Below are 55,708 nucleotides of genomic sequence, written 5' to 3'. Positions count from 1 at the left end.
GTTCGGCGTTTTTTTGATCGCGTGGTGCTGAATATGCGCTTAATTCACACGCGATTTACGCTTAAGTCGCGTTGGCCGCGCGGAATTTCGCCAATTCGCTGATTAACGCGTTTTTCTCGCTGTCATTGATGAACGACGCCTCAAAGCTGTTTTGCGCCAGCGTGTATGCATCGTCCATCGTCATGTCGAGCGCATGGAAGGTCGCGAGGAAGTTTTCATTCAGATAGCCGCCGAAATACGCCGGATCATCGGAATTGATCGTCACGGCCAAGCCTCGTTTCAACAACTGATGCAGGGTGTGCTGGCCCATGTCCTCGAACACTTTCAAACGCACATTCGATAGCGGGCACACCGTCAACGCGATCTTTTCGCGTGCGAGTCGCTCAAGCAAGGCCTCGTCTTCGATGGCACGCACGCCGTGATCGACGCGCTCGACTTGCAGGGTGTCCAGCGCTTCGTAGATGTAGGCGGGCGGGCCTTCTTCGCCGGCATGCGCGACGATGCGCAAGCCCAGCGCCCGGCAGCGCTCGAACACGCGTGTGAATTTGGTCGGCGGGTGCCCCTGTTCCGAGGAATCGAGCCCGACGCCGATCAGACGATGTCCGTGGCTGTTGAAGTACGGCAGGGCGGTTTCCAGCGTCTGCAACGCATCTTCTTCCGACAAGTGCCGCAGGAAACACAGGATCAGGCGGCTCGTGATGCCGTGCTGCGTCTCGGCTTCGGCCAACGCGCGTTCGATGCCGTTGATCACCGTCTCGATGGACACACCGCGCGCCGTATGCGTCTGCGGATCGAAGAAGATTTCGGTGTGACGGATGTTGTCTTGCGCAGCGCGTGCAATGTAGGCGCGCGTCATGTCGCAAAAATCGTCCTCGGTCAGCAGAACGCTCGCGCCCGCGTAATAGATGTCGAGGAACGATTGCAGATCGGTGAAGGCGTACGCGTCGCGCAAGGCCTCCACGTTGGCGTACGGCAGCGTGACGCCATTGCGCTGCGCCAACTTGAAAATCAGCTCGGGCTCCAGCGTGCCTTCGATATGCACATGCAGCTCGGCCTTGGGCATGGCACAGATAGTCTTGGCTTGTTCTGGCGTGAGTGGCATGGAATTGGGTGTTGTCGTTGGGGGATTGGGCGGGATTCTACCGTCGCAGGCCTGTGCCGGTCACGCGCGTCGCGCAGGCAGCGGCGCGTGCGATGAAACGCCCGGACGTGCCGGCGGGCAGCTACCGGGGCAAATAGGGCGAAAATCGGGCCAAAGCCTTGCGAGGCAGGCGCTCAGATCGACACGCCGGCACGTTCGGATGCGGTGGCAGCGGCGTCGCCGTGGCTGCTGACAGCGTTGGTCGTAGTGCCCGCTGGCGCACTCAGATGCATTTGTTGCTCGCGCACCCGCAGCAACTGCGCGGCAACGGCAATGGCGATCGTCGCCGGGGCCTTGCCGGTGATGCCTGCCACGCCGATCGGGCAGATCATCTGCTCGAAACGCTCGGGCGGCACGCCCCGGTCGCGCAGCCGGTGCTCGAACTGGCGGCGCTTGGTCATGGAGCCGATCAGCCCGAAGTAGGCAAAATCGTCACGCTTGAAGATTTCCTCGCACAGCCGCTGATCAAGCGCATGGTTGTGCGTCATGACAAGGAAAAACGCGCCCGGCGGCGCTTCCGCCACGACAGACTCGGGCGTGTCGGTGGATTCGACCGTGGTGTTGGGCGGTACGGTGTCGGGGAACGTCTCGTGGCGCTCATCGGCCCACGTCACACGGCAGGGCAGCGTCGCGAGCACCTGCACGATGGCTTGCCCAACGTGACCGGCCCCGAACAGCACGATATGAAAATCGCTGGGCGCGAGACGCTCGCTCAGCCACAACCAGCCGTCGCTGCCTTGCCAGAACGCGCAGGCGGCATCATCGGCGTCGCGTGTGAGCGTGTGCGGGTGTGCCAGCGGTTCGCTGGCATCGAGTTCGGTCAGCAACACCGGTCCGCCTTGCTGCTGGCTGGCCACGGCGTTGGCACCGGGGGCGCCGAAGGCTACGCTGCGCAGGCTCGATTCGCCCGCGCTCAGCCGCTTATGCAACGCGCTGACCCATGCCAGATCGGTGAGTGTCAGCACTTCAAAGGCGAGCGTGACGGCACCGCCGCAGCACTGGCCCAGACTCGGGCCGAGGGCGAAGCGCTCGACGTGCCGCCCGCCCTGTTGCCCGTACTGTTTGAGCAGTTGACGCGCGACTTCCATCGCGCGCCATTCGAGATGGCCGCCGCCAATGGTTTCCCACACGTGCTCGCGGGTCACGAGCAAATGCGTGCCCGCTTCACGCGGGGCCGAGCCTTCGACGCGCGCGATCGTGACCAATACGGCGGCTTCACCGCGCGCGAGCAGTTTGTGGGCGGCGTCGACCCAGCGATGCATCAGCCGGCGCTCCGCGTGCGCAACTCGGTAATCGCCATGAGCAGCGCCTCGGACGTGGCCGGCGCATTGAGCACCGGTTCGTCGCGATGGTCGTTCACGCTGGCGACGGCGTCGCGCAACGCATTGAACACGGAGAACGGTAGCAGCAATGGCGGTTCGCCCACGGCCTTCGAGCGATGGATCGAGTCCATCACGTTGGTGTTATCGAACAGCGCCACGCGGAAGTCGGTCGGGCAGTCGCTGATCCCCGGGATCTTGTACGTCGACGGGGCATGCGTCATCAACTTGCCGTCCTTGTTCCACCACAACTCTTCGGTGGTCAGCCAGCCCATGCCTTGAATAAACGCGCCTTCGACCTGCCCGATGTCGAGCGCCGGATTGATCGACTTGCCCGCGTCGTGCAGCACGTCGGCACGCAGCAGGCGCCATTCGCCGGTCAGCGTGTCGAGCACGACTTCGGACACGGCCGCGCCGTACGCGAAGTAGTAGAACGGATTGCCGTTCATCTTCGCCGCATCCCACGACAGGCCCGGCGTGGCGTAGAAGCCGTCGGACCACAGCTGCACGCGCGCCCAGTAGGCCGCTTCCACGAGATCGGGGAACGCGACTTCATTGCCGTTGGCGGTCACGACATCGTTGGCGAACTGCACGTCGTCGGCCGAGCCGCCGTATTTCTGCGCGGCAAAGGCGGCCAGCCGCTGGCGAATCTGCCACGCGGCATTCTGCGCGGCCTTGCCGTTCAGGTCGGCTCCGGTCGACGCTGCCGTTGCTGAGGTGTTGGCGACCTTGCTGGTGTCGGTTGCCGTCACGCGAACGTGCGAGAGATCGACACCCAGCTCGTGCGCGACGACTTGTGCGACCTTGGTGTTCAGCCCTTGCCCCATCTCGGTGCCGCCGTGATTGACCAGCATCGAGCCGTCACGGTAGACGTGCACCAGCGCACCGGCCTGATTGAAGGCCTGCACGTTGAACGAGATACCGAACTTGAGCGGCGTGAGTGCCAGCCCCTTGCGCAGCACCGGGCTCGTGCGATTGAACGCGTTCACGGCGTCGCGGCGTGCGCGATAGTCGCTGGTCGTTTCCAACTCGCTGACCAGCTCGTGAATGATGTTGTCCTTCACGGTCTGCCCGTACGGCGTGGTGTTGCGATCGGTGGTGCCGTAGAAGTTGACGCGGCGCACGTCGAGGGCGTCTTTACCCAGACGGCGTGCGATGGCGTCCTGCAACACTTCCATGATCAGTGCGCCCTGCGGGCCGCCAAATCCACGGAAAGCGGTGTTCGACTGCGTGTTGGTCTTGCCGCACAGCGCCCGCAGATCGGCATCGGGCACGTAGTAGGCATTGTCGAAGTGGCAGATCGCGCGCGTGGCGACCGGGCCCGACAGGTCGGCGGAGAAGCCCGCGCGCAGCGTCATGTCGACCTTCGCGCCGGTGATGCGGCCGGTGTCGTCGAAGCCCACGTCGTACTCGAAGTAGAAGCCGTGACGCTTGCCGGTCATCATGAAGTCGTCGTCGCGATCGAGACGCAGCTTCACGGGGCGCTTGAGGCGCGTGGCGCACAGCGCCGCGACGCACGCAAACAGACCCGATTGCGATTCCTTGCCGCCAAAGCCGCCGCCCATGCGACGGCATTCGACCAGCACCTGATGGCTGTGCCAGTGCAACGCGTGCGAGACCAGCATCTGCATTTCGGTCGGGTGCTGCGTCGAGCAGTAGACGTGCACGCCATCGTTTTCTTTCGGAATGGCGTACGAAATCTGCCCTTCGAGATAGAACTGTTCCTGCCCGTTGCATTCGAACGTGCCCGTCAGGCGGTTCGGCGAGGCTTGCAACGCCGCATCGGCATCGCCACGGCGCAGGTGATACGGCGGCAACACGCCCGCGCCTGCTGCCTTGGCCGCCTGCGGCGTAAGAATGGACGGCAGATCTTCGTATTCGCCCTTGGCGAGACGTGCAGCACGGCGCGCCGCGTCATGCGATTCGGCGACGACGGCAAACATCGGCTGACCGATGTATTGCACGATGCCGTCGGCGAGAATCGGATCGTCGTGAATGACCGGACCGCAATCGTTCACGCCGGGAATGTCGGCGGCGGTCAGCACAGCGACCACGCCCGGCGCTTTGCGCACGGCGTCGAGATCGAGCGACAGAATGCGCGCGTGCGCCTTGGGCGACGGGCCCAGTGCGCAGTGCAGCGTGCCTTGGACTTCGGGGATGTCGTCGGTGTAAGTGGCTTCGCCAGCCACGTGGAGGACGGCCGATTCGTGCGGACGCGAGCGGCCCACCTGGGCGCTCGATGCCGTGGTGGTACCGGTCTGCGTCATGAAGCCTTCAACTTGCGTGTTCATGGGCGGCTCCGGTCAGACGTTGGCAAACGCATTGACCTCGTGCGCCGCCAGCGGCGCGTCGGTACGCGTTTCCAGGAAAAAACGATACAACAGATTCTGCGCGCCCGCGAGCCGGTAAGCACTCGTCGCCCGCATATCCGAGAGCGGCTGGTAGTCCGTCGGCAATGCGGCCATGGCGGCACGCACGGTGGCCTCGGTCCACGGTTGCCCGTTCAGCGCCGCTTCGATCGCGGCACCGCGCTTGGGCGTCGCGGCCATACCGCCGAAGGCGATACGGGCCGAGCGCACCACATTGCCGTCGAGGTCGATGGCGAAGGCGGCGCATACGGCGGAAATGTCCTGATCGAAGCGCTTGGCCAGCTTGTAGGTGCGAAATCGCTGGGGCGTGCGCGGATACGGCACGCGGATGCCCTGCACGAACTCACCCGGTTCGATGGCGCTCTTCTGATACGCGATGTAGAAGTCCTCCAGCGGCATTTCGCGCACGCGGTCTTCACGGCGCAGCACGATGGACGTGCCCAGCGAGATCAGGCCCGGCATGGAGTCGCCGATGGGCGAGCCGTTGGCGACGTTGCCGCCGAGCGTGCCCGCGTTGCGAATCGGGAACGACGCGAAGCGCTGACGCAGTTCCGCCAGTTCGGGGTAGTGCTTGACCAGTGCGTCGAAAGCATCGTTGAGCAGGGCGCCTGCGCCGACATAGATGCCGTTCGGACCTTCCGAAATCTCGCGCAGTTCCGCGACCTGCCCGATATAAATCAGGTGTTTGAGATCGCGGAATTGCTTGGTGACCCACAGGCCCACGTCGGTGCTGCCCGCGAGAATGCGTGCATCCGGGTGCGCGGCGCGCAGTGTGCCCAGCTCGGCCAGCGAGCGCGGGGCGTGGAACAGGTGGTTGTCGTGCTCGTACGTCAGCATCTCGCCGCGTTGCAGCGCCTGAAGCTGCTTGGCGAGTGCGGCACGATCGAATTCGTGGCGCGGCAGGTCGTACATTTTCTGTGCGGCATCGACAATCGGGCGGTAGCCGGTGCAGCGGCACAGGTTGCCGGAGAGCACGTCGTCAATTTCGCGACGGCTCGGGCAGCCCGCCGATTCGGGGCGGTTCAGATACATCGCCCACAGCGACATCACGAAGCCGGGCGTGCAGAAACCGCACTGCGAGGCGTGGCAGTCGACCAGCGCCTGTTGCACCGGATGCAGCTCGCCGGTCGGCGCGCGCAGGTCTTCTACGGTGAACAGGGCTTTGCCATCGAGGGTGGGGAGAAACTGAATGCACGCGTTGACTGCGCGCAGGGAGACATCGCCATCGCCGGCCAGCTCGCCGATCACGACGGTGCAGGCGCCGCAGTCGCCTTCGGCACAACCCTCCTTGGTGCCGGTGCAATGCAGGTCTTCGCGCGTGTACTGGAGCACGGTGCGGGTCGTATCTTCGCCCGTGACCTCGTGCACCTTGCCGCGGTAATAGAAGCGGATGGGTTGTGTCTCCATGATTCTCAGTGTAGTGCAGTGAATTGTTGTCGATGCGCCGGGACTGCTCCGGCGTGGGGATGAGCCGAAGATAGCACCGGCGCGGGAGGTAAATATTTCGTGCCCATGATGATGGCTATTCGGTCGCCCCGATGACGCGGCATTGTCATAAACTATCGTTCATCCCCCCGTTATCAGACGTTCAACACGTCCACCGAGCCCCCGTCCCCATGCAAAGACCCCGCGAACAGATCGACGCCTACCTGCTGCGGGTGCTCCATACGCTGCTTACCGAACAAAGCGTTTCGCGCGCCGCGCTCAAGCTCGGCCAGTCGCAACCGGCGGTCAGCAACTCGCTGCGCCGGCTGCGCGAGATCACGGGCGACGCCATTCTGGTGCGCGGCAAGAGCGGCATGGTCGCCACCGAGCGCGGCCGCGAGCTGCTGGGTTTCGCGACGGATGCGCTCGCCGCCATCGACCGTATCACCCATCCGGCCACCGAATTCGCCCCGCAGACCACCACGCGGGCGTTCCGGCTGGGCGCGCCGGACTATCTGGACGCGGTTTTTCTGCCCAATATCGCCGAAGTGCTGCGCCGCGATGCGCCGTCGGCACGCCTGCACGTCCAGCCGATCAATGCGGGCTTCGACTACGCCGGTGCGCTCGAAAACGGCTCGCTCGACGTGGTGATCGGCAACTGGCTGGAACCGCCGCCCCAACTGCACATGTCGCGCCTGTTCGACGACGAAGTGGTGTGCATGCTCGGCGCACAGCATCCGCTCGCGAACAAGGGCATTTCGCTCAAGCACTATCTGGAATTGCCACATCTCGCGCCCACGCCTTATGTGGCGGAGCGCCAGAGTTTTATCGACGGCTGTCTGGCGGAACAGGGGTTGCGGCGCAACATTCAGATGACGATGCCGTATTTCGGACTCGTGCCGTACGTGCTGATGCGCACGGATCTGGTGTTCACCACCGGGCGGCAGTTTGCGCAGCACTACGCGCGCTATTTGCCGATTCGTGTGCTGCCGTCACCGTTCGCGTTCCCGCCGATGCGGTTCTATCAACTGTGGCACGAGCGGACTCACGCGGCCCCCGAGGTGACGTGGCTGCGCCGGCGAGTGGCGGAAGTGGCAACGGAACTGGATGCGGCCGGGAGTGGCGCGGGTGCGGGCAATGGCGCGGCGCTTGCCACTGACGGCACGGTGGCCGGCCGGCCCTAAAGACAAGACTGGCCGCCCCGGAGGACGGCCAGTGAGACAGACTTCGATATCGGGCGGTGCCGCAGCGGGCACGCGCCGGTATCGAATCGGAGAATGACGCCTTAGCGCAGCGAAATCGCGCGACGCGGACGATGCAACGCCAGCGCCAGAAAAATTACGACAAATGCGGCCAGCGACCACATCGGCAGCGTCAGGCCGAGAATCGGCGGATACATCGTCTGGCACATGCCCTGCACCTGGAAGACCTGCGGCAGCATGCGCGAGGTCGGCAGGGCATCGACGAAGGCTTCGACGACGTCGTAGCCGCAGCTCACCATCGGATTCGCCTGCACGTAGATCAGATAGGCCGATGCGGCCATGCCGCCGATCGCCGACAGCGCCGCGAGCACGCGCGCGAACTGAATACCCGCCCAACCGCGCGAGACCGCACCGACCAGCCCGAAAATCGCGATCAGCACCAGTGAATAGCGCGCCAGAATGCACAGCGGACAAGGGTCTTCGTGCAGCACGTACTGGAAGTACAGCGCGCCGCCCAGCAGGGCGAGACACACGAGGGTCAGCAGGAAATACAACGAGCGTTCGCGGCGCAGGGCCGGGTCGATTTGAGCGTTCATGTCACTTCGGGCGGGTGGACTATCGGATAACAGACGGCACGCTGATGCCCGTAAACCCCCGTATGATGCGGGCGCCGGGCACATGGGCTGGCATTGTAACCCCGCGTCGATTCGCGCGTGAGACGAAAAAATACGGAACTTTCCGCCCAAAAATCGGACGTTTGCGGTCCCCTGTGGGCTATCAAAACTCACAGGGGTACCTGAGACGGTGCCCGTGATCGGGCCGGGACGTCACCGCCCGCGGCGGATTCAGCCGCCCAAGCCCGCCTCGCGCAACGTGTGCTCGATGGCCCGGCCGACCGGGAACAGGCGCGCATCGTCGCCCGCTGCGCCGCTCACCATCAGGCCGATGGGCGCTTCGCCTTCTGCCTGACACGGCAGCGAGAACGCGCAGCCGTCGATCATGTTGATCGCCGTGGGGTTGCGCAGCACCAGCGCATTGGTGGCCGTGAAGGTCTCGTCGCTGGCTTCCAGCGGGGCGATCGCCGGCGGCGTGAGCGGCACGGTCGGGCACAGCACCGCGTCGAAACTCTGCCAAACCGGATTTGCTGCCCCGATGAGCGCGGCTCGCGCTTCGATCAGATCGATATAGTCGGCCGCTCCCGCAGGCTCGCCCTTGCGGATGCGTACGAGCACGCGCGGGTCATACCCGTCGGCGCGTTCGGCCAGCAGCTTGCGATGCCATGCGAACGCTTCAATCGGCGAGAAGCCGAAGCGGTTGATGGCCGGCAGGTTCTCGAAAGGGGCGAATTTGAATTCGACGAGCGTCGCGCCGGCCTTGGCCAAGGCGGCGAGGGCGCGCTCGTAAATGGCGAGGGCGGCGGGTTCTGCGCCGTCGAGCACGTAGTTCGTCAGCACGCCAAAGCGCATGCCCTTGAGCGGGCGCAAGGCAGCAGGCGTTTCGATGACCGGCTGACCGGACAGAATGGCGTCGACCCACGCGCAGCAGTCGACGGAGCGGCCGATCGGGCCGACCGAGTCGAGCGTGGTCGAGAGCGGCACGGCGCCGTCGCGCGGCGTGCGCGAGGCGGTCGGCTTGAAGCCGGTCAGGCCGCAAAATGCCGACGGAATACGGATCGAGCCGCCCGTGTCGGTGCCCAGCCCGACGGCGGCCATGCCGTCCGCCACGGATGCGGCGGCACCCGAGGACGAGCCCCCGGCCACGTGACCCGTCTCGCGCTGCCACGGCGAGCGCGGATGGCCGTAATGCGGGTTGAGTCCCAGCCCGGAAAACGCGAACTCGGTCATGTTGGTGCGACCGACGATCACGGCCCCGGCCTGACGCAGGCGCGCCACGGCGGGGGCGTCGCGCGTTGCCGGGGCGGCGTCGGCGAGTACGGTCGATCCGGCGCGCGTGACTTGACCCGCCACGTCGAACAGGTCTTTGACGGACACCGGTACGCCCATCAGCGGCGACAGGCGGACACCGGCGCGACGCAGAGCGTCCAGACCGTCGGCGGCGGCGCGGGCGGCGTCGGCGTCCACTTGCGTGAAGACGACGTTGCCCTGGCCCGCCGGATCGGCGATGCGCGAGAGCGCTTGCTCGGTCAGGGCGCGGCTGGTGGTGCGGCCGCTGTCGAGTGCGGCGGCCAGGTCGGACAGGGGGCGTTTCAGATCGATGGCGTCGTGGCTCATGTTCAGATCGCTTTCAGAATATGGGTGCGGAATTCTTCGATATGCCGGGCAATTGCCCGGCGGGCGCGCTCGGCGTCGTGTGCCGCCAAGGCTTCATACAGTTCGAGATGCTCGTCGAACACGCCTTCCAGATGGCTCGGCGTGGACAGGGCCAGAAACCAGAAGCGCAGCGAGCGCTCGTGCAGGCCGCGCAGCAACTCGGCCAGCGTCTGGTTGCGCGAGGCGCGCGAGATCGCCAGATGGAAGTCCCGGTCGATGGCCATCATCACGGCCACGTCGCGTGCCGCAATGGCGTCGCGCGAGCGCGCCAGCACGGCTTTGATCGCCGCGAGGTCGTCGGGTGTCGCCGCGCGGGCGGCCAGTTCGACGCAGTAGGTCTCGTTGATCATGCGCACGTCGATGATCTCGAGCGCATCGTTGAGCGAGACCGGCGCGACCATGGCGCCTTTGCGCGGCAGGATCACGAGCAAGCCTTCGAGCGCCAGACGGTGCATCGCCTGATGCACCGGCGTGCGCCCGAGCCCCGTCGACTGCATCAACTGGGCTTCGTTGAGCGTTTCGCCCGGACGCAGCCGCAAGGTGATGATGTCGTGCTTGATCGCCTCGTAGGCGCGCTCGGTGAGGCTGCGGCCATCGGCGGGCACAGCGGCGCGAGGGGAGGCCGCAGGGGCGGCGGGGGCGGAAGCGTCGGGCGTGTCGTTGAGCATCGAATCGGGGGAGATCAGTCGGCGATGGCCAGCGCCTGCGTGGCGTAGCGATGCCGGATAGCGCGGCCGAGCACCGGGTCGCGCAGTTCGATTTCGAACACGTCGCCCCCGGCGACGCCGCCGATGGCAGCGAGTGTGCCACAGAACATCGCGGCGCCAGCAGGCAAGCCGTCCGGCCCCAGTTTTGCCATCAGCTCCTGCGGCGAGAGCAGGCCGGCCACCGTGCCTTCCTGATACAGGTGCCGGACGCCGCCGCGCGTGACCCACGAGCGCAGTTCCAGTTGATCCCAGTGACCTGCCACGTCGGCAAAGCGCCACGCCTCACGCGCGACCGGCTTGCCGCAGACCTGTTTCGACACGGTGACACCGTAGGCCTCGACCTCGCGGTCGGTGTGGTCGGAGCCCACGCTCACCAGCAAACCGGCGTCGCTTTGCACCAGCACGCACTCGGCTTCGCCGCTGCTGGTCTGGCCGACCACGTCGATGGCGTCGTCCTGCGAGAGCAAGGCCGGGGCCAGCCGGTAGAAACACGGCGTGGCCGACGGGCGGCGCACACCGAGGGCCGCCAATTCGGCAATGTGATGCTCGACCGCGTCACGATCGCGCCCGGCCCAGCCGGCAATGATCAGCGTATCGACAGATGCGGTGACGGGCACCTTGGCGGCAACGGAGGCGTCGCCTTGTGACACCGCAAGCACCGCAAACGACAAACGGGAACTCATGAAAACGCACTCCTGTGAAATTCAATTGATATTGTTGTGATATTTCACAGTGCGGCGCGACAAAACGCAAGTAAAAAAATTTCATCGGAAGGGGCGATTCGCAGGAATTTTGGGGAATTTTTTGTGAAGAGCCCCGTCAATCATGGGTTGCGCGCGTCTCCGCCCATCGCGTATATTGATTCGGCGCGCGCGGGTGGTATCGCGGTCGCACCGTGCCTTGCGGACATTCCCCCTGCGTTGGACCTCCAGCGCGGGGTATCCGAATGAGGCGCATGCAAGACCAACCGCCCGGCGGCACGCCCGCGCCAGGGGCGACACGCGCAACGTCTATCAAGCCGGCAGGGTCTCAGCCGGCTTCCCACCTTTATCAAGCATCACGCCTTGTGTTGGCGCGGCGGCCTTCGGGTTGCGGCGCGGCGTTTGGCGTGACATCAAGAACAGCAATACCGGCGTAACACGCCGCGGGGAGAACGTATCGGATGCATCACGCCATCGACTTCATTCAGGACCTGGCCGTCATCATGCTGCTTGCCGGCATCGTGACGGTCATCTTCAACCGGTTCCGGCAACCGGTCGTGCTCGGCTACATCGTGGCGGGCGTGATCATCGGCCCGTACACACCGCCGTTTGCCCTCATACACGACGAGAAGACGATCGGCATTCTGGCCGAGCTCGGGGTCGTGTTCCTGATGTTCTCGCTGGGGCTGGAATTCAGCTTGCGCAAGCTCGCGCGCGTGGGCGTGACCGCGTTCGTGGCGGCGCTGACCGAGATCGTGCTGATGCTCTGGATCGGCTACGAGATCGGCCGCTTCTTCGGCTGGAAGGCGATGGATTCGATCTTCCTCGGGGCCATGCTGGCGATTTCGTCGACCACCATCATCGTCAAGGCACTCGACGAACTCGGCATGAAGAAGGAGCGCTTCGCGCAGCTCATCTTCGGCGTGCTGATCGTGGAAGACGTGCTCGCCATCGGCATGATCGCGTTGCTCTCGGGCATTGCCATCAGCGGCTCGGTCGATGCGGGCGAAGCCACGTTCACGCTGGGCAAGCTGCTGCTGTTCATGGTCGTGTCGCTCGTGGTGGGCATCTTGCTCGTGCCACGCATTCTCGGTTACGTGGCGAAGTTCAAGAGCGACGAGATGTTGCTCGTGGTGGTGCTCGGCCTATGCTTCGGCTTCTGTCTGCTGGTCATCCAGATGGGCTACAGCGTGGCACTCGGCGCGTTTCTCATCGGCGCGATCATGGCCGAAGCGCGGGAGCTGCACACCATCGAGCGGCTGGTCGCGCCACTGCGCGACATGTTCAGTGCAATCTTCTTCGTGACCATCGGGCTGCTGCTCGACCCGCACGTGCTCAGCACGTACATCGTGCCGATTCTGGTGATCACGGTGGCAGTGGTCGTGGGCAAGATCGTGTCGTGCGGACTCGGGGCGTTCATGTCGGGGCAGGATGGCAGAACCTCGATGCGGGTGGGCATGGGCCTGTCGCAGATCGGCGAGTTTTCGTTCATCATCGCGTCGCTGGGGCTGTCGCTGAAGGTGACGAGCGACTTTTTGTACCCGATTGCCGTGGCGGTGTCGGTCATCACGACGCTGCTCACGCCGTATCTGATTCGCGGTGCCGATCCGTTCACGGGCTGGCTCGGCCGTGTGATGCCGGGGCGTCTGTCGTACGTGCTCGGGCAATACACGCAGTGGCTGCAAAGCATTCAACTGACAGGCGACAGCGCGGCCATCGTGGGCATCGTGCGCCGCATTGTGGTCAGCGTGGCGATCAATCTGGCGCTGGTGGTGACGATTTTCCTCGGCGGGGCGTTCTTCTATCGTCGACTGGCGGAACTGATGTCGCCGTGGGTGCGTGACCCGAGTCTGCAAAGCGCGGTGGTCTGGGGCGGTGCGCTCGTGGTGTCGCTGCCGTTCCTGATTGCGGTGTATCGCAAGCTCAAGTCGCTTTCGCTGCTGCTGGTCGAGTTGTCGGTACCGCCTAGCCTGACGGGACGCTATACGTTGCAAGTGCGTCGCGTGGTCGCCGAGATTCTGCCGATTGCGGCGATGGTCGGCGTGATTCTGCTGGTGGCGGCGCTCTCGGCGAGCATTCTGCCGTCGACCGAGATGATCGTGCTGATCGTCGCCGGGACGGTGGTGCTGGCCGTTGTCATGCGCAGCTGGTTCGTGCGCATGCACGCCAAGCTGCAAATCGCGCTCAAGGAAACCATGGAGCACCAGCCGGAAAGCGATCACGGCGGTGGCCCGCAGGGCGGTGGTGGTTCGCACTGAGTGCACTGATTGAGGTGACTGGCGGCGCGAAGGAGTTTGCGCCGTAGCCGCCTAATAAAAAGCCCGCCGGAGTATGGTCTCCGGCGGGCTTTTTTTGTTCAGTGGCCTGACGTCATCCGCGTATTACGCCTCGCGCCTCTTCGATCTCGCGGGCCGCCGATCTCTCGATCTCACGACCGCTCGACCTCGCGAGTTCGCGACCCTACCCCTTGCGCGGCGGGAAGTCGAAGACCAGACACGTCGTCGTCGCGTGCGCGTACAGCGTGCCGTCCGGTCCGACGATGCGGGCTTCGGCAATCCCGACCTGACGCCCGACCTGAATCACTTTGCCTTCGGCGCGCACCAGCGGCACGTCGCGCGTGAGCGCACGCACCATGTTCGTCTTGAGTTCGAGCGTGGTGTAGCTGCGTCCGGCGGGCAAGGTCGAATGGATGGCACATCCGACGGCCGAATCGAGCAGCGTGGCGAACCAGCCGCCGTGGATCGAGCCCAGCGGGTTGTAATAGGGAAGTGCCGGCTTGCCCTGAAAGATCGCGTGACCGTCGGCGATGTCGATGGCGATGAATCCGAGCGTTTCGCTGATCGGCGGCATCGGCAGCTTGCCGTCGAACATCGCCTGAAAAATCTCATTGCCCGACAGGCCGATGACGTCCGATGGGTTCGCCACGCCATAACGCGCTGCGCCATCGCGCTCGACCCGTGCACGCACGGCGGCCTCGTCGGCTTCCCACTGGGCAAGCACCGCAGCGGCATCGGGTTTGACGGATTTCAGGGTGGGGGCACTCTGCGTCATGACGTCTTCCTCGTAACTTTTATGATGATAGGCATGTCAGGCGATTATAGAAGCGGTTTCGCATGACCGTGTATCACGGCGTTAGAGGGAAATGTCGACGCGGGGGCGGTGTGGGTACCGCACCCCGGAAAGCGCGCGATACCCATTTCAGCGTGCTTACGCTGCCTGTGCCTGATCGCGGCGGTACGTTGCCAGTTCGTCGATCGTGAGGATGGGCAGGTTGTGCAGTTCGGCAAAGCGCTCGATCTCGGCGCCACGCGTCATGGTGCCGTCCGGGTTCATGAGTTCACACAACACGGCGGCCGGCTTCAGACCGGCGAGCATCGCCAGATCGACCGAACCTTCCGTGTGGCCGCGGCGCGTCAGCACGCCGCCCGGCTGCGCACGCAGCGGAAACACATGACCGGGGCGCGACAGATCCGACGGCTTGGCGTCGTCGGCAATGGCAGTGCGAATCGTGGTCACGCGGTCCACGGCCGACACGCCGGTCGTCACGCCCTCACGCGCTTCGATCGTCACCGTGAACGCCGTGCCGTAACGGCTCTGGTTCTGGTCGACCATGGGCGGCAGATCGAGACGGCGCAGGGTTTCGTCGGGCAGGCAGAGGCAGACGATGCCGCTGCACTCGCGAATCAGCATGGCCATGGTGGCGGGCGTGATTTTTTCAGCGGCGATGATCAGATCGGCTTCGTTCTCACGGTCGAGATCGTCCATGAGAATGACGGGACGGCCCTCGCGCATCGCTTCGAGCGACGCGGCAAGACGCACTTCGACCGGCGGCAGATTGGCGAAAGCGGGGTAGGCCAACAGGTTGTCATCCGCGTTGGCGGCGGTGGCTGTCGAGGCTTGCGGTACGGCTTGGGTGTTGCGGGTGGTGCTGGCGTTGCTGGTATTGACGGACATGAAACGCTCCTCGCGTAAATAGATCGGGCGAAAAACGTTTCAGGGCATGCGAACGGACGTCACCATGGGACGGCATCCCATGGAGCGCGGGTATCGACGCATCTTCTCTCATCCGGACTATGACCGTCGGCTCTGGCTTCGCACCAGATCTGCTGACCCTGCCGGTGTTGCGAAAGCAACGGTGGCAAGCGCTCGCGGGCTCATGAGCGTGCAGCGCGAACTGCACCTCTCACATACCGCCGGTGGGGACTTTCACCCCGCCCTGAAGACGTGTATGCCAAGGACGCAGCGTGTCATGAATGCCATGAGTGCCCCAAAGGGCGGCGACTGCATCTTCAGCGAGACAAAGCGTAGCACAAGGTGCGGGAAGTCTGCTGAGGAGGCAGCGTTGACGGCGGGGGTATGCGGGGGGGAGGGAGGGCGTGTCCGTGAGGCGCGTGAGCCTCACGGATGTCAGGTAATGACGTTTAGTTGGTGCCTTTGACCGTATAGCCAGCATCGGCGATGGCCGCCGTCACTTCGGCCGGGGAGAGGCGGCTGTCGACATCGACACGGCCTGCGCCCAGATCCACATTGACCTTTGCGGCGGCGTCGCGCTCGGTGATGGCACGCGTGACGGCCTTGACGCAATGACCGCAGCTCATTCCTTCGACTTGTACTTGCATGATGTACTCCTTGAGTAACTGACCAACAGGTTCGAGGTTTGGGGAGTCCGGGGGCTTCCGTTGCTTCGGTATCCCTTCTGACGTGAACCGATCATAGACCTTCCTATAACGGGAAGCTCAAGCGATTTTTCAGCCCATTCGCGTGACGGGTCAGACGCGGCCCAAACCCGCGCGGTTCCGGTGGCGGTATGGTGATGGCTTGTCTTGCATCGTGTTCTCGCGGCTGGACCCCGCCGCTGCTCGGTAATCGCCCGCCAGAGGTTCACCAGCGGCCGCCGAGGCAATATGTCGCGGCGAGTTGCCGCAATATGCTTGACCTTCCTGTCATGGCAAGGTCTATGCTTCGACACATGATGACAGTGCTCATGGAGGCGCTCAAATGACTCAGAACTGGTCGGTCGGCATCGAAGGCATGACCTGCGCTTCGTGCGTGACGCGTGTCGAGAAGGCATTGCGGCGCGTCCCCGGCGTTGCCAACGCGACGGTGAACCTCGCCACGGAGACGGCGGCGGTGGAGGCATCGCCGGACGTGACGCCGTCGGCATTGCTGGGCGCCATGGAGCATGCGGTGAGCGACGCGGGCTATCAGGTGGCCGAGCAATCGTTCGAGTTGGCCATTGGCGGCATGACCTGCGCGTCGTGCGCCGGACGTGTCGAAAAAGCGTTGCGTGCGGTGCCCGGCGTGGTGGAGGCGAGTGTCAATCTGGCGACGGAGAAAGCCACAGTGCGTGGCGTTCGCGGCGCGGTGGATGCGGCCGTACTCACGGCTGCCGTGCAGAAGGCGGGCTACGAAGCGACGCCGGTCACCGACCCGGCGGCCGAGGCGGCCTCGCACGAGGGCCCGGCGTGGTGGCCGGTTGCCGTGGCGGCGCTGCTGTCGTTGCCGTTGTTGTTGCCGATGCTGCTCGAACCGTTCGGTGTGCATCTGATGCCGCCGTCGTGGGTGCAATTTCTGCTCGCCACGCCGGTGCAGTTCTGGCTCGGTGCCCGGTTTTATCGCGCGGGTTACAAGGCCGTGCGGGCCGGCAGCGGCAATATGGACTTGCTCGTCGCGCTGGGGACGTCGGCCGCTTATGGCCTGAGTCTTTACGAATGGTGGCGTGCGCCCGAGGGCAGCACGCCGCACCTGTATTTCGAAGCGGCGGCGGTCGTCATCACTTTGGTGCTGCTCGGCAAGTGGCTCGAGGCGCGCGCCAAGCGCCGTACGGTCGAGGCGATTCGCGCGCTGGCGGCGCTGCGTCCGGAGACGGCGCGTGTGCTGCGTGATCCGCATGGCGCGGCCAATGAGGTGAGCGTGCCGCTCGGTCAGGTGGTCGTCGGTGATTGGGTCATCGTGCGCGCCGGTGAACGGTTGCCCGTCGACGGCGTGATTCGCGACGGTGCGAGTCAGCTCGATGAATCGTTGCTGACCGGCGAGCCGTTGCCGATCGACAAAGCGGCAGGGGATACCGTCGTCGGCGGTTCGATCAACGGCGCGGGGACATTGCGCGTCGAAACGACGGCCGTGGGTGCCGATAGCGCGCTCGCCCGCATCATTCGCATGGTCGAAGACGCACAAGCGGGCAAGGCGCCGATTCAGCGGGCCGTCGACCGGGTGGCCGCCGTGTTTGTGCCGGTGGTGGTCGTGATCGCACTCATCACGTTGGTGGCCGGCTGGGCCTTGGGCATCGGCTTCGAAGCCGCCATGCTCAATGCAGTGGCAGTGCTGGTGATCGCGTGTCCGTGTGCGCTGGGGTTGGCGACGCCCGCCGCGATCATGGTGGGCACGGGAGCCGCTGCGCGGCAGGGCATTCTCATCAAGGATGCCGAAGCGCTTGAACTGGCGCATCGGGTGAGCGTCGTTGCCTTCGACAAGACGGGCACGCTGACCGAAGGCAAGCCACGTCTGGTCGCCTACTTGCCCGCATCGGGCGTGGAAGCACAAACGTTGCTGCGCTGGACGGCGGCCGTGCAGTCGGGAAGTTCGCATCCGTTGGCGAAGGCGGTGATCTCGGCCGCCGACGAGGCCGGTCTCGCGGGCAATGTACCGGTGGCGAGTGACATTGCGGCGTTGCCGGGGCGCGGCATGCGCGCTCGTATCACCGAGTCGGGCATGGCGCATGCGCTTCAGTTGGGCAATGCACGGTTGCTCGACGAACTGCATGTGTCGCAAGGCGAATTGGCGCAGGAGGCCGCACGGCTGGCCAGCGAAGGACGCACGGTGTCGTGGCTGGTGGATACGGGGCGCAATGTCAGTGGCAACGCGGGCGGCATCGGCGATGGCGACGCTCGGGCAAGTGCCGGTGTGAACCCTATCGAATCTCCCCGGTTGCTGGGTTTGCTGGCCTTTGGCGACACCGTCAAGGCCTCGGCGCGCGAGGCGGTCGAACGGCTGCACGCATTGGGCGTGCGCACGGTGATGGTGACGGGCGACAACGCGGGCAGCGCCAATGCGGTCGCGGCGGCGCTGGGGCTCGACGAGGTGCACGCCGACGTGTTGCCGGAGCATAAGGCGCAAGTCATTACGCAACTCAAGCGCGACGGCGCGGTCGTAGCGATGGTCGGCGACGGTATCAACGATGCTCCGGCACTCGCGGCAGCCGATGTCGGCATCGCCATGGGGTCGGGTACGGACGTGGCGATGCAGACCGCCGGCATTACGCTCATGCGCGGTGACCCGCTGCGGGTTGCCGATGCCATCGACGTGTCGCGCCGCACGTGGTCGAAGATCCGGCAAAACCTGTTCTGGGCCTTCGCGTACAACGTGGTCGGCATTCCGCTGGCGGCGTTGGGGTTGCTGAGCCCGGTGATCGCCGGGGCGGCGATGGCACTCAGCAGCGTGAGCGTCGTGAGCAACGCGCTGTTGTTGCGCCGCTGGCGTCCGGCAAATAGCACGGGTGTCACAACGACGGCGGTTGCGGGCGTGGGAGCGAACGGAGCGCCGGGGCAAGCTGCCCGGGCGGTGCCGGGCGATTTGCCCGGGCACACGCCGAACGGCGCATAATGAATCGATCAGGGGCGACGCACTGGGGGATCACGCCCGATGCGGCGCCCAGATCTCAACGTGACTTGAATTTCGCCGAAAGCGACCTCATCTGCTTGATATCGTCTGTCTTCCGGCGTCAGGTCCATGCTGCCGAATATGAATAGTCTGCATATCGCGAGTTACAACATCCACAAGGGCTTTTCCGCATTCAACCGTCTGCGGGTCCACGAGTTGCGCGCCGGGCTGGAAGGGCTCGCGCCGGATCTCGTGTTCTTGCAGGAGGTGCAGGGCATGCATCAGCGCCATGCCTCGCGCCACAGCAACTGGCCAATACAGCCACAGCACGAGTTTCTGGCGGGAGGTATCTGGCGCGACCACGCTTATGGGCGCAACGTGGTGTACGAGCACGGACACCACGGCAATGCCATTCTCAGCCGCTATCCGATCGTCAGATCGGACAATCACGACATCACCACCTATAGTTTTGAAAAGCGTGGCATGTTGCACTGTGAAATCGCGGTGCCGGGCTTGCGACAGCCTTTGCATTGTCTTTGTGTGCATTTGTCGCTGGCCGGGCCCGGACGGCGCCGTCAGTTCGACATGCTGGCGGAGCGGGTGGCAGACGGCATTCCGGCGGATGCGCCGCTGATCATTGCTGGCGACTTCAACGACTGGAGCAATCAGGCGGACCGGTTGCTCGCAGAGAAACTGGCGCTGACCGAGGTCTTTCAGAACCGGGTGGGGCGTCCTGCCCGTAGTTTTCCGAGCGGTTTACCGCTTTTACGGCTTGACCGCATTTACGCACGCGGCTTTGATATTGAAGGGGCGGAGGTGTTGCATGGCCGCCCCTGGTCGAGAATCTCCGATCATTCGCCCATCAGCGCCCGGCTTATGCCGTCGGATGATGAGAAGGCGTCAATGAATGGTGCTTCCACCCCGCCGTTCAACCCTCGATCCCCCCTGTGAGGCAGCTATGAACATCGGACAAGCGGCGCAGGCCAGCGGTGTGACGGCCAAGATGATCCGGTATTACGAAAGTATCGGCCTGATGCCGCCGAGCCCGCGCTCCGACGCCGGCTATCGGCGTTATGGCGAGCAGGACCTGCATCTGCTGCGTTTCATTCGCCAGTCGCGGCGGCTGGGTTTCGGCATCGATCAGATACGCCAGTTGCTCGCGCTCTGGCAGGACCGTGGGCGCTCCAGCGCACAGGTCAAGGCGCTCGCGCAGTCGCATGTCGACGAGCTGAATCAACGTATCGGGGAATTGGTCGCGATGCGCGACACGCTCTCCCATCTGGCCGTGCATTGCCATGGCGACGATCGTCCCGACTGCCCGATTCTCGAGGGCATTGCCGCCGCTACCTTGCCGACGCCTGCCACGGCATCGACAGCATCGGCTGCATCGATGCCGGTGACGTCATCGGCCGGGGGCGCCAGTGCGGTGGCTTCCGCCGCTGGCGCAGCGAATGTGCCGGTGCAGCAAGCCGCGGCGTCAGAGAACACCACTGGGGCGCCATCCGGGACGTCAGGCAAAGACGGGGACGCTCAGGCGTGCCATGTGCCACAGGGCTAAGCCGGCCGGCGCGGCGCCGCCAAGCGCTCGCACATCGCCCCAGACGACTCATGATGCGCCGCAACAGCGGCGCTTTTTTTGATCTGTTGTTTTTTGATCGGCACCCCGCGACGGACTGCCGCAGGCGATTTTACAGGGCGTGAAAAATCATTATCTATATGATTTTTAAGAAATTAATTTGGAATCGACTGTATTCGAAGTGACGCTCTAGCAGAATTTGTGTGGTTTTCACATATCGGGGCTAACCCTTTACGGGAAAACCCTATATAATGCGAAGCACTGCTGCGATGCAGCACACTAAATGAATTGGAGAAACGTCATGTTTGCCGCCCTGTTTGAAGTCGTGAACACTTGGTTTGAAACCGCAGAACGCCGTCGTCGTGAATCGTTCCTGGCTGAGTCGAAGGACATCATTGAGCTGGAACAACGTATCCGCGCGCTCGAAACCGCCGGTTACTAAGTAGTTAAGCAGCTAATCAGCCGCTAAAAAGTAGTCAAGCAAGTCCTTCCGGACGAACGGTCGTCGCTGGCGCAATCAGGCTGGTCGATCGTCACATTGGGCGATTCCCGTCATCGTTGTGATGACGTGCGACAGCGCCCCAGCCGTGAGTCCGGATGCCATGTCCTCGCAGTTCCGGGACTGGCTCACGCAATAGCCCGCCAATTGGCGGGCTTTGTCGTTTACGTCTCCGGCAACACCTCCCACGCCTCTCCTGCGAACGCTGTCGCACACAGCCAACGCATCCTGCTCAACGGTCCGGTGAGCATTTCCATCATCACCCACCGAAACACGCGTATTGCCTGACCTCCCATAAATAACAGGCTCACTGAGTTGTATTTGAGTAATTGATAACAGTAATGATTCTCATTAAACTTCGGGCGAGTTGAGCTGTCGCGTGAAAAATACTGTCGCGAGGGCTGGCTCCAAGACGTCGGTGTTGTCGGCGGCAGCGCGCTTTGTCGTATGAAGGCCGCCGCCGACGAAACGCTTCCAGTCCCGGTGGCCTCGCTTGCCGGGACGTATTCTTCAAGTCGTACCCCTTCATGTCTGACTTCACCAGTTTGTCTCTGCCGACGCGTGTTGCACGCGGTCGCGCTTTTGCGTCCGCCGCTGCCGGTGCACGCTACCCGGTGCTGCGCCCGACGGTTGCCGCTGTCACGCTGGCGTTCGGCTCGCTTGTGTTCTCTGCGGGTGCCATCGCGCAATCTGCGACGCCCAATGCCACAGCACAGAACGACGTGGCGTTGCCCGCCGTCACCGTGCAGGGTGCCCGCGAAGCCTCGCCGAATGATCCGCCGCCCGCGTATGTCGGCGGTCAGGTGGCGCGCGGCATGAGCTTTGGCGTGCTGGGGAATCAGAACAATCTCGACGTGCCGTTCAGCATGAGCGCGTACACGTCGAAGATGATCGAGGACCAGCAGGCCCGTACGCTGGCCGACGTGCTGGATAACGATCCGTCGGTGCGCATGTCGCGGGGCTTCGGCAACTTTGCGCAGACCTTCGTGATTCGTGGCTTTACGCTCGCCGGCGACGACATTTCGCTCAACGGTCTCTACGGCATCACGCCGCGTCAGTTGGTATCGACCGAAGCACTTGAGCGCGTGGAATTGTTCAAAGGCGCCAACGCGTTTCTGAACGGTGCGTCACCGGGCGGCTCGTCGATCGGTGGCGGCGTGAATCTTCAGCTCAAGCGTGCGGAAGACACACCGCTCACGCGCGTGACGGTCGACACCAGTGGATCCGGTGAGCTGGGGGCTCATGTGGACGTCGGCCGCCGCTTCGGCAGTGAGGGCCAGTTCGGTATTCGCGTGAATCAGGCCGTGCGCGATGGCGAGACGTCCGTTGACCGCGAGCATTCCAACTCGAATACCACTGCCGTGGCGCTCGACTGGCGCGGCGACAAAGTCCGCGTGTCGGCCGACTTCCTGTATCAGAAGGAACACATCGGCTCGGGCCGCGCGCTGTACAACTTCTCGGGCAATGTGCTGCCCCCGCCTCCGGCAGCCACGTCGAACTACGCCCAGTCGTGGAGCTACACCACGCTGGAAGATAACGTCGGTATCGTGCGTGCCGAGTACGACTTCCTGCCGAACTGGACCGCGTACATCACCGGTGGCGTGCGTCACACCAACGAGAACGGCGAGTACTCGAACCCGACGTGGAAAGGCTCGCCCAGCACGATTACCGCCACGCGCCTGAACGCACCGCACCAGGAAGACGCGCTCTCGGGTGAAATCGGCGTGCGTGGGCGCTTCACCACCGGCCCGGTGTCGCATTTCGTGAGCGCGGGTGTCTCGGGCACGCGCCTCGATTCGCAGTCGGCCTACACGTATGCGGGGGCGTTCTCGACGAACTTCGTCAACCCGCCGCAGGTGCCGTATCCGGCCACCACGCTCAAGGGCGGCAATCTCGACGATCCGCAGACCACGGCACTCACGTTGCTGCGCAGCGTGGCAGTGTCCGATACGGTGGGCTTCTTTAACGACCGCGTGCTGGCGACGGTGGGTGTGCGTCATCAGTCCATCGGCGTGAACAACTACGGCTACACCGGTGTGCAGACGCTGGCGTACAACGACTCGATCACCACGCCGGTGTTCGGTCTGGTGTTCAAACCGTGGCAGAACGTGGCCTTCTTCGCCAACCGCAGTGAAGGGTTGGCGGCGGGCTCGACCGCGCCGCAGGGCACGAACAACTATGGCCAGTCGCTGCCGCCGTACCGCTCGAAGCAGTACGAATTCGGCGCGAAGTACGACACTGCGCGTTTCGGCGCATCGGTGGCGTTCTACCAGATCGAAAAGCCGTCGGCGTACACCAACGCGGCCAACTTCTACGTGGCCGATGGGTCGGAGCGCCATCGCGGCGTCGAAGCCTCGGTGTACGGCAGCCCGGTCAAGGACGTGCGCGTGATTGCCGGCGTCTCGTACATCGACGGCGAGTTGCTCAACCAGTCGAGCGCGGCCACCAATGGCAATCGTCCGGTGGGCGTGCCCACGTTCCAGTACAACCTCGGTGCCGAGTACGACGTGCCTTGGGTGCCGGGCCTCACGCTCAATGCCCGCTGGATTCATACGGGCCGCGAGTATGCCAACATTGCGAACAGCGCGTCGATTCCGGCGTGGGACCGCTTCGATCTGGGGGCTCGCTACGCTATGCAGATCTACGGCAAGCCGACGACGTTCCGCGTGAGCGTGCTCAACGTGACGAACAAGGCTTACTGGTCGAGCGTGTCGTCGAGCAACTACCTGACGCTGGGTGCACCGCGCACCTTCCTGATGTCGATGACGACGGACTTCTGAGTTGACCGTCGCGTTGCCCCTTCTGCCACACTGACGACGGAAAACGCAGTCGACACAGTCGCGCCCCGGTGCTGTTCGCAGCCCCGGGGCGTTTTATCGTCTGGCGGTCGCGTTTGATCACTTCTCGATGCTGAATTCCGTGGCCATGGCCGCACCGTTGGCGAGCGACGGCACGCCGTAATACTTGTCGCCGACCTTGAACATGAACCGGCACCAGTTCTCTGTCAGCGAGCGCCACTCCAGATTCACGCAGTAAGAGCCGTTGTCATTGACTGACCACGTGCCGGTGGCGTGAGCGGTCTGCACGGTGCGGGTGGTGGAGCCGATGCCGCCTTTGTTATCGGTGGTGGCGTTGAGCGAGCCATCGGTCTCGTTGACCCATTTGCGCGTGCTGCCGTTGTTGAGCAGGTTGGTGATGTGCGCGCCCGGCATCAGCGAACGCAAGTCGTCGACGGAGAGTTGCTGCCCGTTGGCTTGCTTGATGTCGGACAAATGCATCGGGTCGGCGTGTGCGACGGGCGACAGGGCACAAAGGCAGAGCGCGGCGAGTGAGCCGAATGCGCTGAATGCGCTGAACGTGAGGGCAGTGCGGGGACGGTGACTGAAGCGGAAGATGCTGATGAAGCGAGTGATGAGGCTGAACATGGTGACTCCCGGACGAAACCTGAGCACGACGCCTGCGCACATAAACCCGTGCCAACGCACGCAAACACGCGCGTGAGCGCGTATCGACGGCGGTGTATGGCATACGGCGTATGGCGTCTTGCGATGCATTCCCGCGCTTGGGCGCGCGGTGTGGCTATCGGTCCGGGTAATGCGTGTGTTGCGTGTAATGCGTTATCACTATAGGCGCCGGCAGGCGTGAGCCCAATCCGGCGCAACCCGGGGACGGCGCAGTACGCACCACCCCGGGGCAAAACATACGAGCGCGAGACGTGCTTAGTCCGTGCCGTATTTCGGCGAGCGAGGGCCGTAGAGCATGCCATTCGGACGACCCGCCGAAAGCAGCCGTGCGTTGGCCGTACCGGCGACAGAATAGCCGGCATTGGTCACGCTGTTGATGACTTGCTTGAGGGCTGCCGTGACCAGCATGCCGATCAACCCGCCGCCGCTGCTGTTGCCGCCTTCGTTGTTGGATGCCGACGCGGTGCCGCTCCACAACTTGGCGCCCGTGCGCAGATCGACGAGTTCTGCCGATGCCGTGACCACCGTCGCACTGTCGAGCACCATGTACTTGGTGCCGTACTGCGAAATCTTGATGTAGAGCGCCGCGTCGGCCCCAAAGATTTCATGCAGCTTGGCGGGGCTCACCTGATGAATGTCGCCGGCGACCGTCAGGCCGTTCTGGCGAAACGATTCGTCGACGAGCGTCACCGGCAGCACGTAGTAACCGGCTTCGGCCAGCGGCAGCGTCACTTGCGAGAGCACGCTGTAGGTGGCGTCGATGTCGGGCGACTCGTTCAGCGGCGGCAGCACCACGATCGACTTCGGCTTGCTCTGCTTGAACGCGGTGTAATCGTACTTGGTCTGATTCACTGCGCAACCGGTCATGAGGGCAGCCAGCGCGGCCACCGTCATCCATTTGAGAACACGGGCGATCATTGCTTCACCTCGGGGGTCTTGGTCGTTTGGGAAGTCTTGGGCGTCTTGTCCTTGAGCAGGAAGTCGATGTAGCCGGCCGACTCAGGGAACAATTGCTTTTCGGTCTGGAATTCCTCGACCATCTTGTCGGACTTGCCGACCGAGGCGTAGAGCAGGCCAAGGTGTGCGTGATAGCCCGGCGGCACGGCGTTGTTGGCGGCCTTGATCTTCTCGAGGTCACGCTCCAGCGCGATGATCTGCGCTTCCTTCGATTCGCCCTTGAAGTATTCGTAGACCTGCGGCTGGTAGCCTTCCCAGTCGTACAGGGGCTTCGGCGCGGTGGCACAGCCGGTGAGTACGGCGCCACCGAGGGCGGCGGCCATGGCGGCGCGCCCGAATGAGAACTTGCGTTGCATGGTGATGGAGTCCTGATGAACGTGTCTGCGTGCGGTGTCACAAGACGCGCCGGCTTGCACGTGGCGTGCGAAGCCGGCGTCGTCAGTGACAACGCCGGTGACATGCTGCAAATGGAATTGGGGCTGGCTTACTTGCCGGGCTTCCAGGCGCCGCTTTCGATGCCGGTCACCAGGTTGTTCACGGCTTCGCGCATGGCGAGGTCGAGGACCTTGCCGTTGAGCGTCGAGTCGTAGCCTGCCGTACCGCCGAAGCCGATCACTTCGCGATTGGACAGCGCGTATTCGCCCGCACCGCCGCTCGAGTAGACGACTTCCGAGGTGGCGATATCCACCACGTTCAGGTTCACCTTGGCGTACGCAATCTGTTCGCGGCCACGGCCGAGAATGCCGAAGAGCTGCTTGTCGCCCACTTCCTTGCGGCCGAACTCCACGACGTCGCCGGTGATCACGTAGTCGGCGCCCTTGAGCTTCTGCTGCGTCTTCTTGATGTCGGCTTCCTGACGGATCTCGGCCATGTTGTCGCGGTCGAGCACGTTGAAGCGGTTGGTCTGTTGCAGATGCGTGATCAGAATCGTCTTGGCCTGACTGCCGAGGCGATCGACGTTATCGGAAAAGACACCACGCATGTAGGCGGAGCGGTTGTCGAACTTGCCCACGGCGATCGGCGTACGCACGCCGACGAACGGACGGCTGGCGCTTTCGACCTTGGCAACTTCAACGGAGCGCGAGCTTTCGGTGGCGCAACCGCCGAGTACGCCGATGGCGAGCATGGCGGCCGCGGCGATGCCCGGCAGCGCGATGCTGAACTTCTTGTTTTGCACGGTGATACCCCTGTAGATGTCCTGGCGCCCGGCAGGCGGTGTGCAACGGCACAGTCGCGGCGGGCGCTGATTTCCTGGTTCGCTGGCTGCCTTACCGACTTCTGCTTTTTTATAAAACGGCATTGGTAAGGGGTGCTGATCTTAGCACGCAGATTTGGGGTGCTGGGGGTGACGAGCATCGCTGTTCTCTTGGCGATACACTCGCACCACCCGTGTTCCTATTTTCGAAAGGAGCGTTGCCATGGCAGACAGTGAAGCCCGTCCTCCGTTTCCGCCGTTCACCCGCGAGACGGCCATGCAGAAAGTGCGAATGGCCGAAGATGGCTGGAATTCGCGCGACCCGGCGCGCGTCGCGTTGGCGTATACCGCCGACAGCCGTTGGCGCAACCGTGCGGAGTTTCCGCGAGGCCGCGACCAGATCGTCGAGTTCCTGACGCGCAAGTGGCAGCGCGAGCTGGACTACCGGCTTATCAAGGAGTTGTGGGCGTTTACCGAAAACCGGATTGCCGTGCGCTTCGCCTATGAGTGGCGGGACGATTCCGGTAATTGGTTTCGCTCCTACGGCAACGAGAACTGGGCGTTCGACGCGCAGGGGTTGATGGCCGAGCGCCACGCGAGCATCAACGACACCCGCATCGCCGAGCACGAGCGGCTGTACCACTGGCCGCTCGGCCGCCGTCCCGACGATCACCCCGGGTTGAGCGATCTCGGCTTATAGGTGTCAGGCCTGCTTAGGCGTTTTAGCCTGTTCAAGTTGGGCGCGGTTTAGGCATCTACCCAGAAATGGCGATGCGTTTATCGGCATAGGTACGCAACTAAGTGTTTGCACGCCTGCGCCACGTCGTTCTCTCAATCCAACCCGACGATCAGCAGCAGGTTCGTCGCGGTAATCACGATGAACAGCGCCCACGCAACGACTTGCGTGGGCCGCCCGATCGTATTGCCCTGCATCACGCGCGGGTCGCTGACCGAGCGGATGAGCGGCCACATCGCAAACGGCAATTGCAGACTGAGCAGCACCTGACTCCACACGAGCAATTTGCCGACGGACCCATCACCCAGCCACAGCACACCGATCAACGCGGGAATGAGTGCGAGTCCGCGCGTGATCAGACGTCGCTGATAGCAGGGGATCTTCATGTGCAGAAAGCCGTCCATGATGACTTGGCCGGCGATTGTCCCGGTGAGCGTGGAGCTTTGGCCCGAGGCGAGCAGGGCAATGCCGAAGAGGAAGGCTGCCGCGCTGCCCGCAATGGGCGTAATGAGCTGATAAGCCTGTTCGATATCGGTGACGCTCGTCTGGCCGCTGGCGTGGAAGACCGAGCCCGCGAGGATGAGGATGGCGGCGTTCACGAACATGGCGATCACGAGCGACACCCACGTATCGATGCGCACGAGCGCGAGCGTGTCGCGGAAGTCGCCACGTTTGCCGCCGACCACGCGTCGTGTCTGCACGATCGACGAGTGCAGGTAGAGGTTGTGCGGCATGATCGTGGCGCCCACGATACCGAGGGCCAGCACGATGGCATCGCGCCGGTCGTGGCTGGGGGCGCCGGGCACGAGTCCGGCGGCCACGGCGTGCCAGTCGGGCGGCACCATCGCCACTTGCGCGACGAAACAGAACGCCATGGTGGCGATGAGCCCGAGCACGATGGCTTCGATCTGCCGGAAGCCTTTGCCTTGCAAGCCGAGCACGATCATCGTGTCGAATGCGGTGAGCACGATACCCCACGCAATCGGCACACCGAGCAGCAGTTTGAAGGCGAGGGCGCAGCCGAGGACTTCGGCGATATCGCAGGCGATGATCGAGACTTCCGCCGTGACCCATTGCACGATGCGTCCGGCGCGGCCGTAGCGTTCATAACTGGCCTGAGCGAGATCGCGGCCGGCGACGAGGCCGAGCCGGGCCGCGAGCATCTGGAGAAAGATGGCGGCGATGCTCGAGAGCGCGACGACCCAGAGCAGCGAATAGCCGAATTGCGAGCCTGCCTGAATATCGGTGGCCCAGTTGCCGGGGTCCATATAGCCGATGGCGACGAGCAGGCCCGGGCCGGCAAACCGTTTGAGTTTGCGCCAGCGCGATTCGCTGGCGTCGATCACGATGCTGCCTTTGACTTCGGCGGGACAGAACGGCGCAGTGGCAGTGGTCGGCAATGGCATGAGGGGGAGGGTGAGAGCGCGCGATTGACGACGAGCATACCGGTACGCCGGTGTTGTGGCGACCCTCAGTATTTCGCTTGAATGGCGCTGACGTTTGCCAGAGAATGCTCAGTGCTCGAATAACGGGGGAACACAATGAGCAAGGTTACGGGATCGGTTGCGGTGAATGAAACAGGGTCGAAGCGCAAGCGTGCGCTTGGGATTTATGTGTTGGCACTCTTCGTCGGATGGCTGATTGCCGAAGCCATTCAAATGTTCACCGGCCGAAGATCGGAAATGCATGCGGTGCTGCCCTTTGGCTTGTTCTTCTTGTGGGCGACGCTCTTTGCCGGCGCGCTGTTCATCAATACGCTCGGTGTGCTCGGCAAGCTATTCGGCGGTGGCTGGGCTCGTCTCAAGGGAGATCGGTATTACGGGGAAGAGATTCCGCTCGTGAGCTGGTTGCGCGAGCCGAGTGGGTTCTTCGCGATTGTTCTGCTTCTTACGCCGAACACCATCCTCTGGCTGAAGTCTGCCTTCTAGCCCTGGCCTGCGCCCGGTCGCATGCTTTGATTGACTGGCGTGCGCATCGCTCGACTGGCTGAAATTGCCGGCTGAAGTTACCAACAGACGATAAAGCCCCGCCGCATCGGGGCTTTGTCGTTTTTATCGGCACTCATCGACACCTCTTCAACACCCACACAGACACGCCAATAGCGTTCTACCTGCTATACTGTATATCCATACAGTATTTTGGTGTGTCATGACCCTGCCGCTCTCCTCTTTGCCCGCCGGGCTGTGGCGTGCCAGTGAACTGGCGCAATACCACCGAGCCGGCCAACCGACAGGCTTTGCCGCGCTCGACGCGGAGCTGCCCGGGGCCGGCTGGCCGCATGGTGCGGTGACCGAGTTGTTGAGCGAACGTCCGGGCATCGGTGAGTGGCGGCTGCTGGCGCCGGCCCTGCGCGATCTCACGCAAGCGGGCCAGCCAGTGATGGTCATCGCACCGCCGATGTTGCCGTATGCCCCGGCGCTGGCGGGGTGGGGCATCGATCTGCGCTGGCTGAGCGTGGTGACGCGCCCGGAGCGCAATGCGCCCCGATCAACACCGGCAACGCGAACGTCCACACGGACGACCACACGAACGGCAATACGAACGGCAGCAGGAACGACGACACGCGCGCGCAGTGTTCGCGCAGAAGATCGCGACATGCTCTGGTGTGCCGAGCAGGCACTCAAGAGCGCGTGCTGCGGGGCCGTACTGGCATGGCTGCCGGCAGCGACGCCCGAGCAAATCCGGCGGCTTCAGGTGGCTGCGGGCGGGGGGGACGCACTCGCGTGGGTCATGCGTCCGCCGACGGCAGCGGCCACCGCGTCTGCCGCGCCGCTAAGGCTTGGGCTGAGCGTGGGCGAGGACAGCCGCCTCGGCGTGCAATTCCACAAACGCCGGGGACCACCGCGTACTGAGCCGATCTGGCTGACACTGCCTGCGCCGTATGTGCGTGCGGAACACCCGACACAGCCGGTGGCCGGGGACGATGCCGCCGTACCGTTGGCCCCACGGCCAGCGCCTTCATCGGCACCTTCTGCGGTGCCTTCTGCCTCTGCTTCCGGAGTTTCGCATGGCTTGCTGGATCGCCCTGCACCTGCCATTTCTCGCGCTCGAGATCGCCTCCCCGCCAACGCGGGCTGACGTCGACACGACGGTCGTGCTCACGCAGTCGCGCGTCTGGCAGGCGAGCGAGGCGGCGCAGGCGGCGGGCGTACAACCCGGCATGCGTCGTGGCGGCGTGCTCGCGCTGTTGCCACACGCCCGATTTCACGAGCGCGACGAAGCCGCCGAGACCATCGCGCTCGAAGCCTTGGCGCTGGCGTTGTTGCGTTTCGGTCCTGATGTCGCGATCGCGTCGCACCAGTGCGTGCTGATCGACGTCGCGCCGAGCCTGCGCCTGTTCGGCGGTCTGGCGTCGCTGGCGGCACAGGTGCTCGACAGTGCGGATGCTCTCGGGCATCGCGCGTCGCTGGGTGTCGCGGCGACGGCCAGCGCAGCCGCACTGTTGGCACGTGCCGGCGACAGGGGGGAGGCCCCAGTACTCACCGGGACGCTCCCCCCGTGTTTGCCACCGCCGCTGGCAGCGCTGCCGCAGCAACTCGATCCGTTGTCCGTGGCGTTGCTGCCCGAGGCGCAGCCATGGCTCGACTGGCTGGCGCAGATCGGTTGTGCAACGCTGGGCGAATTGCGTGCACTGCCCGCTAGCGGCATGCGACGCCGCTGCGGCGCGGCGTTACCGGCGTCGCTCGCACGGGCTTATGGCGAAACCCCCGAAGCCCCGGACTGGTATCGCGCACCGCCGCACTTCGAGGCGGTGCTGCCGCTGCCCTCGCTTACGCACGACGTGGAAGTCCTGCTGTTTGGCTTGCGCCGCTTGCTCGCACAACTCACTGGCTGGCTGACGGCCGGGCAACTGGCGACGCGTGCCCTCACGCTCGTGCTTGAGCATGAGCCGCTCGGGCGTCACACGCTTGAGCCGACGCGTTTCGACATTCGGCTGGCCGAGGCGAGTGCGGCGCCGGCGCACCTGCTTTCGCTGTGTAAGGAGCGATTGGCACGTTCGCCGCTGGTCGCGCCGGTGCTTACGTTGCGGCTGGATGTCACACAAACCGCAGCACACGTGCCGCTAAGCGGCAGCTTGTTGCCCGAGCCGGGACGCGCCCGGCAGGATTTCGTGCAACTGATCGAGCGCATGGCGGCGCGTCTGGGCGACGAGCATGTGCGGCGGCTGCAAGTGCGTGGCGACCATCGGCCTGAAGCGGCGTTTGCGAGCGTGGCTTATGGTGCGGGCGGGGCGGCGACAGCGGGTTCGCGCGGCGAGATCCCGCTAGGCATCGCCCATGGAGAAGCGGCGGCACGCGCGGCGCGTGCGCCATTGCCGCCTCGCCCAGCGTGGTTGCTCGATGCGCCGCAGCGTCTCATGGTGCGCGACGAGCGTCCGTGGCGGCAAGGGCCGTTGCAGTTGGTCAGTGGCCCCGAGCGCATCGAGGCGGGGTGGTGGGAGCCGGGCACGGTCACGCGCGACTACTTCATCGCGGCCGATACCACCGGGGCCTTGCTGTGGTTGTTTCGCGAGCGCCCCGTCCACGGGGCGGATGCCGCGTGGTATCTGCACGGTCTGTTCGGCTGAACGAGCCGGAACGAGCCTGAACGAGCCTGAGCGAGCCGGAAGGGTGTTTTCATGGATATCGACGATTTCTTGCCTTGGCAGGGGCCAACCGAAGGCCTCGCCGCCAACGATGACAGTGCTGACGATGCGGTTGCCAAACCCACGGCGCCGGTCGACCCGCGTGCGGCCGACGACGGCAGCTTGCCCGCGTATGCCGAACTGCACTGCCTGTCGAACTTCTCGTTTCAGCGCGGGGCATCGCATCCGGAGGAACTGGTCGCACGCGCGGCGCATCTGGGCTACACCGCACTGGCGATCACCGATGAATGCTCGCTCGCGGGCGTGGTGCGGGCATTGGCCGAGGTCGTGCAGCATCCGTCGGTATCGCTCATCGTCGGCAGCGAATTCCGGCTGACACCAGAGGCATCGGACATCCCCTCGTCAGACCTTAGCGCACTGGGCACCGTGCATCTGGTGGCACTCGCCCAGCATCGCGAGGGCTACGGCAATCTCTCCGAGATGATTACGCTCGGGCGCATGCGTGGCCCGAAGCGTGGCTATCGGCTGCATGCGCGCGACTTCAGTGCGCCGGACGAAGCGCAGGCGCATCTGCGCGGTCTGCCCGGTTGTTTGTTGATTCTCGTGCCCGATGCCGACGCGAGCGCAGCGCAGATCCTTGCGCAAACCCGCTGGGCAGCGGCGGCCTTCGGCGAGGGGCGCGTGTGGCTTGCGCTTGAGCGCCGTCATCGGGCCGACGACGAAGCCCATCTGGCGAAACTGCGCGCTATCTCGACCGAGTGCGGCGTGCCACTCGTCGCCACCGGCCACGTGTTGATGCATGTGCGCTCACGTAAGCCTTTGCAGGACACGCTGACCGCCATCGGGCTGGGTCAGCCGGTGCAGACGTGCGGGCTGGCGCTCACGGCCAACGCGGAGCAGCACCTGCGAGCGCGTTTGCGGCTTGCATGGCTGTATCCAGCCGAGGCGCTTGCCGAGACGATTGTCATTGCTTCGCGTTGCCATTTCGATCTGCGCAGTCTTCGCTACGAGTATCCGGAAGAACTGGTGCCGGCCGGCCACACGCCGCCGACCTATCTGCGTCAGGAGGTCGAAGCCGGATTGAAGCGCCGCTACCCGGGGGGCATTCCGCAGAAGGTTCGCAAGATCATCGAAGACGAGCTCAAGCTCATTGGCGAGCTCGAATACGAGCCTTATTTCCTGACGGTCTACGACATCGTGAGCTTCGCGCGCAGCGTGAACATCCTGTGTCAGGGGCGCGGCTCGGCGGCCAACTCGGCGGTGTGCTATTGCCTTGGCATCACCGAAGTCGATCCCGATCAGGTGAAGTTGTTGTTCGGGCGGTTTCTGTCGAAAGAGCGTAACGAGCCACCCGATATCGACGTGGATTTCGAGCATCAGCGGCGCGAAGAGGTCATCCAGTACATCTACAACAAATATGGCGTGGACCGTGCCGCGCTGGCGGCCACCGTGATCAGCTACCGCATGCGCAGTGCGGTGCGCGATACGGGCCGGGCACTGGGTATTGATCTGTCGATCGTCGAGCAGGTCGCGCAGAGCCAGCAGTGGTGGGATGGCCGCGAGAATCTGCTCGCGCGGATGGCGGCGCAGGGGCTCTCGCCCGATGCGCCGACCACGCGGTTATGGGCGGATCTGGTCGCGCGGCTGATCGGCTTTCCGCGTCACTTGTCGCAGCACGTGGGCGGCTTCGTGATCTCGCGCGACAAGCTCTCGCGGCTGGTGCCGATTGCCCCGGCGGCAATGGAGAAGCGCTACGTCATTCAATGGGACAAGGATGACATCGACACACTCAAGCTGCTCAAGGTCGACGTGCTGGCGCTTGGCATGCTCAGTGCGTTGCGCCGCACGCTCGATCTGCTGGGTGCGTGGCGCGGCGTGCCGATGACGCTGGCCGATATTCCGAAAGAAGATCCGGCGACGTACGGCATGATTCGCCGCGCCGACACCATCGGCGTGTTCCAGATCGAATCGCGTGCGCAGATGAGCATGCTGCCGCGTCTGAAGCCGGATAAGTATTACGACCTTGTGATCGAAGTCGCGATCGTGCGGCCGGGGCCGATTCAGGGCGGCATGGTGCATCCGTATCTGCGGCGAAAGCAAGGCAAGGAGAAGGTGGAGTATCCGCGCGAGGAGATCAAGGCGGCGCTGGAGCGCACGTTGGGTGTGCCGATTTTTCAGGAACAGGTGATGCAGGTCGCGATGATTGCGGCCGATTTCACGGCCGGCGATGCCGATCAGTTGCGACGGTCGATGGCGGCGTGGCGGCGCAAGGGCGGGCTTGAGAAATTCCAGACGCGGATCATCGACGGCATGTTGAAGAACGGCTATCCGCGTGATTTTGCCGAGGCCATCTGCCGGCAGATCGAGGGCTTCGGTGAGTATGGTTTTCCGGAGAGTCACGCCGCGAGTTTTGCGTTGCTGGCGTATGCGAGTGCGTGGCTGAAATGCCATGCACCGGAGATGTTTTTGTGCGGCTTGCTCAACAGTTTGCCGATGGGGTTTTATTCGGCGTCGCAACTGGTGCAGGATGCGCGGCGGCATCGGGTGGAAGTTCGTCCGGTCGATGTGTGCGTGAGCGATGTCGACTCGCTGCCCGAGGCGCGCATCGGGCGCTATGGCAACGCGCGGCGTCCGGCGGTGCGGTTGGGGTTGTCGCTGGTAAAGGGATTGTCTGGCGAGGGTGCGACGGCGATTGAGCGGGCGCGCCGGCAACGGCCGTTTACCGACATCGACGATCTGACGGCGCGCGCGGCGTTATCGCGGCACGATCTCGATGCGTTGGCGGCGGCCGATGCGTTATCGGGGCTGCTGGGCAGCCGGCGTCAGGCGCGTTGGGCGGTGGCAGCGTGGCAGCCCCCGACGCCATTGCTGGGGGCGACGGCCTTGCGCGACGCCGTGCCGGGGAGTGCCGGCGAGCGGGTGGTGTTGCCACCGATGCTGGAAGGGCAGGACATCGTGGCGGACTACGCGAGCACAGGGCTGACGTTGCGCCGGCATCCGCTGATGTTGTTGCGCGAGAAGCTCGAGAAGATGCGCGTACGTACCGCGAAGGAATTGCAGGCGGATGCGGTGCATGGGCGGCGGGTAAGAACGGCGGGGATCGTGACGGGACGGCAACGGCCGGGCACGGCCAACGGTACGGTATTCGTATCGCTGGAAGACGAGACGGGCATCATCAACGTGATCGTGTGGCCCGATCTGGTCGAGACGCAACGCAAGGAATTGCTGGCGTCGTCGTTACTGGGCGTGGAAGGGGTATGGCAACGCGAGGAGCGCGTGATGCATCTGGTCGCCCACCGCCTGATCGATCTCTCGTCGATGCTGGGCGAGCTGACCATCTCAAGTCGGAATTTTCATTGAGGGGTTTTCGATAGGATGGAGCTTTCGCGGTATCGCGATCGATTCCGCAATGTTTCCCGGAGACCCAGCATGACCCGACAAATACCTTTGGCGACACCGGGCGAGATCCTCATGCAGGATTGGCTCGGCCCGATGGGCCTCTCGCAGTACGCGCTCGCGAAGGCGATCAGCGTGCCCCCTCGCCGTATCAATGAGATTGTGCTCGGCAAGCGGTCGATTTCTGTCGATACTGCACTGCGACTCGGCGCGTTCTTCGGCGTCGATGCGCAGAGCTGGCTGAATCTGCAAAATCACTATGACGCTGAAATTGCCAGAGCGGAAATCGCCGACGAGCTACGCGAGATCAAGCGCAACGCCAAGCATCTTCTGGCGGCCGCCTGAGCCAGAAATCAACAAGGGGGCACGCATGCCCCCTTATTCATTCCGCTGCTTCCGCCACAGCCATCAATGCGCCGCGTCCGCCTGCCGGCCGGCTTCCTGGGCGAGCGCGCTGGCTTCTTCTTCGCTACGCAGCCCGTTGAAATGGAAGTTGAGCAGCACCGCGCTGATCGACGCCAGCAGAATGCCGCTGTGGAAGAACGGCGCCAACGCATGCGGCAGCTTCATGAAGAACTTGTCCGATGCCACCGGAATCATGCCCACGCCGATGCTGATCGCGATGATGTACAGGTTGTAACGGTTCTTCGAAAGATCGACGGTCGAGAGAATCTTTACGCCCGTGGCCGTCACCATCCCGAACATCACGATCCCCGCGCCACCCAGCACGAACTGCGGCACCGATGCGACCACGTGCGCCACCTTCGGGAACAGTCCGAGCGCGATCAGGATCAACCCGCCCATCGCACACACCCAGCGGCTCTTCACGCCCGTCACGCCAACCAACCCCACGTTCTGGGAGAACGAGGTGTACGGAAACGTGTTGAAGACGCCACCGATCAGCGTCCCCAGCCCATCGACCCGCAGGCCGCGCACCAGCGTCTTCTGATCGACCGGGCGCCCCACGATGTCGCCCACGGCGAGAAACATGCCGGTCGATTCGATGAACGTCACAAGCATCACCAGCGTCATGGTGGCAATGGCAATCGGGTCGAAGCGCGGCACGCCGAAGTGGAACGGCATGACGAAGCCGAACCACGCCGCTTCGCTCACGCCCGTGAACGACACTTTGCCCAGCGCCACCGCGATCAGGGTGCCGAACAGAATGCCGAGCAGCACGGCAATGTTCGAGAAGAAACCCCGTACGTATTTGGTGATGAACAGAATGCACAGCAATACGGCAAACGACACGCCCAGATAGAGCGGATTGCCGTAGTCGGGGTTGCCGAAACCGCCCGCCGCCCAGTTGATCCCCACACCCATGAGCGAAATGCCGATCACGGTAATGACCGTGCCGGTCACCACCGGCGGGAATAGCCTCAGCAACTTCCCGATGAATGGCGCAATGAGAATACCGATGATGCCCGCCGCAATCGTCGCGCCGTAAATATCGAGCAAGCCGAGGTCGGGGTTGGTGCCGATGGCGATCATCGGGGTCACGGCCGTGAAGGTCACGCCCATCATGATCGGCAGGCGCAGGCCGAAGATCCACAGGCCGAGCGTCTGGATCAACGTGGCGATACCGCAGGCAAACAGATCGGCATTGATCAGAAAGGCAATCTGGTCGACCGACATCTTGAGCGCGCCGCCGATGATCAGCGGTACTGCCACCGCTCCCGCATACATCACCAGCACGTGTTGCAAGCCCAGCGTGAACAGCTTGGGGAGCGGCAGGCGCTCGTCGACCGGATGCACCGGTGCAGCTGCGGCAGTTTGCGTCATGTCTTCTCCTGATCCGACGTTACGGTGGGACATCGTTGTGTTACATGGCGAACCGAGCGTAAATTTTTTATTGACGGACAGCGAGTGCAGTCAAAAACAAGCCGGTGCGGCAGCGCGCGTCAGGCGAGCCGTGCAATGCGTTTTACGATGGAGAAAAACTGCGGTATTGGCGACATGGTATGCCGTTGCCGAGCACTGCACCAGATCGGCTGAAAAGCCTTGTCGCGTATGGGGTTGGCGTGAGTGCCGCAGAGGGTGGGGATGGCGCAGGCCGCAACACGGAGGTGCCCGAATCGTCCAGCGAGCAAATGCCGAAGCCACGGCGTGGCTTCGGCATATATCGAATCTCGAATACTAAAGATTGCTCCCGGCGTATGGCCGCAAGCCTGTGAGATCAGCGCGTGCCGGTGGTACCGGTCGGCTTGCGAAGCGAGTCGCTGGCGGTGACAGGCGCGGCACCTCCGTGCTGTGCTGCGCTCTCGAGCTTGCTGGAAATCTCTTCGCCCATGTGGTGGAGAAACTCCATTTCCTTCGCGCCGATGCCGCCCGCGCAAAGGGCGCCGCCCCAATCGCCGTAGAGCAGTGCCACGGTCTGGTTACGTTGACGCACCGGCAGCAGGAAGAACGACTTCACATGCGCGAAATGCTGACGATGCCAGATCGGGATACGCGGCACGATGCGCGGCTCGCGGGCATTGTCGATCAGGATGGCGCGGCCGTTGGTGAGCGCCAGATGGAACACGTCCGGCTCGAACGCCTCGGGGAACGTGAGGCCCAGCAGCGGCTGCACGTCGCGCCCGATGCCGAAACGCATCTCGAAGACCTTGCTGGTCGGCACGCGCACGAACGCGGCGCAATTGACGAAGCCAAGCGATTGCAGAATCGCTTCCAACGTCAGGTTGAGCAGCCCGACGGCGTCGGTCTCACCGGTCGCGGCACGCACTTCGGAAAGCCCGTCGGCCAGACGCCGTGCCGAGTCGAGCGGCTTGCCGGCCGGCGGCGGATTCTTGTTCGAGGCGCGGGTGCTGATCGCGATGAATTCCTGATGGCTCGTGTCGCGGGCCATCTCTTCGCCCACGGAGACCACTTCGCTGATGTCGAGCGCGAGCCGGTCGGCGTAACGCTCGGCCAGCTCGGCCAGACGCGCCGGATCGGCACCGCGCGTGAGTTCGGTCACCATCTCGTTCGACATGTTCGCCACCGCGCACAGCCAATCGGCGTGCGAGAGCGGCGCGTCGCCTTCGAGATCGATGGGGCGCATGCTGGTCGCAATCGACTCGGGCAGGCCCCACTTGCGTGCAGCCGCTTCGGCCAGCTCGGGGAACGTGATGCTGAGCACGCGCTCACAGGCATCGCTGTCGCTGATGCCTTCTTCAGCGGAAATACGTTGAATCTCGACCCATTCGTTGGGGAAGCAGTAAGTCACGAGCAGGCGTGCCACATGATGCAGCAGCGTGCAGACCACGGCTTCTTCACCGTCGCGAATGCCGTTCTTGGCGGTAATGTCGCGTGCGAAGGCCCCGGCGAGGGTGGCGCGAGCAAGCTCACGCGCCATATCGTCACGGCGCGAGGCGACTTCGCCGAAGCCTTCCAGCAGCTTCAGGCTCAGCGCCAGGTGACCGATGGTATCGACGCCCAGAATCATGATGGCGCGCGAGACGGTCGTCACGTTGCAGCCGAACGGGGCGTACATGGCCGAATTGGCCAGCCGGATCACTTTCTGGGTGAGGGCAAAGTCCGACAGCACCGACGACGCCAGGTCGGCAGTGCTGGTGTTTTCGCTTTGCATGGCAGACACGATGCCCGTGACCGAGCGTTGCAGCGACGGGAAGTCGCCGCGCTCAGCCATGCGCTGCCACAGCAATTCGAGCGTTTTTTCTTTCGTCAGGCTCATGTTGGCGGGGTGTCCGGTCAGTATCCGGCATCCACGTTGAGGCGTCCGCTCGCGAAGGCCACCTCGAGTTCTCCCGCAGGCAGGGCTTTCGACACCAGCCAGCCCTGGATGGAATGGCAGCCGCGATCGATCAGCATCTGCCGTTGTTCTTCGGTCTCCACCCCTTCGGCGACCGCCGACAGACCCAATTCGCGTGCCAGCCCCAGAACGGCCGTCACAATCGTACGGTCGTTCGGTGACGTCGGCATGTCTTTCACGAAGCTGCGGTCGATCTTGAGCGCCGAGAGCGGGAATCGCTTCAGATAGCCGAGGCTCGAATAGCCGGCGCCAAAGTCGTCCACGGCGAAGCGCACGCCCAGCGTCTGCAATTCGCGCAAGACGAGGTTGGCCTGCTCCGGGTCGCGCATCAGCACGCTTTCGGTAATTTCGAGTACCAGCCGATGACCTTCCACGCCCGAATCGGCAATCGCTTGCCAGACCAGACTCGGGAACGACGGATGGTGGAACTGCTGCGCCGAGACGTTGACCGACATGTACAGCCCGTCGAGCCGGGTGCTGCCCCAGCGAGCGAGCTGCATGCAGGCGGCGCGCAGTGCCCAGCCGCCGAGCAGGTTGATCAGACCGTTGGCTTCGGCCAGCGGAATGAACTCTGCGGGCGAGACCGGACCGAGCGCCGGATGCCAGCGCATCAGCGCTTCCACACCCTTCACGTTGAGCGTGATCGGGTCGCAGATCGGCTGATAGTGCAAACTGAATTCGCCGTTGTGAATGGCCTCGAACATGGCCGATTCCAACGAGAAAGCCTTACGGTGCAGGTCGCCCAGATCGTCCGTATAGACGAACAGACCGTTGCGGCCGCGATCTTTGGCGCAATACATGGCGGCGTCGGCGTGCTTGATCAGCAGGCCGGCGGAATCGCCGTGTTGCGGGAAGAACGAGACGCCGATGCTCGTGGTCAGGTGCAGCAGTTGATCGCCGACCTGAAACGGTTGCTGAACCGCGGAGAGCAGGCGCTTCATGATGCCGCCCAGCGCTTGTTCGTTGTCGCAACCGGGCAGCACGAGTACGAACTCGTCGCCGCCCATGCGCGCGGCCATGTCGGTTTCGCGAATCTGGGCGATCAAGCGTTGGCCGGCGTCGCGCAACAATTGGTCGCCCACGTCGTGGCCGAGCGAATCGTTGACCTTCTTGAAACCATCGAGATCGAGCAGGGCGACGGCAAAGTTCGGGCCGCCTTCACGGGCATGCTGAATTGCCTCGGTGATGCACTGCTGAATATATTGGCGATTGCCGAGCCCGGTCACCGCATCGCGCACGGCCAGATCGGACAGGCGCGCTTCGTTTTCCTTGAACGCGGTGACGTCTTCCCCTTGAATCAGGAAGGTGGCAGGCGCGCCGGCGATACGAGGGGTGTACTGAGCGATGCGAAGCCGCATCCAGATGCGATCGGTCAGACCGCGCAGCAGTCGTACGGTGCACTGCTGGGGACCGAGGGTCTGGGCGGCGGAAAAGGCATCCTGCAACAACGGGACATCTTCGATGCCGGTCAGCTCCATGAGCGTCGCGTGGTCGATGTACTCACGCGAGTACTCGAGCAGGCGAAGGGAGGCATCGGCAATGAAAAGGAAGCGGCCGTCGGCCGCGACATGTGCCGAGAGTCCGCCGGTCAGCTCGACCAGCGCCCGGGATAACGCCGGGGCCGGTGCCGGGGCGCTAACCTCGGCGAGTGCCGGTGCCAGGGTCGACGGTTCGACCAAGGGCACACCGGCTGGGAGTCGATCTGAACTCATTGTTGTTGTCTGTGCATGCTTCACGTCGAGCGCGACGCCGCTCATCTGCTTCCCCGTTCAGGCAAACGCGCTCATGGCCGGACTGGGTCCGGCAGGTGTCCGATGGATTGTGGGCCATTATAGCCAAAGACGCCAGCGATTTTGGTGGCTGCAACCCCCGTTTCATGCCGCTTTCCACAGGTTTTCCCTTGTGGGCTTTTTTCTGACAAGAGGACGGGATATTTTTCCTGCGCCACACCTGCCGTCTGGCCCATAACTGCCTCGCGAACGGCGTCTTTCCACGACGCCGGGCGGGACTGCCAAGCGTTATCGTGCGAGCGCCAGTCTACCCAAGCGCGAGGCGTTTGCGTGGATTCGAATGATGGATTTTTGTCATTGCGATGCAACATCGCAAATCGAATAGGTAGGAATCAATTCGTAGGAATACCCATCGGTGCGCATCCATTCTCATGAATGCCTATGGGCCTACTCACAACGTGGGAATGGAGGCAGGTGAGGCGAGAAGGGGGAGGGGGGATGAAGCGGGACTCCGGCGGCAGCGCGGCCGAAGTCCTGAGAGATTATTGATGCGTCGGACTTGCGTGGCTGTCGTGACCCTCGTGGGCCAGCGACCACGCGATGCAGGCGCGTGCCAACGCGGCAGAGGCATCGAGACCGAAACGCGCCAGCGGGGTTTCGCACATGGCCAACGCGACCGGAATCTCCGTGCACCCCAGAATGACACGCTGAGCGCCGGCCGCCAGCAAGGGCTCCATCGCCATCGCGAGCGCCTCGCCGCCTCGGCGGATATCGCCCGCCTTGGTCAGCCGGATCCCCTCGTTGACCAGCGCCTGCTGGGCAAGCGGTTCGGCCGCCGAGACAAAGTGGTAACCCAGCGCTTCAAGCCGCGGACGATAGACGTTGGCATGGTGCGTCCCCTCGGTCGCCATCAATGCGATGGGGGACCCCGGGGCGACGCAACGCGACAGTTCGCCTGCCACGGCATCCACTACGTCCAGCACCGGCAGATGGGTCCGGGTGCGCAACGCCTCCAGCCACGCATGCGCGGTGTTGCAGGCAATGGCGATGCAGCCCGCGCCCGATTGTTCCAGCGCGTGAACCCCATCGAGCATGCCATCCAGCGGCGACGCGCCATCGCGCAACAACGCCTCGGTACGGTCCGGAATCTGGGGCACGGAATACAGAATGAACGGGATGTGATCCTGATCCCGGTCCGCCGGGTGCTGATCGACGATCTTGCGGCACAAGTCGATTCCCGCGGCTGGCCCCATGCCGCCCAGAATGCCAAGCGTAGCGTGCGTGTTCATGATGGTGGCAATTCAACTGACTGATGAAAATGATGCTTCGATTGTCCGGAGGCGGCTGCTTTCTCCCTCCCCCGGACTGCCGACTGACTGCTTTATGGCTTGACTACGGGCTTGACTACGGCTTCAACCGATCAGTCGTACGCCTTCGTGACCGGATCCTTGAACATGGCGCGCATTTCTACCGTCATCGGGTAGTTCATGTTCTGGTTCTTCGGCGGCACCGGCTGCGTGAACCACTTGTTGTACAGCTTCTCCATTTCGCCCGACTTTTCCATGTCGGCGATGACCGTGTTCACCACCTTGGTGAAGGCCGGATCGTCCTTGCGCAGCATGCACGCATAGTTTTCGAACTGGAGGTTCGGGCCGACGATCTCGTAACCCTTGGCTTCGTCCGCCGGCAGGGCGGCGCGCTGACCGTACAGCAGCGGCTCGTCCATCACGAAGGCGACAGCACGGCCTTGCTTGACCGTCAGGAAGCCGTCCGAGTGCTCCTTGGTCTGGATCAGGTTGAAACCGATCTCGCCCTTCTTGCCCGACAGAATGCGGTCAGCCGTGGTGCCGGCCGTCGTCGAAATCGTCTTGCCCTTCAGGCTGTTCAGGTCGGTGATGCCCGAGCCCGTCTTCGCAATCATCTTGATCGAGTACAAGAAGATGTTGTGCGAGAAGCCGACTTGCTTCGCACGCTCGAACGTGTGCGTGGTCGAGCCGCACTCCAGATCGATCGTGCCGTTTTGCATCAGCGCGATACGGTTCTGCGAGGTGATCGGCGTTTCGGTGATCTTGATGTTCGGCAGGTTCAGGTCTTTCTTGACCGCGTCGACAATCTTCAACGCGATTTCCTGCGAGTAACCGATCGTCTTGCCCGCGTTGTCCGTGTACGAGAACGGAATCGACGATTCGCGCACCCCGAGTGCGATCACGCCGGTGTCCTTGATCTTCTTGAGCGTTCCGGTCACTTCCTGCGCGCTGGCAGTGTGCGCGAACAGGCTGGCGGCAGCGCTGACGAGCAGCAGAGGGGCAAACAGCTTCTTCATGGTCTCAGTCCTATAGGAACAAATGGTGCGGTGGTCCGCACCGTTGGAATATCAAACCAAAATTACTGATACAACCAGACACGCCTTCCCAACGGTCCCCGTGGGAGTGAACAAATGCTTGCCGGCATACGACCGGCCTGGCAGGCCTGTCATGTTCCGGCACCGCGCATTACGCGGCCAGACGGGCAAACCCTGCCAGATCGACGGCCGGACGCTCGCCATCGATCGCATTGGCGATGACGCGCGCCGCGCCCATCGACAACGTGAAACCCAAACCGCCGTGGCCCACGTTCAGCCACAGGTTTCTCAGCCGCCCCGCACGCCCCAGAATCGGCCGCCCATGCGGCGTGGCAGGACGCATCCCCGTCCACGCCAGCGGCGCATGTGCACCGCGCAATGCCGGGAACAAGTCGCCCGACAGCGAGCGCAAGGCGTCGATGCGATGTTCGGCAATCCGAAAGTCGTAACCGACCAGATCGGCGATGCCCGCCACGCGCAGATGCTCGCCCAGACTCGCATACACGACCTTGTTGTCGGCATCCGTCACAGACACCTGCGGGCGTGCATCGACGGGGGCGTCGCGATACGTCAGGCTGTACCCCTTGAGCGGATACAGCGAAACCGATTCGCCTACGGTGCGCAACAGCGGCATGGCGGCCAGACCGTTGGCGACCACCACGGCGTCGACGGCGATGTCTCCCGAGCGGGTGCGCACGGCGCGCACGGTGTCGCCCCGCACGTCAAAGCCGGTGACGTCATGCTCGAAGCGCAACGTGCCGCGTGCATGGGCGCCGATGAGTCGCGCCAGTTCCTTGCACAGCAACTGACAATCGCCGGTGCCTTCGCCGGGGGTGTGAATCCCGCCGGCCAGTTCGCCGGCAATCTTGCCCAAGGCGGGTTCCAGCGTGGCGCAGGTGGCGGCGTCGACGCGGCGTTGTGCGTAACCGAGGCCGTTCGCCAGTTCGAGTGAACGCTCCGCGGCGGCGAGCTTTGCGGCGTCGCGGTACACCACGAGTTTGCCGCTCAGCCGATAGTCGAACGACACCGATTCCTGTGCGAGAAATTCCAGCATCACTTCGCGGCTATGCAGCCCGAGTGAGAGCAGACGCAACGTCGAACTGGCATTGGCCTGCGTGTTGCAATGCTTGACGAACTCGAGCGACCAGCGCCAGAAGTCCGGATCGAACGAAGGTTTGATTCGCAACGGCCCGGTGCGCGAGAACAGCAGCGACGGCAGTTGCGAGAGCACACCCGGTGCCGCCAGCGGCGACACGTAGCCGTAGCTCAGCTGGCCGCCGTTGGCGAAGCTCGTGCCCAGACCCGGACCGCGCCCGCTGTCGATGACCGTGACCTCGTGGCCGGCGCGCAGCAACTGATACGCGCTGGCGAGGCCGACGATGCCCGCCCCGATGACTCCAATATGCATGACGATGAATAACAACTAAAAACACAGTGAATTGCAAGGCGGAAAATATTCGCGGCAGCAGGACGGGGACCCCGCCGCAGGCGCTTTCTCCACGGCCTTTGTTACGCAGTGTAGAACGATAAAAATCGCCAACCTATGCGGTTTTGAGGCAGCATATGTCTTTTAGCTATAGGGTCGGCGCGACGCGCGGCTCACCACAGAGGCGGCAGCAGGCATGAAATTGCGGCATATCGAGACGTTTCGCGCAGTGGTTCTGACAGGCTCGGCCAGCGGCGCGGCGCAACTCCTCAACGTCTCGCAACCGGTGGTCTCGCGCGTGCTGCAACACGCCGAACAGCAACTCGGTTTCAAGCTGTTCGATCGCGTGAAGGGCCGCCTCGTGCCCACGGCGGAAGCGCGCAGGCTCTATCCCGACGTGGAGCGCATCTTCAGCGATCTGGAGCGCTTGCGCACCACGTCGCGCAACCTGCGCCAGCACGGCGTCGGACATCTGCGCATCGCCGCTACCCCCAGCCTCGCGCAAAGTCTGCTGCCCGCTGCCATCGAGCGCATGCGGCGGGCGCATCCCGACGTTGTCTTCGAACTCATCACGCACCACACGACGGAGATGATCACGGCGATCCTGACGTCGTCGGTCGACGTGGGTATCGTCTCGGCACCGCCGATGGCCGCTGGTATCGTGAGCCGTCCGATTGCGCAGGGACACATCGTGCTGGCCGTGCCGGCCGCGTGGCCGAAGCTGGCCCGTCGCGGGCAAGCCAGTGCCGAAGCGCTGATCGGCCGCGATCTGATCAAGCTGCACGATGACACGCCGCTGGGCGCACTGATCAACGAGCGTCTGGAACAGACGGCGCTTTTGCAGGATGCCGAAGTGATGGTCCAGACATACTCGCTCGCGGCGGCGCTGGTGGAGCACGGGCTGGGCTATGCGTTGCTCGACCAGTTCACGGCGGCGAGTGCGCATGTGCAGACGCAATGCCTGTACCGCGTGGCACCGGCCATCGAATTTCCCGTGGAAATGCTGCGCCCGGCGCACGAGCCGGAATCGGTGCTTGCCGATACGTTGCGCCGTCATCTGGCGGATGTCGCGGAAGGGCTCAGTGCGCGCGCCGAAGCGCTGTGTGAGGGGCGCGAAATCGTCCTCGCGCCCGGTGAGGAAGCGGACGAGGGCTGAGGCAGCCCCGCCGAATCACCACGGCGTCACCACGGCGTCACTGCGGCGTTAGCGCAGCGTCACCGGCACCCCGGCTCGCTCTTCACTTCGAAATAAGAGAACGGCTGCCCTTGCAGCTTGCCTGCCAGCGACGGATAGTTCGCTGCGACAAAGCGGCGTGCACCGGCCATATCGAACTCGGTGCGTAACCATATCTGCCCATCATGGCTGTCGAGCACGAGGGTGCCTGCGTAAATGACATCGCCCCGGCGCACTTGTACCGTCGGCACCTTGCGGCCCTTGCAATAGCGGAAGCGGTAGCTGTTGTCGGCGGGGACGAATTCCATCGGACCGAAGCGCTCGTTGCGCATTAGCGGCGAGACCCGCATGGCGACAAACCCGCGCGTCGGCGGGTTGGTGTTGAGGGTGCGCGTGACTTTGCCGCCGACGATGCCATTGACGGTCTGCGAGAAGTCCGAGTAGTTCCACGGCCCCCAGGTGCTTTGCAACGGCGTGTCGAGCCCGACGATCACGATGGCGTATTCGTCGAGGGTGTCTTCGGTCAGTTGGGGATTGGGCGGGACGCCCTTGGAACTGCACGCGGCGAGTAGCGCCGCAGTGACAAGCGCCGCGCACTGCGCAGCAAAGGGGGACAACAGGGCGCGTAACGTTTGCGACGACCTCATTGCAGCCTCCTTGCCGCGCGCGGCGTGGGTAGGTAGCTTAGTCCTGCTGCATGTACCGCACTTTGACCTTACGGTTCTTGACGCGACCGTCGTTGAGCTTGCGCAGCGCCACGGGGGCGATATCGCGTTCCACAGCAATATACGTGAAGTTTTCGAGCACGTTGATCTTGCCGATCTGGCTGGCCGCAAAACCAGCCTCGCCGGTCAGCGCGCCGAGCACGTCGCCCGGACGGATCTTGTCTTTCTTGCCGCCATACATCTGAAGGGTGACCATCGGCGGCAGCAAATGCCCGGCGCCCGACGGTGTCAGCTCGTCGAGCTTGTGCCACGGCACTTCGCGGCCTTGCGACGCTTCGATCGCACCCACCCGGCCCATCTCGTTCATGCTCACCAGGCTGAACGCCCAGCCGTCTTCGTCCGCGCGGCCGGTACGGCCAACACGGTGCACGTACACCTCGGGGTCGGGCGTCACGTCCACGTTGATCACGGCTTCGAGCTGGGTGATGTCGAGCCCGCGTGCGGCCACGTCGGTCGCGACAAGCACCGAGCAACTGCGGTTCGCAAACTGAATCAGTACCTGATCGCGCTCGCGTTGTTCCAGATCGCCATGCAGCGTCAGTGCGTGGAAGCCTTCGGCAAGCAGCACGTCGGTCAGGTCGCGGCACTGGGCGCGTGTGTTGCAGAACGCAATCGTGCTGACCGGACGGAAGTGATCAAGCAACAACCCCACGGCGTGAAGACGCTCTTCTTCGCGCACTTCGTAAAAGCGCTGGCGAATCTTGCTGGCGTCGTGCTTTTCTTCAAGACGAATCTCGCGCGGCGAGCGCAGCAGGCGCTGGGCAAGCTTGCCGATGCCTTCCGGATAGGTCGCCGAGAAGAGCAGCGTCTGGCGCGAGGCCGGTGTCTGGCGGGCGACGGTGGCGATGTCGTCGAAGAACCCCATGTCGAGCATGCGGTCGGCTTCGTCGAGCACCAGCGTCTTCACGTTGGCCAGCGAGAGCGTTTCGCGCTCAAGGTGATCCATGATGCGGCCCGGCGTGCCCACCACGATGTGGGCGCCGTGCGCGAGACTCTCGGCCTGCGGGCGCAGCGGGGCGCCCCCGCATAGCGTAAGCACCTTGACGTTGTCTTCGGCGCGGGCGATGCGGCGCACTTCCTGCGCCACCTGCTCGGCGAGCTCGCGCGTCGGGCACAGCACGGCGGCCTGCACGTTGAAGTCGCGCACATCCACGCGCTGGAGCAGTCCGAGCGCGAAGGCGGCGGTCTTGCCGCTGCCGGTCTTGGCTTGTGCAATGAGATCGTGCCCGGCGAGCATGTCGGGCAGGGCGGCGCCCTGAATGGGCGTCATCGAGACGTAACCGAGCCGTGCGAGGTTCTCCTGCATGGCAGGCGAGAGCGGCAGGCTCGAGAAGGGGGCGCCGTCGGCGCGTGAATCGGGGGCTTTTGAAGTCATGCGCAATTATACCGGCTTATCTCCGTCAAACCGGCGGGGTGCCGGCGCCGCCATACTGGGCGTCGTGCCGCCGCCGCGGGCCGCCGCCGCGGGCTGTCGCCGCTCTCCCCCGATGCACCATTGCTGCCCGGGGCCACCCGGCGTAGCATGGCCTTGCCTGTCGATGACTAGTCCCATTCCTGCCGAGGTTTTTCATGCCTGCGCATCCGGAAGAGAAGGTCCGCCAGCACATGGCGGAAGTCGTGACCATGGCGCGCGAGCGCGCGCCCGACGTCGCTGCCCAGTTTGAACCGTTCGTATTGCATTACTACGGTCTGGCCGATGCCGAGGAAGTCGTCTCGCGCAGTGTCGCCGATCTTTATGGCGCGGCGATGGCGCATTGGCAACTGGGGCAGAAATTCGTGTCCGGCCAGCCGCGCATCCGTATCTACAATCCCACGCTCGACCAGCACGGCTGGCATTGCAGCCACACGGTGGTCGAGATCGTGAACGACGACATGCCGTTTCTCGTCGATTCGGTGACGATGGAAATCAACCGGCAGGGGCTGGCGCTCCATTCGGCGTTCCACCCCGTCTACCGCGTCACCCGCGATAACACCGGCAAACGCGTTGCCGTCGCCCCCGGCGGCGGTATCCGGCGCAGCACCATGCCCGCCATCGGCGACGGTGCCAGCGCAGCCGGTCCGGGCGGCAAGACGGCGCGGGGAGGCACGGGCAACGGCGGTGCTGCGGGCGCGGCACAGGTCGGCGCGCTGCTCGGCGCCACCGCTGCGACCAGCGCGGCCACGTCCGCGGGCGATGGCGGCGGCGCCAGTCAGGACGGCGGTCGCTTTGAATCGTATATCCACATCGAAGTCGACCGCTTCTCCGAGCCCGAGCGCATACAGGCGCTTGCCGACGGCCTGCAACGCGTGCTCGGCGACGTGCGCGCAGCGGTAGAAGACTGGCGGGCGATGCAGGCGGCGGCCCACGCCGCCATCGAGGCGCTTACGCAACGCGCGGCGCAGAAGGGCGTAAGCGAGCAAGAGCGGGCGGAAGTGGACGAGGCGCAGGCGTTCCTCGACTGGATGCTCGGACGCCACTTCACCTTCCTGGGCTATCGCGACTACGAACTCGTGGAGCGCGACGGCGCGCACTATCTGCAAGGTGTGGCGGGGACCGGACTGGGCGTGTTGCGCGAATCGCGCCGCGACGCCGCGTCGCCCGACGTCACTCGTCTGTCGCCGGGTGCGATCGGCATCGTGGAGGCCAGCACGCCGATATTCCTCACCAAGGCGAACTCGCGCGCCACCGTGCACCGGCCGGGCTATCTGGACTATGTGGGCGTGAAGCGCTTCGACGCGCAGGGCCGCGTCTGTGGCGAGCGCCGCTTTCTGGGCTTGTACACGTCAACCGTCTACATGGTGCCGGTGGAAGATATCCCGCTGGTGCGCCGCAAAGTCGCCGAGGTGATCGGGCGCACGGGCTTCCTGCCCAACGGCCATCTGGCCAAGACGCTCGTCACCATTCTCGAACAGTACCCGCGCGACGAACTCTTCCAGATCGATGTCGACGCGCTCGCGGAAATTGCGCTCGGTATTCTGCGTTTGCAGGAGCGCCAGCGTACGCGGCTCTTTGTGCGGCGCGACCGGTTCGACCGTTTCGTGTCGTGCATGGTGTTCGTGCCGCGCGAGAAATTCAATACGGACCTGCGCGTGCGCGTGCAGAACCTGCTGCTGGCGGCCTATCACGGCACCGGCGTGGAATTTACGCCGCAACTCTCCGAGTCGATGCTCGCGCGCATTCACATTACCGTGCGCACCGAGCCCGGCCATGTGCCCGACGTCGATGTGAACGAACTCGAAGCGCGCATCGTCGAGACGTCGCGCCGCTGGCAGGACGACCTGTCGGAAGCCCTGCGCGAGCAGTTGGGCGAAGAACGGGGCATGCGGGCGCTGCGTCGCTATGCGCAGGCGTTCCCCGCCGGATATCGCGAAGACTATGCCGCGCGCGTGGCCGTGCGCGACGTCGAGTTGATCGAGCCGCTGCTGGGCGCGCGCCAGTCGGCCACCGGTTGCTCGCAGTTGTCGATGCAGCTTTATCGTCCGCTCGAAGCCTCGCCCGGCGCGTTGCGTTTCAAGATCTATCAGGCGGGCGAACCCATCGCCCTCTCGCGCAGCCTGCCGATGCTTGAGCATCTGGGCGTGCGCGTAAACGACGAGCGGCCGTATCGCATCGAGACGGCCGACTCGGGCGCGATCTGGATGCATGACTTCGGTATGACGAGCCTCGACGGTGCCGACGTCGATCTTGAACAGGCGCGGGCGCGTTTCGAAGACGCCTTCGCGCGTATCTGGGCGGGCGACGTCGAGAACGACGATCTGAACCGGCTGGTCTTGCAGGCCGGACTCACTTGGCGCGAAGTGCGCATCCTGCGCGCGTACGCGAAGTACATCCGGCAAGTCGGCTCGACGTTCAGCAACGCCTATATAGAGAGCGCACTGACGGGCAATCCGTCGATTGCAGGCCTGCTCGTGCGGCTGTTCCTTGCGCGCTTCGACCCGGCACTCCCGGCGGAGACCCGCACCCATCAGTCTGAGCGATTGCGCGCACAGATTCACGCGGCGCTCGAAGACGTGCCCAATCTCGACGAGGATCGCATCCTGCGCCAGTTTCTCGGGGTGCTGGAGGCGACGCTGCGCACCAACTACTTCCAGCGCGGGAAGGACGGCACGACGCAGAAGCCTTATCTGTCGTTCAAATTCGATCCGTCGAAGGTGCCGGGCCTGCCTGAGCCGAAGCCAATGTTCGAGATCTGGGTGTATTCGCCACGCGTCGAAGGCGTGCACCTGCGCGGCGGGCGTGTCGCGCGCGGCGGTCTGCGCTGGTCCGACCGCCGGGAAGACTTCCGCACCGAAGTGCTGGGCCTCGTCAAAGCCCAGATGGTGAAAAACACCGTGATCGTGCCGGTGGGCTCGAAGGGCGGGTTTGTCGTCAAGCAGCCGCCGGCGCCGGGCGATCGCGACGCATTTCTTGCCGAAGGTGTGGCGTGCTATCAGACCTTCCTGCGCGGGTTGCTCGATCTGACCGACAACTATGTCGATGGCCAACTCGTGGCGCCGGCCGACACTGTGCGATACGACGCCGACGACCCGTATCTCGTGGTGGCGGCCGACAAGGGCACGGCCACGTTCTCCGACTATGCGAATGCCATTTCGGCGGAGTACGGCTTCTGGCTGGGCGATGCGTTTGCGTCGGGCGGTTCGGTCGGCTACGACCACAAGAAGATGGCGATCACCGCGCGCGGTGCGTGGGAGTCGGTCAAGCGGCACTTCAGCGAGATGGGCGTCGACACGCAAACGCAGGACTTCAGCGTGGTCGGCATCGGCGATATGTCAGGCGACGTGTTCGGCAACGGCATGCTGCTCTCGAAGCACATCCGGCTGGTGGCGGCGTTCGATCACCGGCATATCTTTCTCGATCCGGCGCCCGATGCGGCTGCCTCGTTCGCCGAGCGCGAGCGGCTGTTCCAGCTGCCGCGCTCCAGTTGGGGCGACTACGACGTCAAACTGATTTCCGCCGGTGGCGGCATCTTTCCCCGCAGTGCCAAGACGATTGCGCTCTCGCCCGAGGTACGCGAGCTGATCGAGACCGACGCCACCGAAATGGCCCCGACCGACCTGTTGCGCGCCTTGCTCAAGGCGCCAGTCGACCTGCTCTACAACGGGGGTATCGGCACCTACGTGAAGGCGAGCACGGAATCGCACGCGCAAGTGGGCGACCGGGCGAACGACGGGTTACGCGTGAACGGGCTCGACCTGCGATGCAAGGTCGTGGCGGAAGGCGGCAATCTCGGTCTGACGCAATTGGGCCGCATCGAATACGCGCAGCACGGCGGACGGATCAACACCGACGCGATCGACAACTCGGCGGGCGTCGATTGTTCCGATCACGAGGTGAACATCAAGATTCTGCTGGGTATTGTGGTTGCCGATGGCGAAATGACACTCAAGCAGCGCAACACGTTGCTCGCCGAAATGACGGAAGAAGTCGGCACGCTTGTGCTGCGCGACAACTATCTGCAAACGCAGGCGCTGTCGCTCGGGCGTTTGCGTGCGGCAGCGGCGCTCGACGGCGACGCCCGGTTCATGCGGTATCTCGAACGGGGCCAGCGGCTTGCGCGGGCAATCGAATTCCTGCCCGACGACGAGGCGCTCGACGCACGGCGCGCGGCGGGCACGGGGCTCACGTCGCCGGAACGTGCCGTGCTCATGGCGTACAGCAAGATGTGGCTCTACGACATGCTGCTCGCCAGCACGTTGCCCGATGCGGACTTCGTGGCGGAAGAATTGCCGACCTACTTTCCGACGCCCTTGGCCAGTCGATGCGGTGCGGCCATGACGCGGCACCCGCTCAAGCGCGAAATTCTGGCGACGATGCACGCCAACGCCCTCGTCAACCGGGCAGGCGTGACGTTCGTGCACCACTTGAGCGAGGAGACGGGCGTCGACCCGGTGGATGTCGTGCGCGCGAGCCTTGCCGCGCGCGGTGTGTACGGGCTCGACGCCTTGTGGGAAGAGGTTGACGCGCTCGATGCCCGCGTATCGCACGAAACGCAGGCGGCGCTGTTCACCGCGCTGGCGCAGTGGCACGAGCAGGCGACGCTGTGGTTCCTGCGTCGTCGTCTGACGGACGTGCCGCAAACGGTGGAGCGCATGCGCGGCGTGCTCGATCCGTTGCTGCCGACGCTGGACTCGCTCGTGAGCGGCGAGGCGGCTGACGAAGCGCGGGTGAAGCGTCAGACCTTTGTCGACGCGGGCGTGCCGCCGGCACTGGCGCAGACGGCGGCGGGTATCGGCGCGCGCGTGGCCTTGCTCGATATTGCCGAAGTGGCGAGCACGAGCCGGTGCGAACCGGCGCTGGCGGCGCAGGTGTATTTCGCGCTTGATCAGCCACTGGGCTACGGCTGGCTGCACGCGGGCGTGCTCGGACTGCCGGTGCAGTCGCATTGGCAGCGTCTGGCGCGGGCCACCTTGCTGGAGGAGTTGTCGATCTTGCGGCGGCGTCTGACGGCGAGCGTGCTCGACGGCGCACCGACCGAGACAACGGATGCGGCATCAAACAAGCCCGCCACGGCGCCGGCCAGCACCCAGGCCGACACCCGGGTGGCCGACTGGCAGCAGGCGCATGCCGACTCGCTGGCCCGTTATCACCGTGTGCTGGCCGATCAGGTGGCGGCGGGCAACGCAGATCTGGCGATGCTCTCGGTCAGCCTGAAATCGCTCGCCGAAGTCGGGAGATGATGTTGTCGTACCACTTTGCTGTGGTATTCGCTTGATGTCGTTTTGCTTCATACGGGGCGGGGAGTTTCTCCCGCCCCGGCACACGCCTCCTTCCAAATTGAGTGTGATTGAGTCATCACACCTCATCATTTTCGTCAACTATTAAGCGTTTACACAAAAGACGCAAAACGGCGTATCATTCGGGAAAACCCTAGGATTGAATTAGCCCGCGCGAATGCTTGTCCATTGCGCGGGTTGTTACGTCCTGGGGTTTCGTCGATTCTCTTTTCCCTTCGCAATGTCAAACGACGCCCGCACCCCTACGCAGTTTGCGACGACGCTTCAAATCGTCTCGACCGTGTTCTTCACGTTCCTCTGCTATCTGACGATTGGCTTGCCGCTCGCGGTGCTGCCGTCGTTCGTGCATGTGGACTTGGCTTACAGCTCTGTCATTGCCGGTCTGGCGATCAGCGTGCAGTACTTGGCGACGTTGCTTTCGCGCCCGTACGCCGGTCGCACGGCCGACGCGTGGGGTCCGAAACGCACGGTGCTATGCGGTCTGGTCGCCTGCGGCGCATCGGGCTTGCTCGTGGCGCTCGGTGGCGTGTTCTCCGGCGTGCCGTGGCTCTCGCTGGTTGCGCTGATTCTCGGGCGTCTGGTGCTGGGCTTTGGTGAAAGCTGGGTGTCGACCGGCGCGATCATGTGGGGCATCGGGCAAGTGGGCCCGGCGAATACGGCGCGGGTGATCTCGTGGAACGGCGTGGCAACGTATGGCGCGCTGGCGCTGGGTGCGCCGCTCGGTGTGGCCCTCGACAACGCGTACGGTATCGAGGCATTGGGTGGCGCGATTGCGTTGTCGGGTGTCGTTGGTTTGCTGCTGGCCCGCATCAAGCGTGCGACACCGGTGATTCATGGTGAGCGTCTCGCGTTTCGTGCGGTGCTGGGCCGTGTGATGCCGTACGGCATGGGGCTGGCGTTGGGCTCGATCGGGTTCGGCGCGATCTCCACCTTCATTACGCTGTACTACGCCAGCCATCATTGGGACAACGCCGCGCTCGCACTGACCGCGTTCGGCGTGTGCTTCATGGGCGTTCGGCTGGCGCTGGGCAGCAGCATCGCGCGCTTCGGCGGTTATCGCGTGGCCATGGTGTCGTTTGCGCTGGAAGCCTTCGGCCTGATCGTGCTTGGCGTGGCCCCGACCGGCTTTACGGCGTTGTTGGGCGCGGCACTGGCGGGCGCGGGCTTCTCGCTGGTGTTCCCGTCGCTGGGCGTGGCCGCAGTGAATCTGGTGCCGGCGCAGAATCGCGGCGCAGCGCTGGGTGCCTACTCGGTATTTCTGGATGTTGCGCTGGGCGTGACCGGGCCGGTCGCCGGCCTGATCGTCGGCGCCTATGGTTATGCCGAGGTATATCTGTGTGCTGCCGTGGCCGCCATTGCTGCGGTGCTGCTCACGGTCTGGATGTCGCGTGCCGCGCGGGCGCGTGCGGCCAGTGAAGCGCAGGAAGCCAGCGAAGCGGGCAAGGCGGCCAACAGCGCCAAAAAAACGCCACAGGCCGCGTAATTACGCAGCGATCCCCCCCAACTGATTCCCAACGTATCACCGACCCACTTTCCCTTGCGTGGCCACGATCGCGGCCAGTCGTTTGATGAGTGATGGAATCCGCGCGGCGTCCGTATCGCCGTAGCCGATGACAAGGCCGTTGTCGGCCGGTTGCGGATCGAGCGCGAAGCTCGACAGGGCACGCGGCCCCATGCCTTCGCGCAAGGCGGTTGCCACGATCGTCTTGTCGTGGAACGCGGGATCGAGGCGTACCGTGAGATGCAGGCCGCAACGCTCGCCGATGACCGCGTATGCCGGGTCGAAGTGTTCCGCAAGCGCTTCACGCAGGGCCGTCTGGCGCTCGCGATACAGGCGTCGCATGCGGCCCAGATGCCGCGCGAATTGTCCGCTTCGGATGAAGTCTGCCAATGCCAGTTGTTCGAAACGATGCCCGCCGCGAAGCAGTTCGTCGAGGGCGTCTCGCGTTTGCGCGGCCAGTTGCGTCGGCAGGATCAGAAAGCCGAGCCGCAGCGCGGGAAACATCGTCTTGCTGAACGTGCCCACATAGACCACCGGTGCATCGGGCACCATGCCTTGCATCGCCGCGATCGGCTCACCTTGATGGCGAAACTCGCTGTCGTAATCGTCTTCCAGAATCCACGTGCCGTAGTGGCGTGCCTGTGCAATGAGATCGAGCCGGCGTGACGCCGACAGCACACTGCCCAGCGGATATTGGTGTGATGGCGTGACGTACACCAGACGCGGCGTCGACGCGGCCCATGCGCCCGGCGGAATCACGATACCTTCATCGTCCACGCGCATGGCCTGCAAGCGCACGTCGCTCGCGTGAAAGGCGGCTTTTGCGCCGCGATAGCCCGGGTCTTCCATCCACACCGTGTCGCCGGGGTCGGTGAGCAGACGCACGCAGAGAATTAGCGCCTCGTGGGCACCTTCCGTGATGACGACTTGTGAGGCGTCGCAACGCACGCCGCGAGAGATACGCAGGTGCTCGGCGATGGCTTCGCGCAGTGCGGGTTCGCCCAGCGGATCGCCGTAGTGATAGTGACGCGGTTGCGCTTCGCGCATCACGCGCTCGAGTGTGCGGCGCCACGTACTGGCCGGAAAGCGCGTGAGGGAGGGCACGCCGGGCACGAAAGGCAGGGGCGATTCATTCGCCCGTGCCGCGTGGCTTGTGGCGGGCAAGCGCTGCACCCGGCGTGAAGCGCTTGGCGCGGCAGCAG

The 55,708-nt window shown here is 64.1% G+C and carries 40 protein-coding genes, 1 pseudogene and 1 riboswitch (1 of these 42 running past the window's edge); of the genes and pseudogenes, 16 read left to right on the top strand and 25 right to left on the bottom strand.

Annotated elements, in window-relative coordinates; translation table 11 throughout:
* Positions 1-61 precede the first annotated feature (61 nt).
* From CDV46_RS02040 to xdhA, 4 genes are all read right to left on the bottom strand, one after another.
* Complete coding sequence (locus CDV46_RS02040; RefSeq protein WP_087686691.1) at positions 62-1,102, bottom strand: adenosine deaminase; 1,041 nt, start codon at positions 1,100-1,102, stop codon at positions 62-64.
* Positions 1,103-1,275: 173 nt separating this feature from the next.
* Entirely contained in the window at positions 1,276-2,403 is a 1,128-nt protein-coding gene (gene xdhC, locus CDV46_RS02035; RefSeq protein ID WP_254915902.1) for a xanthine dehydrogenase accessory protein XdhC, read from the bottom strand.
* Positions 2,403-4,751 (bottom strand): xanthine dehydrogenase molybdopterin binding subunit, encoded by a 2,349-nt coding sequence (xdhB, locus tag CDV46_RS02030; RefSeq protein ID WP_058377832.1) that lies wholly within the window; start codon positions 4,749-4,751, stop codon positions 2,403-2,405. The genes xdhC and xdhB overlap by 1 nt, the downstream gene beginning before the upstream one ends.
* Before the next feature lie 12 nt (positions 4,752-4,763).
* Complete coding sequence (gene xdhA, locus CDV46_RS02025; protein ID WP_087686692.1) at positions 4,764-6,236, bottom strand: xanthine dehydrogenase small subunit; 1,473 nt, start codon at positions 6,234-6,236, stop codon at positions 4,764-4,766.
* 209 nt (positions 6,237-6,445) lie between these two features.
* Between xdhA and CDV46_RS02020 the strand changes: the two genes are divergently transcribed.
* Entirely contained in the window at positions 6,446-7,438 is a 993-nt protein-coding gene (locus tag CDV46_RS02020) for a LysR substrate-binding domain-containing protein (RefSeq protein ID WP_249277392.1), read from the top strand.
* A 101-nt stretch (positions 7,439-7,539) separates the two neighbouring features.
* Here the strand turns inward: CDV46_RS02020 and CDV46_RS02015 are convergent, their stop codons facing one another.
* The 4 genes from CDV46_RS02015 to CDV46_RS02000 all read right to left on the bottom strand — a co-directional run bounded on the left by CDV46_RS02015 (position 7,540) and on the right by CDV46_RS02000 (position 11,116).
* On the bottom strand, positions 7,540-8,052 hold the full coding sequence (locus CDV46_RS02015; RefSeq protein ID WP_058377834.1) for a disulfide bond formation protein B: 513 nt from the start codon (positions 8,050-8,052) through the stop codon (positions 7,540-7,542).
* Positions 8,053-8,301: 249 nt separating this feature from the next.
* Positions 8,302-9,687, bottom strand: a complete 1,386-nt coding sequence (locus tag CDV46_RS02010; RefSeq protein WP_087721666.1) for an amidase — start codon at positions 9,685-9,687, stop codon at positions 8,302-8,304.
* Between the two features lie 2 nt (positions 9,688-9,689).
* Positions 9,690-10,394, bottom strand: coding sequence for a GntR family transcriptional regulator (locus tag CDV46_RS02005; RefSeq protein ID WP_087686694.1), 705 nt, complete (start codon positions 10,392-10,394; stop codon positions 9,690-9,692).
* A gap of 14 nt (positions 10,395-10,408) precedes the next feature.
* Complete coding sequence (locus CDV46_RS02000) at positions 10,409-11,116, bottom strand: DUF2848 domain-containing protein (protein WP_087721665.1); 708 nt, start codon at positions 11,114-11,116, stop codon at positions 10,409-10,411.
* A gap of 479 nt (positions 11,117-11,595) precedes the next feature.
* Here CDV46_RS02000 and CDV46_RS01995 point away from each other — a divergent pair, with 479 nt between their 5' ends.
* Entirely contained in the window at positions 11,596-13,392 is a 1,797-nt protein-coding gene (locus CDV46_RS01995) for a cation:proton antiporter (RefSeq protein WP_087686696.1), read from the top strand.
* Positions 13,393-13,594: 202 nt separating this feature from the next.
* Here the strand turns inward: CDV46_RS01995 and CDV46_RS01990 are convergent, their stop codons facing one another.
* From CDV46_RS01990 to CDV46_RS01980, 3 genes are all read right to left on the bottom strand, one after another.
* On the bottom strand, positions 13,595-14,185 hold the full coding sequence (locus tag CDV46_RS01990; protein ID WP_087686697.1) for a PaaI family thioesterase: 591 nt from the start codon (positions 14,183-14,185) through the stop codon (positions 13,595-13,597).
* A gap of 156 nt (positions 14,186-14,341) precedes the next feature.
* Positions 14,342-15,088: a 3,4-dihydroxy-2-butanone-4-phosphate synthase gene (gene ribB / locus CDV46_RS01985; RefSeq protein WP_087721664.1), complete on the bottom strand. Its 747-nt coding sequence runs from the start codon at positions 15,086-15,088 to the stop codon at positions 14,342-14,344.
* A 96-nt stretch (positions 15,089-15,184) separates the two neighbouring features.
* Positions 15,185-15,362: riboswitch (FMN riboswitch) on the bottom strand.
* Positions 15,363-15,555: 193 nt separating this feature from the next.
* Complete coding sequence (locus CDV46_RS01980; RefSeq protein WP_087686699.1) at positions 15,556-15,753, bottom strand: heavy-metal-associated domain-containing protein; 198 nt, start codon at positions 15,751-15,753, stop codon at positions 15,556-15,558.
* 379 nt (positions 15,754-16,132) lie between these two features.
* Between CDV46_RS01980 and CDV46_RS01975 the strand changes: the two genes are divergently transcribed.
* The 5 genes and pseudogenes from CDV46_RS01975 (at position 16,133) to CDV46_RS01955 (ending at position 23,588) form a co-directional block, all read left to right on the top strand.
* The gene (locus CDV46_RS01975) at positions 16,133-18,736 is read left to right on the top strand and encodes a heavy metal translocating P-type ATPase (RefSeq protein ID WP_087721663.1); all 2,604 of its coding nucleotides are present in this window, start codon (positions 16,133-16,135) and stop codon (positions 18,734-18,736) included.
* Between the two features lie 126 nt (positions 18,737-18,862).
* The gene (locus CDV46_RS01970; protein WP_064675050.1) at positions 18,863-19,684 is read left to right on the top strand and encodes an endonuclease/exonuclease/phosphatase family protein; all 822 of its coding nucleotides are present in this window, start codon (positions 18,863-18,865) and stop codon (positions 19,682-19,684) included.
* Positions 19,685-19,691: 7 nt separating this feature from the next.
* Positions 19,692-20,072, top strand: a pseudogene (gene cueR / locus CDV46_RS27320) (Cu(I)-responsive transcriptional regulator); the annotation flags it as partial.
* 538 nt (positions 20,073-20,610) lie between these two features.
* Positions 20,611-20,751 carry a DUF3563 family protein gene (locus tag CDV46_RS01960; RefSeq protein ID WP_087686702.1) on the top strand — a complete coding sequence of 47 codons (141 nt, stop codon included), beginning with the start codon at positions 20,611-20,613 and terminating at the stop codon, positions 20,749-20,751.
* Positions 20,752-21,335: 584 nt separating this feature from the next.
* Positions 21,336-23,588 carry a TonB-dependent receptor gene (locus tag CDV46_RS01955; RefSeq protein WP_087721662.1) on the top strand — a complete coding sequence of 751 codons (2,253 nt, stop codon included), beginning with the start codon at positions 21,336-21,338 and terminating at the stop codon, positions 23,586-23,588.
* 117 nt (positions 23,589-23,705) lie between these two features.
* Here the strand turns inward: CDV46_RS01955 and CDV46_RS01950 are convergent, their stop codons facing one another.
* The 4 genes from CDV46_RS01950 to CDV46_RS01935 form a co-directional block, all read right to left on the bottom strand.
* The gene (locus CDV46_RS01950) at positions 23,706-24,233 is read right to left on the bottom strand and encodes a DUF995 domain-containing protein (protein WP_087721661.1); all 528 of its coding nucleotides are present in this window, start codon (positions 24,231-24,233) and stop codon (positions 23,706-23,708) included.
* Positions 24,234-24,527: 294 nt separating this feature from the next.
* A complete protein-coding gene (locus CDV46_RS01945) occupies positions 24,528-25,190 on the bottom strand; it encodes a DUF799 domain-containing protein (protein ID WP_087721660.1) in 663 nt (220 codons plus the stop codon).
* Positions 25,187-25,585, bottom strand: a complete 399-nt coding sequence (locus tag CDV46_RS01940) for a DUF4810 domain-containing protein (RefSeq protein WP_087687203.1) — start codon at positions 25,583-25,585, stop codon at positions 25,187-25,189. The genes CDV46_RS01945 and CDV46_RS01940 overlap by 4 nt, the downstream gene beginning before the upstream one ends.
* Positions 25,586-25,713: 128 nt before the next feature.
* Positions 25,714-26,355 (bottom strand): CsgG/HfaB family protein, encoded by a 642-nt coding sequence (locus CDV46_RS01935; protein WP_087687206.1) that lies wholly within the window; start codon positions 26,353-26,355, stop codon positions 25,714-25,716.
* A gap of 292 nt (positions 26,356-26,647) precedes the next feature.
* On the opposite strand from CDV46_RS01935, the gene CDV46_RS01930 reads away from it, so the two are divergent.
* Positions 26,648-27,124 carry a nuclear transport factor 2 family protein gene (locus CDV46_RS01930; protein WP_087686705.1) on the top strand — a complete coding sequence of 159 codons (477 nt, stop codon included), beginning with the start codon at positions 26,648-26,650 and terminating at the stop codon, positions 27,122-27,124.
* Between the two features lie 131 nt (positions 27,125-27,255).
* Here CDV46_RS01930 and CDV46_RS01925 read toward each other — a convergent pair whose 3' ends face one another.
* On the bottom strand, positions 27,256-28,566 hold the full coding sequence (locus CDV46_RS01925; RefSeq protein WP_087687208.1) for an Nramp family divalent metal transporter: 1,311 nt from the start codon (positions 28,564-28,566) through the stop codon (positions 27,256-27,258).
* A gap of 135 nt (positions 28,567-28,701) precedes the next feature.
* On the opposite strand from CDV46_RS01925, the gene CDV46_RS01920 reads away from it, so the two are divergent.
* The 5 genes from CDV46_RS01920 to CDV46_RS01905 all read left to right on the top strand — a co-directional run bounded on the left by CDV46_RS01920 (position 28,702) and on the right by CDV46_RS01905 (position 35,486).
* A complete protein-coding gene (locus tag CDV46_RS01920; RefSeq protein ID WP_087721659.1) occupies positions 28,702-29,088 on the top strand; it encodes a hypothetical protein in 387 nt (128 codons plus the stop codon).
* 220 nt (positions 29,089-29,308) lie between these two features.
* Positions 29,309-30,238, top strand: a complete 930-nt coding sequence (locus CDV46_RS27020) for a damage-inducible protein (protein ID WP_176398985.1) — start codon at positions 29,309-29,311, stop codon at positions 30,236-30,238.
* Positions 30,168-31,727 (top strand): Y-family DNA polymerase, encoded by a 1,560-nt coding sequence (locus tag CDV46_RS01915; protein WP_176398984.1) that lies wholly within the window; start codon positions 30,168-30,170, stop codon positions 31,725-31,727. The genes CDV46_RS27020 and CDV46_RS01915 overlap by 71 nt, the downstream gene beginning before the upstream one ends.
* A 51-nt stretch (positions 31,728-31,778) precedes the next feature.
* Positions 31,779-35,105, top strand: coding sequence for an error-prone DNA polymerase (locus CDV46_RS01910; protein WP_087721657.1), 3,327 nt, complete (start codon positions 31,779-31,781; stop codon positions 35,103-35,105).
* Positions 35,106-35,174: 69 nt separating this feature from the next.
* Complete coding sequence (locus CDV46_RS01905) at positions 35,175-35,486, top strand: HigA family addiction module antitoxin (protein WP_087686709.1); 312 nt, start codon at positions 35,175-35,177, stop codon at positions 35,484-35,486.
* A 63-nt stretch (positions 35,487-35,549) separates the two neighbouring features.
* Here CDV46_RS01905 and CDV46_RS01900 read toward each other — a convergent pair whose 3' ends face one another.
* The 6 genes from CDV46_RS01900 to CDV46_RS01875 form a co-directional block, all read right to left on the bottom strand.
* Positions 35,550-36,923, bottom strand: coding sequence for a nucleobase:cation symporter-2 family protein (locus CDV46_RS01900; protein ID WP_058377848.1), 1,374 nt, complete (start codon positions 36,921-36,923; stop codon positions 35,550-35,552).
* Between the two features lie 394 nt (positions 36,924-37,317).
* Positions 37,318-38,817 carry an HDOD domain-containing protein gene (locus CDV46_RS01895; protein ID WP_087686710.1) on the bottom strand — a complete coding sequence of 500 codons (1,500 nt, stop codon included), beginning with the start codon at positions 38,815-38,817 and terminating at the stop codon, positions 37,318-37,320.
* A gap of 17 nt (positions 38,818-38,834) precedes the next feature.
* Positions 38,835-40,607 (bottom strand): putative bifunctional diguanylate cyclase/phosphodiesterase, encoded by a 1,773-nt coding sequence (locus CDV46_RS01890; RefSeq protein WP_170935842.1) that lies wholly within the window; start codon positions 40,605-40,607, stop codon positions 38,835-38,837.
* A 560-nt stretch (positions 40,608-41,167) separates the two neighbouring features.
* Positions 41,168-41,914 carry an aspartate/glutamate racemase family protein gene (locus CDV46_RS01885; RefSeq protein ID WP_087686712.1) on the bottom strand — a complete coding sequence of 249 codons (747 nt, stop codon included), beginning with the start codon at positions 41,912-41,914 and terminating at the stop codon, positions 41,168-41,170.
* Positions 41,915-42,045: 131 nt separating this feature from the next.
* Complete coding sequence (locus CDV46_RS01880) at positions 42,046-42,948, bottom strand: transporter substrate-binding domain-containing protein (RefSeq protein ID WP_058377852.1); 903 nt, start codon at positions 42,946-42,948, stop codon at positions 42,046-42,048.
* A gap of 169 nt (positions 42,949-43,117) precedes the next feature.
* Positions 43,118-44,374, bottom strand: a complete 1,257-nt coding sequence (locus CDV46_RS01875) for a D-amino acid dehydrogenase (RefSeq protein WP_140413271.1) — start codon at positions 44,372-44,374, stop codon at positions 43,118-43,120.
* Between the two features lie 214 nt (positions 44,375-44,588).
* Between CDV46_RS01875 and CDV46_RS01870 the strand changes: the two genes are divergently transcribed.
* A complete protein-coding gene (locus CDV46_RS01870; protein WP_087721655.1) occupies positions 44,589-45,548 on the top strand; it encodes a LysR family transcriptional regulator in 960 nt (319 codons plus the stop codon).
* A 59-nt stretch (positions 45,549-45,607) separates the two neighbouring features.
* Here CDV46_RS01870 and CDV46_RS01865 read toward each other — a convergent pair whose 3' ends face one another.
* Complete coding sequence (locus CDV46_RS01865; protein WP_087721654.1) at positions 45,608-46,213, bottom strand: hypothetical protein; 606 nt, start codon at positions 46,211-46,213, stop codon at positions 45,608-45,610.
* 37 nt (positions 46,214-46,250) lie between these two features.
* Positions 46,251-47,666 (bottom strand): ATP-dependent RNA helicase DbpA, encoded by a 1,416-nt coding sequence (gene dbpA, locus CDV46_RS01860; protein ID WP_058377856.1) that lies wholly within the window; start codon positions 47,664-47,666, stop codon positions 46,251-46,253.
* Positions 47,667-47,860: 194 nt separating this feature from the next.
* On the opposite strand from dbpA, the gene CDV46_RS01855 reads away from it, so the two are divergent.
* Together CDV46_RS01855 and CDV46_RS01850 are read left to right on the top strand one after the other, a co-directional pair.
* Positions 47,861-52,948 carry an NAD-glutamate dehydrogenase gene (locus CDV46_RS01855; protein ID WP_254915901.1) on the top strand — a complete coding sequence of 1,696 codons (5,088 nt, stop codon included), beginning with the start codon at positions 47,861-47,863 and terminating at the stop codon, positions 52,946-52,948.
* Between the two features lie 277 nt (positions 52,949-53,225).
* On the top strand, positions 53,226-54,488 hold the full coding sequence (locus CDV46_RS01850; RefSeq protein ID WP_254915900.1) for an MFS transporter: 1,263 nt from the start codon (positions 53,226-53,228) through the stop codon (positions 54,486-54,488).
* Positions 54,489-54,524: 36 nt separating this feature from the next.
* Here the strand turns inward: CDV46_RS01850 and pdxR are convergent, their stop codons facing one another.
* On the bottom strand, positions 54,525-55,708 hold the 3' portion of the coding sequence (gene pdxR / locus CDV46_RS01845; protein ID WP_087721653.1) for a MocR-like pyridoxine biosynthesis transcription factor PdxR. Its footprint extends 445 nt past the window's final position; the window shows 1,184 of its 1,629 coding nt (coding positions 446-1,629); its start codon lies beyond the right edge, outside the window; the stop codon is at positions 54,525-54,527.

Source organism: Pandoraea sp. PE-S2T-3 (genome assembly GCF_002179965.1).
GTDB lineage: Bacteria > Pseudomonadota > Gammaproteobacteria > Burkholderiales > Burkholderiaceae > Pandoraea.
Note: the sequence above shows the minus strand (reverse complement) of the source record. Positions and strands in the feature narration are given on the sequence as shown.

Bases quoted from the DNA above. Each gene is read 5' to 3' on its own strand.
- CDV46_RS01905 (WP_087686709.1), top strand. From the start codon at position 35,175: ATGACCCGACAAATACCTTTGGCGACACCGGGCGAGATCCTCATGCAG.
- CDV46_RS01930 (WP_087686705.1), top strand. From the start codon at position 26,648: ATGGCAGACAGTGAAGCCCGTCCTCCGTTTCCGCCGTTCACCCGCGAG.
- CDV46_RS01900 (WP_058377848.1), bottom strand. From the start codon at position 36,923: ATGACGCAAACTGCCGCAGCTGCACCGGTGCATCCGGTCGACGAGCGC.
- CDV46_RS02000 (WP_087721665.1), bottom strand. From the start codon at position 11,116: ATGAGTTCCCGTTTGTCGTTTGCGGTGCTTGCGGTGTCACAAGGCGAC.
- CDV46_RS01925 (WP_087687208.1), bottom strand. From the start codon at position 28,566: ATGCCATTGCCGACCACTGCCACTGCGCCGTTCTGTCCCGCCGAAGTC.
- CDV46_RS02010 (WP_087721666.1), bottom strand. From the start codon at position 9,687: ATGAGCCACGACGCCATCGATCTGAAACGCCCCCTGTCCGACCTGGCC.
- CDV46_RS01895 (WP_087686710.1), bottom strand. From the start codon at position 38,817: ATGAGCCTGACGAAAGAAAAAACGCTCGAATTGCTGTGGCAGCGCATG.
- ribB (WP_087721664.1), bottom strand. From the start codon at position 15,088: ATGTCCGTCAATACCAGCAACGCCAGCACCACCCGCAACACCCAAGCC.
- CDV46_RS01960 (WP_087686702.1), top strand. From the start codon at position 20,611: ATGTTTGCCGCCCTGTTTGAAGTCGTGAACACTTGGTTTGAAACCGCA.
- CDV46_RS02015 (WP_058377834.1), bottom strand. From the start codon at position 8,052: ATGAACGCTCAAATCGACCCGGCCCTGCGCCGCGAACGCTCGTTGTAT.
- CDV46_RS01995 (WP_087686696.1), top strand. From the start codon at position 11,596: ATGCATCACGCCATCGACTTCATTCAGGACCTGGCCGTCATCATGCTG.
- CDV46_RS01940 (WP_087687203.1), bottom strand. From the start codon at position 25,585: ATGCAACGCAAGTTCTCATTCGGGCGCGCCGCCATGGCCGCCGCCCTC.
- CDV46_RS01970 (WP_064675050.1), top strand. From the start codon at position 18,863: ATGCTGCCGAATATGAATAGTCTGCATATCGCGAGTTACAACATCCAC.
- CDV46_RS01915 (WP_176398984.1), top strand. From the start codon at position 30,168: ATGGCTTGCTGGATCGCCCTGCACCTGCCATTTCTCGCGCTCGAGATC.
- CDV46_RS01935 (WP_087687206.1), bottom strand. From the start codon at position 26,355: ATGCTCGCCATCGGCGTACTCGGCGGTTGCGCCACCGAAAGCTCGCGC.
- CDV46_RS02020 (WP_249277392.1), top strand. From the start codon at position 6,446: ATGCAAAGACCCCGCGAACAGATCGACGCCTACCTGCTGCGGGTGCTC.
- CDV46_RS01910 (WP_087721657.1), top strand. From the start codon at position 31,779: ATGGATATCGACGATTTCTTGCCTTGGCAGGGGCCAACCGAAGGCCTC.
- CDV46_RS01990 (WP_087686697.1), bottom strand. From the start codon at position 14,185: ATGACGCAGAGTGCCCCCACCCTGAAATCCGTCAAACCCGATGCCGCT.
- CDV46_RS01865 (WP_087721654.1), bottom strand. From the start codon at position 46,213: ATGAGGTCGTCGCAAACGTTACGCGCCCTGTTGTCCCCCTTTGCTGCG.
- xdhB (WP_058377832.1), bottom strand. From the start codon at position 4,751: ATGAACACGCAAGTTGAAGGCTTCATGACGCAGACCGGTACCACCACG.
- xdhA (WP_087686692.1), bottom strand. From the start codon at position 6,236: ATGGAGACACAACCCATCCGCTTCTATTACCGCGGCAAGGTGCACGAG.
- CDV46_RS01880 (WP_058377852.1), bottom strand. From the start codon at position 42,948: ATGAAGAAGCTGTTTGCCCCTCTGCTGCTCGTCAGCGCTGCCGCCAGC.
- dbpA (WP_058377856.1), bottom strand. From the start codon at position 47,666: ATGACTTCAAAAGCCCCCGATTCACGCGCCGACGGCGCCCCCTTCTCG.
- CDV46_RS27020 (WP_176398985.1), top strand. From the start codon at position 29,309: ATGACCCTGCCGCTCTCCTCTTTGCCCGCCGGGCTGTGGCGTGCCAGT.
- CDV46_RS01945 (WP_087721660.1), bottom strand. From the start codon at position 25,190: ATGATCGCCCGTGTTCTCAAATGGATGACGGTGGCCGCGCTGGCTGCC.
- CDV46_RS02040 (WP_087686691.1), bottom strand. From the start codon at position 1,102: ATGCCACTCACGCCAGAACAAGCCAAGACTATCTGTGCCATGCCCAAG.
- CDV46_RS01870 (WP_087721655.1), top strand. From the start codon at position 44,589: ATGAAATTGCGGCATATCGAGACGTTTCGCGCAGTGGTTCTGACAGGC.
- CDV46_RS01850 (WP_254915900.1), top strand. From the start codon at position 53,226: ATGTCAAACGACGCCCGCACCCCTACGCAGTTTGCGACGACGCTTCAA.
- CDV46_RS01855 (WP_254915901.1), top strand. From the start codon at position 47,861: ATGCCTGCGCATCCGGAAGAGAAGGTCCGCCAGCACATGGCGGAAGTC.
- CDV46_RS01950 (WP_087721661.1), bottom strand. From the start codon at position 24,233: ATGTTCAGCCTCATCACTCGCTTCATCAGCATCTTCCGCTTCAGTCAC.
- xdhC (WP_254915902.1), bottom strand. From the start codon at position 2,403: ATGCATCGCTGGGTCGACGCCGCCCACAAACTGCTCGCGCGCGGTGAA.
- CDV46_RS01955 (WP_087721662.1), top strand. From the start codon at position 21,336: ATGTCTGACTTCACCAGTTTGTCTCTGCCGACGCGTGTTGCACGCGGT.
- CDV46_RS01890 (WP_170935842.1), bottom strand. From the start codon at position 40,607: ATGAGTTCAGATCGACTCCCAGCCGGTGTGCCCTTGGTCGAACCGTCG.
- CDV46_RS02005 (WP_087686694.1), bottom strand. From the start codon at position 10,394: ATGCTCAACGACACGCCCGACGCTTCCGCCCCCGCCGCCCCTGCGGCC.
- CDV46_RS01975 (WP_087721663.1), top strand. From the start codon at position 16,133: ATGACTCAGAACTGGTCGGTCGGCATCGAAGGCATGACCTGCGCTTCG.
- CDV46_RS01875 (WP_140413271.1), bottom strand. From the start codon at position 44,374: ATGCATATTGGAGTCATCGGGGCGGGCATCGTCGGCCTCGCCAGCGCG.
- CDV46_RS01920 (WP_087721659.1), top strand. From the start codon at position 28,702: ATGAGCAAGGTTACGGGATCGGTTGCGGTGAATGAAACAGGGTCGAAG.
- CDV46_RS01885 (WP_087686712.1), bottom strand. From the start codon at position 41,914: ATGAACACGCACGCTACGCTTGGCATTCTGGGCGGCATGGGGCCAGCC.
- CDV46_RS01980 (WP_087686699.1), bottom strand. From the start codon at position 15,753: ATGCAAGTACAAGTCGAAGGAATGAGCTGCGGTCATTGCGTCAAGGCC.